The following is a 56,819-nucleotide window of genomic DNA, read 5'->3' on the forward strand; positions in this document are numbered from 1 at the left end:
TGCTCAGGATCGTCGTCGAGGTGGATCCCAATCTGGCATGCAACGCCGCATGAACTCGTCGGAGAGCGGGACCGCGAACGCCGTGTCGCCATGAGCGGAACGTCGGATCATCCCTTCTCGATCAGGCCGCTGCGGAGTGGACCCGGAAGAAACTCCGATCGAGGGGCTCGGTTGCACGGCTGCTGGCCGCTCGCACGTCGTCCTGAGCACGTGGCCGTCGAATATCACCAAGCGATGGGCGCAGAGAAGTCGAATACGTAGGACGTTTACTCGACCTTATCCATCTATGGCGGGCTTCGGACGCCGAGCCTTCTCGGAGGGCGATCCACACGCCGGCCGGCATCGCAACCGTCGCATGCTGCGTAAGACGCCCCTACCTCCACCGCCGCTTCACGGCTTGCACGACCTTCCGCGTGCCCTCGTCCTTCCGGTCGCGCACGTCCGCGACGAAGCACGAGCGCGGCCAATCGTAGCGGTGCCCCGTCACCTCGCGCCGAAGGTCCCCGTCCCGGCGAACGGCCAGGACCTCGTCCCGCAAACGGCTCGCCTCCTCGCGGGCGGCCGGACTCTCGGCGCCGATCACGACCAGATGTGCCTTCCAGAGGTCCTCGAGATCGCGACGGAGCCAGCGCTTGTGCTGGTAGGAGGGTGCGCCCTCGTCCAGCAGCTTCCGGATCGCGCGCGACACCTCGTCCGACAGCTCGATCCTCTCGACCTCCACGACCGTCTCGTCGTCCTCGTCGATCACGTCGCCCACGTTCAGGCCGTAGGGCAGCTCCTCGTCCTCGTCTTCGTCGGCCGGGTTCAGGCCCAACGCCAGGCTCAACGCCGTCTGCCCATCGATCCGAGCGACCTCGCGTCTCTCCTCGACCAGAAGCGACCCGCCCGCCGGCGCCACGAACACCGCGGCGTGCACCTCGCGAGAGTGGAACGCGGCGTTCCCTTCGATCACGATCGCGTCGGCCGGGAGGAGCGGCGCTCCGATCGCCCGGGCCACGGAGGTGACGTCGCCCGGCCAGCCTTCGGGCACGCGCAGCAGCGTCGCGTCGACGTCCCCTGCCGCCTCCCAGCGGCGCGTCTCGTCGTTCCCGGCATCGTCCACCAGCGGCTCGGCGAGATCGTCGTCCTCCACGACACGGATCGCCGCCAGCCAGCGCGAGCGGTTCGAGGCCACGAGCGCCTCGATCAACGAGGTCTTGCCGGACCCCGCCGGGCCCGTCACGAGCGTATAGCTCCGATCGATCATGCCTGCCTCCGCGGTGGGACGGGCGCTCGTGTGACGGGGGCGCGATCGAGTCGTACCGACCTCGCGCGAGCGCGATCGAACCGGCGGGCTCGGCATCGCCGCTGCATCGCGGTAGCGACGCACAGGCACGTCAACCCTCCTCGTTCGGATGGAATCCGAACAGGGCGTAGCGGACACCGCCTCGCTCCAACGCCCCGGGCACGGCCAGAACGTCCTCGAGCTTCATGGGACAAGCGTACATCGCAGCTTCGCAGACGTAGCCGCTCGCACCCACTGCGTCAACGGTAGGGCGGAGGTGCGCCGAGCCGACCTTGCCGCAACGATTCCCGCCGGACCGAGACCACGACGCTGGGCTCGAGCCTTCATGGCCGCGACGATCTCGCGAGGTCGATCGCCGACCGGCTGCGCACGACGATCCCGGTACCAGCGCCGCACGCTCTCCGTATCGGCGACCGCTGAACTGGCGAAGGTCACGCGGCGCCGGTGCGGCATTCAGGTCAGCCCAAGGCGGCGTTTCGTCTCGTCCAAGTCGAGCTCACGGCCGGCATCGAGATCCATCAGACCGGTCACGACATCACGCAAGAACGCGCGCTCCTCGGACGCGACCTCGTAGTCGGCCAGTGCCTGCATCACGGCGACGCCGCGGCCGCGGTTGGTCAACGGCACCGGACGGCGCGTAGCATCCACCTGGCGGACGACCTTGCCAGGGTTGACTTTCAGATCGCTGAGCGGAACGACGTCCTCGGAGAACTTCGTCGGTGTGGCCATGGATCCTCCCTGACAGGCTCTCTGGACAGGACCCGTGACAGCACCTGTCGACAGGCCTACGGATGCGCACCCCTATGCTCAGGCCACGCGAAGGACGCATCGGGGCCCGTCGCGAGCGATGGCGTCCAGGGCGGCACGATCCGTGCCTCCAACGCGGCGCGACGGGCACGCGCAGCAGCCGCCTTCGATCTACGACGCCTCCCGCCCAGCGCGCGCTGCAACCACGAGAACCTGATCCGCTCCTGCTCCAGCCGCACCTGCTCTCCCAGCACGTCGCCCCTCAGGTCGTCGTACACGCTCCGCTCGTCGGGATCGAGGCGGTCCAGCTCCCGCCGGGTCGGTTGCGGCTCCCGTCCCCACGCGTCACGGTGCGCGAGCAGCGTCTCGCGGTCCATCAGGAACGACTCCGCGTGTGGCACGACGCCGAGAAGCTGGTCCAGGATCGCGAACCCGTGCGTGTCGATGTCGCCCCAGTAGCGAACGGTCGCGTGCCGCAGCCAGGCGACGCCTGCCAGCGCGTCGAAGCCGTAGCCGGCGCCGAAGATCACGATCGTCCGCGCCCTCGCGGGAAACGCGAGGAAGTCGATCTCGTTCTCGACGATGAACACCTCGGAGGGGTCCAGCGCCAGCGTCGCGAACGTCGCGACGGGCACCGTGACGTCTTCGTCGAAGCGCGTGCGCAATGCGCTCGTGCCCGATGCGCCCGCACCCGCGGCGTTCGAACCGAGGGCGTTCGTGCCCAAGGCGCTCGTGCCCGCGGCGTCATCGCCCGTCGCGTTCACGTCGAGGACCGACAGGGCCGGATCCAGCACCCGGAACCGGATCCGGATCGGCTTCGACCGAAACCCGTAGCGGAGCTCGAAGCCCGACCGCCCCGTCGCGTCGTGCCGGATGGCCTCGTGCGGGAGGACCAGGTCGAACAGCTCGGCCAGGACGTTCCGATGCCGCTCGAGGAACTTGCTGTCGACGCCCGGCACGTCCACCTGGCGGAGGTACAGACCGGGGCGCGGGTGCGCTTCGAGCCACGCCGCCACGTCCAGAAGTCGGGGCCAGTCGGGCGCCAGCTCCACCGCTGCCAGAGGCCGGCGCCGGAGCCACGCGAGCAGACGCGGCTCGCGCTGCCGCGTCTCGGCCACCACGCGGTCGAACGCGGCCAGCTCGGCGGTCTTGCCGATGAACGCGGCCGCGTCCGCACGCGTGTCGATCCAGACCTGCGCGGGGACCTGGTTGGCGCCCAGCTGGCGGTGGCGCACCTCCTCGAACACGACGCGGTAGTGCCGCGCGCCGGCGGAGAGCTTGGCGATCCACGCGCGCGCCTCGTCGTAGCGGCTGCCCAGCTGGGCCGACGACGGTCCCTTCAGCGTCAGGCGCCGCGGGAACGCCGGCTCGTCGTCCAGCTCGTCGTCCAGCTCGTCGTCCAACGCGCAGCCCAGGATCAGCCCACGCTGCCACCAGCGGGCGACCTGGCTCCGCAGGTCCGCGGGCGTGGTCCAGGAGGCGCGACTCACGGCGCCGTCGTCCACGGCGATCGGCTCACGGCTCGCGGGTGGACGGCTCGCGGGTGGACGGCTCGCGGGTGGACGGCGCGTCGACGAACGCCGCGTCCGCCTCGCGGTGGCGCGCCCGCTCGCTGCGGTACTCCTCGATCGTCAGGTTCCGCAGCTGCGACTCGCGCCCGTCGCGGCTATGCACGAAGCCGACGCTGGAGACGAACGGCTCGATCACGTGAATCTTCTGCAGCGGCGTCGCGACCAGCAGCTGCAGGCCCAGGCTCCCGAACAGCTGCAGGCCGTAACGCGCGGATTCGTCCGAGCCACGCCCGAACGCCTCGTCGATGGTGACGAACCGGAACGAGCGCGAGCGCACCTTGCCCGTCTCCAGACCGAAGCGGTAGGCCAAGCTGGCGGCCAGCACGGTGTACGCCAGCTTCTCCTTCTGTCCGCCCGACTTGCCGGCCGAATCGGAGTAGTGCTCGTGCTCCTCGTCCGTCTCGCGCCAGCGTTCGCTGGCGGCGAACACGAACCAGGTGCGCACGTCGGTGACCTTGGCGGTCCAGCGCCGGTCCGGCTCGGTCAGGCCGTCGCGGCCCCGGAAGCGCTCGATGATGCGCTTGATCTGCAGGAACTTGCGTTCCGAGTACGGCTCGTCCTCGACGCCCAGCGACGTTCCCTCGGTGCAGGCGCGCAGCTCGCTGCGGAAGTCGCGGATCTCGGCGTCCACCGACGGCTGCGCCTTGAGCTCGATGAAGCGGCCCGGGTTGTAGTCGATCGCGCGCAGCGAGACGTTGATCCGGTCGATCCGCTCCTTGATCGTGTCGCGCTCGCGGTTCAGCTGCGCCTGGAAGTTGGCGATCTCGTGGATCGTGTTCTCGTTCAGCAGCCGCTTGAAGCGGTCCTCGAAACGGGGCAGGTCGTCCGATCGCAACCGGTCCAGCAGCTCCCGGTAGGCGGGCGCCGCGGCGAGGGAGGCGTCCATCTCCTTGCTGGCGCCGGGGAAGGCGGCGCGGAAGTCGCTCATGGCGCGGACGATCCGCTGGCCGAGGACCTCCAGCCGCTTGTCCGCCGCGTCGATCCGGGCCTGCAGCCGATCGCGAAGATCGCGCTCGACGGCGTCGCACGACTCGACCGTCAGCGCACGGTCGCCCAGCACCTCCTGGCGGTAGCCGTCGACCCGTTCGAGGTGCGGCGCGTGATCGCTGGCGTCGGGGGCGTCGAGGACCTCGCGCGCCTGCGTGCGCAGGTCGGTCGCGACGCGCTTCCGCTCGTCGGTGCGGGACCGCTCGTCGCGGAGCGTCTGGAGCCGCTCGTCGACGTCGCGGCCCTCCGCCTCCGTCTCCCGCAGCGCCGTCGTCAGCTCCCGCAGCGCGTCCGAGGCTTCCTCCAGGCGGCGCTTCTCGTCCTTGAGGCGTTCCGCCTCGTGCGCGTGCGGACGCCAGTCCAGCTCGCGATGGTCGCGGTAGTCCGCCAGCCGGGCCAGCGCCTCGCGGCGTCCGCCCAGCTGGCGCTCCTCGTCCTGAGCGGCGGCGAGGCGCCGGTCGAGATCCGCCAGTCGTTCCGCGCCCTCCTTCGCCGCCGCCTCGAGCGCCGCGATCTTGCGTTCGTTGGTCCAGCCCAGCACGAAGCGGCGGCGGTCGTCGATGCGGTGGCGGTCGTCCTTCTCGTGCCGCCCGCCGTGGCCCTTGATCTGGCCGCTGCGGGTGATGGCGCGCGCCTCGCGCCGGAACTGGGCGAGGTCGTCGCAGCGCGCCAGGTCGAAGCGGCGCGCCAGCTCGTGCTCCAGCCACGGCGCGAACGGCGAATCGTGCTTCAGGGCGAGCGCGTGCACGATCGAGCGGGGGTGCAGCTCGCTGGGCGGCACGGCCGCGGTGGTGCGGACGCGGTAGTACACCAGCCGGCCCCGCAGGTGCGAGCGGTCCACCCACGCCGCCACCGCGTCGTACGCCTCCTCCGGCACCAGCAGGGACAGCGCGAAGCCGTGCAACAGCCGCTCCGCCGCGCCTTCCCAGTCGCGGGCGTCGCCCTGCACCTGGATCAGCTCGCCGGCGAACGGCATCTCGTCCTCCCGCACGCCGACGGCCGCGGCCAGCTCGCGCCGCAGCTCGACCTGACGCTCGGGGATGCTGCTGCGGCGCGCCCGCAAGCCCTCGATCTCGGAGGTGAGCCTGCCCTGCTCCTCGCCCTCCAGGCGACGCTGCACGCCCAGCTCGGTCCGTGCGTTCTGCAGCTCGGCCGCGCGGGCCTCCGCGCTCTGGCGCGTGCGCTCGATCTCCTCGCCCTGCGCCAGGAAGCTCTCCAGGTCACCTGCCGGCTCCAGGCCGATCCGGCCGACCAGCTCGGTGTAGGTGCGCCAGCGCGTGCGCTTGCGCTCGCTCTCCGCGATCGCCGCGGCGACCAGGCCTTCGAGCTCGGCGATGCGGTCCCCGCCGTTCGCGGCGATGCTGCGGTCCAGCTCCTGCTCGCGAAGGCGCAGGGCACGCCGCTTCTCCTCGGCCTCGCCCAGGCGGGCGGCGATGCGCGCCGCCTCTTGTTCGAGCTTCTGCAGGCGCTGGCCGAGAAGCTCGTCCTTCACGCCTGCGAAGTAGGTTCCGAGGGCGCCCCGCGCCGCCCGCGCTTCGTCGTTCTGCTGTGCCTCGCGGTCGCGTGCGCCCACGTCGGCGATCAGCGGGGTCAGCCTCTCCAGCTGACGCTTGGCGTCGAGGATCGCCTCGTGCGCGCGGTTCAGGTCGTCGAAGTGCGCCAGCAGCGCCTCGATCCGCGGCCGCGCGTCGAACGGCTCCAGCATGTGCCGGCGCACGAAATCGGTGAGGTTGCCGACCGACTTCATCGACACCGTCTGGTGGAACAGCTCCAGCGCCTGCTCGTCCTGGATCCCGAAGCGTCGCCGGAAGTGCGCGCCGTACGCCGAGAAGCTGTCGAACAGCTCCACGCCGTCCCCGCGCAGGCGCTTCCTGAGGTCGGCGAGCTCGCTGCCGAAGCCGGCGAAGTCGCTGGCGATCCCGAGCCTCCGCTCGGCCGCGGCGTAGAAGCGGCCCGGCGGGCCGACGTGGTCCTTGATCCAGAACACCTGGGCGAGCGTCACCACCTGACCGTTGCCGTCGTTGCGGAAGGTGGCCAGGATGACCGAGTAGCCGTTGCGGTCGCGCAGCGCCACCGGCTTGGCCGGGCCGCCGGCGTCGCTGCGTTCGGTCTTGTAGTGACCCAGCACGTAGGAGCGCAGGCTCCGCTCTCCCCTTCGGCGCCGGCCGCCCGGTTGTACGCGACCTTCTGCGGCGGCACCAGCAGCGTCGTCACCGCGTCGATGATCGTCGACTTGCCGGAGCCGATGTCGCCCGTCAGCAGGGCGTTCCGCCCGTCCGGCACCAGCGCCCAGACGCGACCGTCGAAGGTGCCCCAGTTCAGCAGCTCCAGACGCTCCAGCCGGAAGCCGGCGCGGGTGTCGTCGCTGGCGAACTCGAGGCCTTCCTGCTGGGCGTCGGGGGCGGGGGACCCAGGTGGCGTGCGGTGCGGCGGCGCCGCGTCGCCGAACAGGCGGTTCCCGAACAGGCCGTTCTCGTTCATGGCCGCGCCTCGCTCTGGCGCCAGGCGTCGTCCGGCCGCTCGTCGTCGGCAGCGTCGGCGTCGTCGGCAGCGTCCGTGTCGGCGTCGGCGCCTGCGTCCGCGTCCGCTTCCGCGTCGGCCTCATGCTCGTCGTCGCCGGCGCCGGTCAGGTGCTGGCGGTACTCGGCCAGGCGGGCGTCGAGCTCGCCCAGCCACTCCGCGTCGACGAACGACTTGAGGATGCGCCGGATCTCGTACGCCCGCTCGGCCCCGGCACTCTTGGACCTGCAGCTTCCGGGCGAAGCCCAGCTCGACGATCTTGTTCAGGTGCGTCTCGGCCCGGTCCACCATCCGCGCCTCGTTGCTACCGGTCGGGAGGAAGACGCGCATCATCTCGGCCGCCTCGTCGCGCGTGACGATCAGCCGGGCGTCGGCGCCCGAGGCGTCGAACTCCACGAACCGCTTGCGCAGCAGGGCGAGCAGGAGGCTGACCGGGAACGACAGCGGCCTGCGCGCCACCAGGCGCGGAACGCCCGCGCCGACCTCGTCGTCGCGACGCGAACGCAGGAAGGCGTACCCCTCGGCCTCGTCGATGACGAGGTCCAGCTGCAGCACCGCCACGTAGTCCCGCACCTGGGCCTGCAGCTCGATCAGCGCGCCCCAGGTCGTCAGGTCGTCTTCGCGGTAGAGGACGCCCTTCAGCAGCGGCAGCACCACCTGCGACAGCGCGGGCCGCGCGTCGGCGTGATCCTCGTAGGCGCGGGCGTCGTCGGCCTGGCCGTCGTACGCGCGCCCGCCGCCGGTGAACTCGTCGCTCACGCCGACTCCCTCAGGAAGATCATCCGTGGCAGTCGCGCGCGCCGCGTGTCCCCCTCCGCCGAAACCCATGCGATCTCCTCCACCCGGTCCTCCTCGACGACGGTGTCGTCGCGCTCGCTGCCGATCTGCAGGTACACGATCAGCTCCGCCAGGCCGTGGCGCAAGGGGTGCTCCTCGACCAGCTCGCGCAACGTGACCTGCGGCCGTGCCTGCAGCGCCCGACGCAACCGCTCCGCCAGCTCCAGGCGATCGACGGCCATGCGGCCGAACAGGTCCGACGCGTCGACGTCGCCGTCGCCCGTCCGCAGCGGGACGTCCGCGATGACCGGCCGCAGCGGCGGGGCGAACAGCTTGCGCTCCATCGGCAGCTCGATCGACACGGAGGGTGACTCGATCTCCATCACGGTGCCTGAGGGTGGTGCATCTCGTGCCGCGATGGCGCGGGCCTCCACCGAGCTCAGGATCTCCAGGATCCGCCGGTTCTCGGCCCACGCCTTGTCGTCCAGGAAGCGCCGCAGCTGCTGCGACAGCCGGGCCACCGTCCGCTGCGTGTGCTCGCCCGATGCGATCCAGTCGTGATGCACGCGGCGCAGCCGAGCGTCGGGCCGCATGGCTGCCACCGCGGGGAGCTCCAGCACGGTGTCCAGGTGCTGCGCGAACAGGTCCTGACGCTCGGGCGACATCAGGAAGTCCCAGAAGGCGCGGAAGCTCTTGCCCTGGTCCGAATCGGCGATCAGGTCGTGATCGCTCATGATCCGGTCCAGCAGGTCGCCCTTGCTGCCGTCCCAGAGGGTGATCTCTTCGCGAACCCGCCGGTCCAGCAGTCGGAAGTTGTGCTCGACCTCGCGAAAGTCGGCCAGCAGCTCGCGCGCCGAGGTCTGGAACTGCTGGAACCGCTCGCGCACCGCGGTGTCGTCCAGCACGGACACCTCGCCGGCGGCGATGCGCTCGATCTGCTCGTCGATCGCGTCGCGCTGGCGCCGCAGCTCCCGGAGCCTGGCGTCCGGATCCTCCTGGCTGCCGACGCTCAGCTGCTGCAGCAGGTCGAACAGCGCCAGCAGCCGAGACTCGGTGCCCACGAACGCGCGCTCGCCCAGCGCGGCCAGCCAGTGGACGGCCTTCTCGGTCGCCGGCGTGAGATCGAAGTGCGGCTCGTCGGTGCCGGGCGGGTAGAACTTGCGGAGCCAGCCGCGCTCGCTGGCGGCCCATTCGTTCAGGTAGTCGAGCGCGGGACGAGGGAGAGCCTTCGCGTCCTCCTCCTCGTCCAGCTCGTAGAACCGGTCCTCGAGCGCCTCCACCAGATCGGTCTGCGGCACGGCCCGCACGTTCGGCCGGACGTAGACCTCGTACAGGAAGCTCGCCACGAACGGTGCGTGGCGCGCCCGCAGCAACGTCCACGCCGGGTGCTGGCGGGCGAGCTGTTCGAGCGTGGACCGGTCCATCGTGGCCATGGGGCTTCAGGGTACCTCCGGGCGTGCCGCACGTGCCCCGGCCGCCCGAGCCGGTCACCGTGCCCACGCGGAGCCGCGGGTCCAGTGCACCATGCCGGTATCGCCGAGCCACACCGTGCTCGCGTCGCTTCGCGACGTGCTGCGGGACGGCATCGACACCCTCCTGCCCGACACGATTCTGCTACCGACCTGCGGACGGATGCCGTACACTATCCCGTACGGGATTGGAGCGATCGCCATGCCCACGCTGACGACCACGGAGGCCAGGAAGAAGCTCTACGAGCTCATCGCCGACCTTCAGCACGACCATGAGCCGGTGCAAATCACGAGCAAGCGCGGAAACGCCGTCCTTCTGAGCGAGGACGACTGGCGTGCGGTGCAGGAGACCCTCTACCTCGTCTCGATTCCCGGTATGCGCGACTCCATCCTCGAGGGCATGGCGACGCCCGCCGACGAGCTCGACGACGAACTCGACGGGTGACGTGGAAGCTCGTCTACACGAAGGCTGCGAAGAAGGACGCGAAGAAGAACAGCGTCCCGAAGCAGCTGTCCATCGGTTCCAGCGAGAGGTTCCTGGCTGAGATAGGAGCCATCGCTGGCCCAAGATGGGAAGCGTGAGCTGCCCGATGCGACGTTCTCGCTGAGGGCCTTGGCGTCGATGAGCGAGTGGTCGCTCGAGTAGCGCGACGGCATGAGCAGACCGTGCACGTGCTCGGGGCCGAGCGCGTCGGCGGCAATCGTGGCGACGAGCGCGGAGTCGATGCCGCCCGACAATCCGACGACGACGTCGGTGAACCCGTTCTTGCGGACGTAGTCGCGTGTGCCGACCACGATGGCCTCGTAGGTCTCGTCGACGGGATCGAGCAGGGGCGCGAACGGAGGCAACGGGAGCGGCTCGTACCCCACGCGCTCGCTGCTGATGGCGACAACAGGCAACGGAGCTGCGCTGGGCCGGTCGCGGGCGTCGAGGAGCCGGTTCCGGAACACCGGCTGCACCTCGAGGTCGACGATCATGGTGTGCTCGACGAACTGCGGGGCCCTGGCCACCAGGTGGCTGTCGGGTCCCACGACGAACGACGCCCCGTCGAACACCAGCTCGTCCTGGCCGCCGACCATGTTCACATAGACCACCGGACAGGCCGCGTCGGAGGCACGGGTGCCGAACATGGCTTCGCGCTCGGCCTGCTTGCCCGCGTGGAAGGGGGAGGCGTTGATGTTGACCACCAGGTCGGCGCCCCCGGACGCGGCCTCGCCGATGGCCCCGTTCGGTGCCCACCCGTCCTCGCAGATGGACACCCCCACCCGCACCCCGGCGATCTCGTACAGGTCCGGCGGTGCGGACCGGGCGACGAAGTACCGCTGCTCGTCGAAGACCGAGTAGTTGGGCAGCAGGCGCTTGCGGTAGACACCGACCACCCGGCCACCGGCGCACACTGCGGCCGCGTTGGCCAGATCGCGCCCTGCGTCGACGAAGCCGACAACGGCCGTGCACCGGCCCGTGGCCCCGGCCACCCGTTCCAGGGCGGCCAGGTTGTCGGCGACGAAGCCGGGCTTCAGCAACAGGTCGTCGGGTGGGTACCCGGTGATGGCCAGCTCGGGGAACACCGCGAGGTCGGCGCCGGCCTCCTCGGCCTCGCCGAGCGCGGCGAGGATGCGCTCGACGTTGCCGTCGAGATCGCCGACGACGGCGTCGATCTGGCAGGTCGCGATGCGTAGGCGGGTCACCGCTGCAGCCTACCGGTCCACCGCAGAGCGTCGAGAGCCACCAGGCAGCGTCGATGGCACGGTTCGATGGGCCACCGCGACCCGCCGCAACGACGCCTAGCGTGTCGGCGTGGACCTCCCGGACACCGTCACCGACCTGGGCCCGCTCCCGGGCTGGGCCACCGGCGCGGTCGACCGGATCCTGGACGGCCGACCCGCCTCGCACGACCGGGTCGCTGCCGACCCGTCGCTCGCCGCGGCCCTGGTCACGGTGGTGCGAGCCAGCCGGATGCTGACCGAGCTGCTCGTGGCCGACGAGGGCGCGCTCGAGGTGCTGGGCGCCAGCGACCAGGCGCCCGATCGGTGGGATCCCCTGCCCGCCGACCCGGAGACCCTGCTCCGGCAGCAACGCCGCACCATGTTGCATCTGGCCGCCCGCGACCTGCTCGGGATCGCCGATCTGGTCGAGACCACCGCCTGCCTGTCCGATCTGGCGGGATGGGTGCTCGACACCGCCGTCGAGCTGGTCGACGCCGAAGGACTGGCGGTGATCGGCATGGGCAAGCTCGGCGCCCACGAGCTCAACTACGCGAGCGACATCGACCTCATGTTCGTGGGCGAGGGCGACGGGACTCGGTTGGCCCGAGCCGCCCGACGGGTCGTGGAGGCCACAGCACGCTGCTACCGGGTCGACACCGCCCTACGTCCGGAGGGGCGCGACGGCGCGCTGGTGCGCACGGTGGGGTCCTACCTCGCCTACTGGGACCGCTGGGCCGAGCCCTGGGAGTTCCAGGCCCTGATGAAGGCGTCGGTGGTCGGCGGGGATCCGACCGTCGGTGGCGCCTTCGATGAGGCGGCAACCAACGCGGTCTGGCACCGACCGTTCGGCCCCGACGACCTGCGGTCGGTGCGGGCGATGAAGGCACGCACCGAGGCCGCCGTCGACAACCGGGCCGGAGGCGACCGTGACCTCAAGCTTGGTCAGGGCGGCATTCGCGACGTCGAGTTCTCGGTGCAGCTGCTCCAGCTCGTGCACGGCCAGGCCGACCCCGCCCTGCGGATCCAGGCGACCCTTCCCGCCCTGGGCGAGCTGGGTCGGGCCGGCTACATCGACGCCGACGACGCCCGCGGCCTGGACGAGGCCTACCGCTTCCTGCGGCGAGCCGAGCACGCGGTCCAGTTGGCCGACGGCCGCCAGGTGCACTCCCTGCCCGACGACCAGGGCGAACTGGACCGCATCGCCCGGGTGCTCGGCTATGGGGGCGGACCCGAGGCCACCCCCGGCGAACAGCTCGACAAGGACCGCAAGCGGTACCGGGCGTCGGTGCGCTCGATCCACGAACGCCTCTACTTCCGGCCCCTGCTCGAAGCCTTCGCCGAGGTCCCCGGTGCGCTCACCCCCGTCACCGCCGCGGCACGCTTGGGCGCGTTCGGCTTCACCGACGCCAACCGCACCCGTGCCGCGGTGCGTGAGCTCACCTCGGGCCTCAACCGCACGTCGCGGCTGATGGCCCAGATGCTGCCGCTGATCCTCGACTGGCTCTCCACGTCGCCCGATCCCGACCAGGGACTGCTCGGCCTCCGCACCCTGGTCACCGACCGGGCCAGGGGCTCGCGGATCACCGCCATGTTCCGGGAGTCGCCCGAGACGGCCCGGCGGCTCTGCATCCTGTTGGGCACGAGCAGCTGGCTCGGCGACACCGTGAGCCACGACCCCGATCTGGTGGCGCGGCTGCCCCGCATCGGCCGCGAGGCACCCCCCGAGCGCTCGGAGCTGGCCGAATCGGCCCGTCGCACCATCGACTGGAGGGCCGAGCCGACCGATCGCCAAGGCGGGCTCCGACGCTGGAAGGACCGTCAGGTCCTGGCCGTTGCCGTGGCCGAGATCCTCGACGACGCCTCGGTGGCCGAGTCGGGACAACGATTGGCCACGATCGCCGAGGCCACGCTCGAGGCCGCCCTGGGGGCGGTCGAAGCCGCCGTGCCCTTCGCCATCGTGGCTGCCGGACGCCTCGGTGGCCACGAGCTTGCCTACCACAGCGACCTCGACCTGCTGTTCGTCCACGGAGGGTCGGGTGCCGACGACGAGGGGGAGGCCAAACGGGTGTCGTCGGCGCTGATGCGCTTCGTGGGCGGCTCCACCCCTGCCGAGCGCCTCTACGAGGTCGACCCCGACCTTCGGCCCGAGGGGCGTCAGGGGCCACTGGCCCGCAGCCTGTCCGGCTTCGACGCCTACTGGCAGCGCTGGTCGGCGCCGTGGGAGCGGCTCGCCATGGTCAGGGCCCGACCCGTCGCCGGCGACCCCGGGGTGGCCGACGCCTGGGCTGAGCTGCTCGACCAGCACCTGTGGGGGAGTCCGGTGAGCGAGCACGAGCTGCGCGAGATCCGGATGGTGAAGGCACGGATGGAGAGCGAGCGGATACCGGCCGGCGAGGATCCGCGCTTTCACCTCAAGCTGGGCCGGGGCGCCCTGGCCGACATCGAGCTGTGCGTGCAGCTGCTCCAGCTCCAGCACCGGGTCCGCGCCCACGGGACCGAGACCGGCATCGAAGCGCTCGAGGCCGACGGTGTGCTCCCGCCCGACGACGCGGCGATCCTGCTCGAGTCCTATGAGTTCTGCGAGCGGGTGCGCAACCGCTGGCACCTGCTCCGAAACGGCCCCGGCGACTCGCTGCCGCCCGACCCCGATGCGCTGCGCCACCTGGCTCGTTCCCTCGACACGAGCCCGACGCGCCTGCGCGACGAGTACCTGCGGGTCACCCGTCGGGCGCGCGTGGTCGTCGAGCGGGAGTTCTACGGCGAGGCCTGACGAGTCCCCGAATCGCCGAACCGTCGTCTCAACGTCCCCCGGGCACCGGGCACCGGCGCAAGGGGCACACCGACAGCTCGCACAGGCGACAGACGGGGGTGGGGTCGGGCCGGGTGCGGGACTGGGTGCGCAACATGGCTTCGAGCAGTGACTCGAGCTGGCGCCGATCGAGCTCGGAGAGCCCGGCCAGGGCTCGCGACAACACCCCCCGCCGCTCCTGGAGCAGCCGCAGGGTGATGCGGCGACCCCGAGCCGACAGCGCCAAGCTCACCGCACGGCCGTCCTGTGCGGATCGACGGATCACGAGCTTGTCGCGCTCGAGGCGGTCGACGAGTCGCACCGTCGCCGAGTGCGACAGCCCGGCGCTGTGGCGCAACCGCTCGATCGACTGGTCGGGTCGTCGCAGCAGCGCGACCAGTGTGGCGGGCGCCGACGGCCCGTGACCGGCGACGGCCTCGGTGCGGCTCTGCACCTCGTCGTCGAGGGCCAGGGCGAGGGCGCCGAGGAGGTTCTCGACACGTCCCTGCATGGGGAAAGTATATGCACAGTGCACATACTTGCGTCGCGTTCGCCCAGCGTATCGGCTCTTTTTGAAATGGAATGGTTGTCATCCACCGATCGCGGGCAAGACCCCGTATGGTCAATTGTGGCTCTGTTCACGAGCAGACCAGCTGTGCTCGGGTCGATCGTTCGACATGTTCGACTTGGTATGGCGCGACCTGTACGCGACAACTCCGAGACCTTGAACCTCCCAGACGACGAACCAGCGTCGATCACCATCCGGTCCCCGGCTCCCTCCGACGGCCACTCGATGTGGCTGCTGGCCAGCGAGCCCGGCGGACTGGACCTCAACTCGCCCTACGCCTATCTGCTCGCGGGACACCACTTCGCTTCGACGAGCGTGGTGGCCGAAGCAGCCGACGGTCGCTTGGCGGGGTTCGTCCTCGCCTACATCCCACCCGACCAGACCGACACCGTGTTCGTCTGGCAGGTGGCGACGAACCCCGACTTCCGGGGCAGGGGCATCGGACGGCAGATGCTGCACGCGGTCATCGACCGGGCGCTGCCACGCGGCGTCACCTCGATGACCGCCACCGTCACCCCGTCCAACGAGGCGTCACGAAAGCTGTTCAACGCGGTCGCCGGCGACCGCGGCACCGGGTGCACCGAGCGACCCTGCTTCGGTGCCGAGCTCTTCCCCGGCGACGACCACGAACCCGAGCACGAGATCTACGTCGGCCCGTTCGGCGGACCCGACGGCAACGACCACTAACGGAGGGACCACCCCCATGTTGGACATCTTCACCACCCACGAGTCCGAGGTCCGCAGCTACTGCCGCAACTGGCCGACCGTGTTCGAACGGGCCAAGGGTGACCACATCTGGAACACCGAAGGCCGCCAGTACATCGACTTCTTCGCCGGGGCCGGCACGCTCAACTACGGGCACAACCCCGAGCCGATGAAGTCGGCGCTCATCGAGTACCTCCAGAACGACGGCATCACCCACAGCCTCGACGCCCACACCGTCGCCCGCGGCAAGTTCCTCGAGGCCTTCCACGCCACGATCCTCGAGCCCCGAGGGTTCGACCACAAGGTGATGTTCCCCGGCCCCACCGGCACCAACGCGGTCGAGGCCGCGCTCAAGCTGGCGCGCAAGGCCACCGGCCGCGACACCGTGGTCAGCTTCACCAACGCCTTCCACGGCATGACCCTCGGCTCGCTCGCCATCACCGGCAACTCCATGAAGCGCCAGGGCGCCGGCGTGGCCCTCGGCAACGCCGTCGCCATGCCCTACGACGGCTTCCTCGACGGCCCGGTCGACTCGATCGAGTACTTCGAGGCGTTCCTCGAGGACAGCGGCAGCGGGGTCGAGGTGCCCGCGATGGTGATCCTCGAGACCGTGCAGGCCGAGGGCGGCATCAACGTCGCCGGGTTCGACTGGTTGCGCCGCCTCGCCGCGCTCTGCGAGCGACACGGCATCCTGCTCGCCATCGACGACATCCAGGTCGGCTGCGGTCGCACCGGGCAGTTCTTCAGCTTCGACGACGTCGGAATCACCCCCGACATCATCTGTCTGTCCAAGTCGCTCAGCGGCTACGGGCTGCCGCTGGCGGTGACGCTCATGCGTCCCGATCTCGACGTCTGGAGCCCCGGCGAGCACAACGGCACGTTCCGTGGCCACAACCCGGCGATGGTGACCGCCACCGCCGCCCTCGAGCACTGGCGTACCGGCAACTTCGCCGACGACGTCCGGGTGAAGGGCCAAGAGGTCGGCGACACGCTGGTCGAGATCACCGAGACCCACCCCGAGCTCGGCGGCGAGGTCAAGGGCCGCGGGATGATCAAGGGCATCGCCTTCGACGACCCGGCCGTGGCCTCGCGCATCGCCCGCCACGCCTTCGAACGGGGGCTCATCATCGAGACCGCGGGCCCCGACGACGAGGTGCTCAAGCTGCTCCCGCCGCTCACGATCGAGCCGGATACGCTCCGGGAGGGCCTCGGCATCATCGCCGAATCCGCCCGCTTCGTGGCCGAGCGCCTCGACACCGATGCCAGCGGCGCCGTGAGCGCCGGAACGAAGGGAACCGATTCGTGATCGTCCGCACACTCGCCGACATCGAAGGCACCGACCGCGCCGTCGAGGGCCCCACGTTCGTGAGCCGCCGCCTGCTGCTGGCCGGCGACGGCGTGAAGTTCTCGTTCCACGACACCGTGCTCTATGCCGGCACCGTCACCAAGATGTGGTACCAGAACCACGTCGAAGCGGTGTACTGCATCGAGGGCGACGGCGAGCTCGAGGACCTGGTCAACGAGAAGGTCTATGAGATCGGGCCCGGAACCCTCTACACCCTCGACGGCCACGAGCGCCACATCCTGCGTGCACACTCGGACCTGCGGATGATATGCGTGTTCACCCCAGCCCTCACCGGGCAGGAGCTCCACGACGAGAACGGAACGTATCCACTGATCACATCCTGAGGAGGTGCTCAGCGTGACCACCGTGGTCGATGCCTACCCATCCAGGGTTGCCAACGAGCCGTCGGTCACCGAACGACGCGAACCGATCATCCACCACCCGGCAGGGACCGCCTCCCCCGGCCCCGCCAGCCACGAGGCGCTCGTCGAGTTCGAGCGCGACGGCTACATGGTGATGGAATCCCTCTTCTCCCCCGACGAGATGGACGCCTGCCTCGACGAGCTGGACGCGCTCAGCCGCGATCCCGAGGTGCGCCGTCGGCCTGAGACGATCACCGAACCCAACGCCGACGCGATGCGTTCGGTGTTCGCCGTGCACCGCACGAACCAGCTCTTCTCCGAGCTCGCCCACGACCCACGTCTGGTGGAGATCGCCGAGCAGATCCTCGGCAGCGACGTCTACATCCATCAGAGCCGGGTCAACCTCAAGCCGGGCCTCACCGGACAGCCGTTCTTCTGGCACTCCGACTTCGAGACCTGGCACATCGAGGACGGCATGCCCCGCATGCGGGCCGTCAGCGCCTCGGTGGCGCTCACCGACAACACCGAGTTCAACGGGCCGCTCATGCTCATCCCGGGCTCTCACCGCTGGTTCGTGTCCTGTGTCGGGGAGACCCCCGAACGGCACTACGAGACCTCGCTGCGCCGCCAGGAGATCGGCACGCCCGATGCCGACACCCTCTCCCGGATGGTGAACCAGGGCGGCATCGTCGCCCCGAAGGCCAAGCGGGGCTCGGTCATCTTCTTCGAGTGCAACACCTTGCACGCGTCGGGGGTCAACCTCGCCCCGGCACCGCGGAGCAACGCCTTCTTCGTCTACAACAGCGTGGAGAACGAAGTCGGCCGGCCGTTCGGCACCGTCGAGCCCCGACCCGAGTACCTGGCCAGCCGGGAGACCATCACCACCCTCCGGTGACCTTGCCCCTCCGGTGACCTCTCCCATCCGGTGACCTTGCCCCGACGGGCGTTCGCTCCATCGGCGTGCGATCCTGACCGGGTGACACGATCCGAGACCCCGCCCGCCGGTGGGTCCGCGCGCCCCGACTTGGTCGACGAGGCGTTCCTCGCCGACATGGTGCGGGCCAGCTTCCATCCCTATGTCGTGTTGGCAGCCGACGGCACCATCCTCTTCGCCGGCGATGCCGTCGACGACCTGATCGGCATCCCGGCGGACCAGCTCGTCGGCACCAACATGGCCGATGTCTTGGATCCCGAGAGCCGCGATCGGGCCATCGAGGCGTTCCAGGAGTTCACCTCACCGGATCGGCCGACCACGGGCTGGGTCGGGCCGGCACTGACCATCAAGCTGCGCCACGTCGCCGGGCACAGCATCTCGTGTCGTGCCCTGGCCGTGCCCTCCGGAAACCCCGAGTTCGACGGGCTGGTGCTGTGGATCCGCCGCACCGAGTCCAACGACCGGCTCGACGCCGCCATCGCCTCGCTGGTCCAGGGCGACGACGTCGAGACCACGTTGTCCCGCATGCTCGAGTTCGCCTCCGAGCAGATGCCCTACTCGGTGGGCGCGGCGGGCCTCGGCTTCGACGGCTCGTCGTTCACCACCGTCGTCGCCGACCCCCGAGCGCCACGGCTTCTCCCCAACCAGGAGATCCTGCCGCTCGAGGACTCGTCCACTCCCTGGCGGGTCGTCCTCGACGGCAACAGCGAGGTGCACGTCGACGCCGACGACCTGGCCGAGCCGATCCGTACTGCCGCCGCTCAGGCCGGATTCCTGGGATGCTGGGCGTTCGCCCTCGACCAGCGAACCCCTCACCGCGACGTGCTGGTGTTCTGGCGACGGGCACCCGGCGGTCCCGGACCCCACCTCACCGAGGGCATCGCCCGCATCATCCGGCTCATCCAGCTGGCCCTCGAGGGCGACCGCACCCGACGGCTGCTCGAGAAGCAGGCCAACACCGACGAGCTCACCGGTCTCGCCAACCGTTCGCTGCTCTACGCCGAGCTCGAGGTGCTTCGCGACCACCCACCCGATCGACCCTTCGGCATCCTCTACTGCGACCTCGACGACTTCAAGCCGATCAACGACGAGCTGGGCCATTCCATGGGCGACCGAGTGCTGCAGATCGCGGCGCGACGCATCGCCGGCCAGGTCCGCGCCGACGACCTGGCCGCCCGCATCGGTGGCGACGAGTTCGCGGTGCTGTGCCCTGGCACCACCACCGAGGCGTTGTCCCAACTCGCCGACCGTGTCATCGGTGCCTTCGCCGAACCGATCACGGTCCAGGACGAGGAGATCAGCCTCGGCATCAGCGTGGGGGCGGCGCTGCTCGACCCGACCGACCACCCGATCGATCCCAGCCGGGTGCTCGACCGCGCCGACGGTGCGCTGTTGCAGGCCAAGGCCAGCGGCAAGGGCCGATGGAAGGTGGCCACCCACGGCTCCTAGACCAGACGCCGACGGGTGACCTTCGCCCCTTGCCCCGAGGTCCCGGTTGACCGACGCTGGGGGTAGCGCCACGACTCGCGTGACGGGAGGAGCCCCACGATGCAGGCACTACGACTGACCGCATGGAAGACCGACCCCGAGCTCCAGGAGGTCGACGACCCCGACCCCGGTCCCGGCCAGGTGGTGATCCGCGTCGGCGGTTCGGGTGCCTGCCACTCCGACCTCCACCTGATGCACGAGTTCGAGGAGGGTGTCGTTCCGTGGGGACCGCCGTTCACCCTCGGCCACGAGAACGCCGGCTGGGTCGACGCGATCGGTGCGGGGGTCACCGGGCTGTCGATCGGCGACCCGGTGGCCGTCTACGGGCCGTGGGGATGCGGGCGATGCATCCGTTGTCGGCTCGGCATGGAGAACTACTGCGAGCGTCAGGCCGAGTTGGGAGCTGCAGGCGGAGGCCTCGGCCACGACGGCGGCATGGCACCACGCATGCTGGTCCCGAGCGACCGCTGGCTCGTCCCGCTGGGCGATCTCGACCCGGTCGAGGCCGCGCCGCTCACCGACGCCGGTCTCACCCCGTACCACGCCATCAAGCGGTCGCTCCCGCTCCTCGGGCCCGGGTCGACCGCGGTGGTCATCGGCGCCGGCGGCGGGCTCGGCCACATGGGGGTGCAGATCCTCAAGGCCCTGACACCCGCCACGGTCATCGGTGTCGACCAGCACCAGGCGGGACTCGACCGCGCGACCGCGGCGGGAGCCGACCACGGGGTGATCTCCGACGACCAGGCCGCGGCCACCATCACCGAGCTGTCGAAGGGCAAGGGCGTCGATGTGACCGTCGATGTCGTCGGGGCCGACCCGACGCTCGCGCTCGCCGCCGCGATCACCCGTCCCCTCGGTCATCTCACGATCGTCGGCATCGGCGGGGGCACCCTGCCGATCGGCTTCTTCTCGATCGCCTACGAGGTGTCGGTGGCCACGACCTATTGGGGGACCATCCCCGAGCTGATGGAGGTCATCACCCTTGGGGCCCAGGGCAGGATCACGCCCCACGTGCAGCGGTACACGCTCGCCGACGCCATGAGCGCCTACGAGGCCATGTCCGCCGGCACCCTCGACGGCAGGGCGGTGATCGTCCCCGACTAGGGGCCCCATGGTTGGCTTCGCCATGGCCCGCTACGACGCCCGCGAGCTCTGACACCACCGTCGATAGCCTTGAGGGGGTGCAGCGCTACGACCTCCAGGGACACCCGATCGTCGAGCCCCGAGCCCCGGTCGGCGCCGCCATCCTGGCCACCCTGTTGCTCGGTGTCGCCGACGTGCTCGAACCAAAGCCACCGCGCGACCTCGGCGCCGAGGTCGTCGCCGCCCCCACCGACGAGCCCCGGATCGATCTCGACTTCGGTCCCCTCGACCCGCTCCCCTGACCGTCGCGGGTCGCTTCGGTGCTGCCTGTGGAACAGGGTTGCCGACCCGGCTCTCTTCTGTGAAGACGTTCCAACCGTATGGGTTGGAAACCCTTCGCGGAACGCGGCGGCAGGGGCGGGGCTGGGCGCAGCCGTGGGGCGGGAGGTCGGGAGCCCGATCAGACGTAGGTCGAGCCCTTCATGCCGTCGACGTCCTTGCGGATCTCCACGTTGACCAGCGCCGGCTTGCCCGAGGCCAGGGCCCGCTCGATGGCGGGGACGATGTCGCCGGGCTTGGTGACGTGCTCACCGTGGCCACCGAGGGCCTCGACCACCTTGTCGTAGCGGGTGTAGGTGAGCTCGGTGGCGACCATCCGGTCGGCGCCGTAGAGCATGGCCTGCGGGCGCATCATCTGACCCCACGCGGCGTCGTTGCCGACCACCCCGACGATCGGGAGACCGAACCGGACAGCGGTGTCGAACTCGAACCCGTTGAGGCCGAAGGCGCCGTCGCCGTACACGATCAGCACCCGCTTGTCGGGGTTGGCGATCTGGGCGGCGAGGGCGAAGGGCATGCCGACCCCCAAGGTGCCGAGCGGCCCGGGATCCATCCACGTGCCCGCGGTCGGGCACACGCAGGACCTTCGATGCCTGGGCCACGATGTCGCCGCCGTCGCCGATGACGATCATGTCGGGGTCCGACTGCACCACCTCGGCGATCGACGCGCACAGCCGCAACGGGTCGATGGGATGCTCGTCGCTGCTCAGCTGGGCGTTCAGCTCGGCCTCGGCCCCGTCCTCGATGGCACGCAGGCGTAGCGACCAAGAGGAGTGGTCGATCGGGTCGTCACCGGCGAGCAGCGCCTCGCGCAACGCATCGAGGTTCACTCCGAGGTTGCCGACGAGGCTCACGTCGGTCGAACGGTTCTGTCCGATGAGGGTCTCGTCGAGGTCGAGCTGCACGAGCTGCGTCTCGGCGGGGATGGATGCCCCGTACTTCATGCGGAAGTCGAGCGGGGTACCGGCCAGCACCACGAGGTCGGAGTCGGCCAGCGCGTCCTTGCGACTGCGGTTGAAGAACTGGGGATGGCTCATCGGCAGCTGGCCGCGGCCCATGCCGTTGGTGAAGCAGGGGATCTTGGTCGCCTCGACGAAGCGACGCAGGGCAGGACCGCCCTCGGACCACTTGAGTGCAGTACCGGCCATCACCATGGGGCGCTCGGACAGGGCCACCAGCCGGGCTGCCTCCTCGATCCGGTCGGGTGGAGCAGCCGAGGCCACCCGGTAGTCACGGAAGCGGGGCATGACCGTGCGATCGAGGTCGACGGGCCCTCCGAGGATGTCCATGGGGATCTCGAGGAACACCGGGCCGGGCACGCCCGACATCGCGTGGCGGATCGCCACCTCGAGGTACTCGGCGATGCGATCGGTCTGGTAGCAGGCGTCGGCCCACTTGGTGATCGGCCGCATCACCGACACGTGGTCCATCTCCTGCAGCGAACCGCGCCGCAGGTTGTTGAACGGCCCCTGGCCGCCGATGACCACGATCGGCGAGTTGGCCCGGAACGCGTTGGCGACACCGGTGACGCCGTCGGTGACCCCGGGGCCCGCGGTGAGGATGGCGACCCCCACCCGGCCGGGGTTGAGTCGTGCCCAGGCGTCGGCGGCGTGAACCGCGGCCTGTTCGTGGCGAACGTCGACCACCTGGATGTCCTCGTCGAGGCAGCCGTCGTAGATCGCCATGACATGGCCGCCGGAGAGGGTGAACACGCACTCGACCCCCGCTGCCTTGAGCGCCATCGCCGCCAGTCGCCCTCCGTGGGTGGTGGTCATCTCGTCCTCTCCTGTGCCGCGTACTCGGTCGTGAGGTTCGTGACCGCGACGCTACTCAGCCAGCCCGACGAGTGCTCGACCAGTGTGACTAGCTCGAGCGGACGAATCTGGCCTTTCCGGAGTCCTTCGCGGCGTACATGGCGGCATCGGCGCGGCGGACCAGCGCCTCGAAGGTCGTGGCCGAGTCCCCGGCTTGCGCGATCCCGATGCTGGCCGTGAGTTGATGAGGACCACCGTCGAGGACGAACGGCTCCTCCAGCGCCTCCACCAGACGAGTGCCAACACCCTCGACGCCCCCCGAGCTCGGGGGACCGGTGACGATCACGATGAACTCGTCCCCTCCGATCCTGGCGCAGGTGTCGGTGGCCCGGAGCTGGCCGGTCACACGATCGGCGAACTGTCGCAACAGCTCGTCGCCCACAGCGTGGCCGAGGGTGTCGTTGATGTCCTTGAAGTCGTCGATGTCGACGAACAGCACCGCCACCTGCTCGCCGCTGCGCTCGCGCCGAGCGAGGGCCAGCCGGCCCCGGTCCTCGGCCAGCATCCGATTGGGCAGACCGGTGAGATCATCATGCAGCGCCCGGTGTCGCATCTGCTCCACCAACCGAGCGTTCTCGAACGCGGTGACCGCCTGGTCGGCCAGGCCTCCCAGCCGAGCCACCACGTCGGACCTGGAGCGCCCGAGCGGTCGAGCGAAGGCGGCGGTCGCCACACCGATGACCTGCTCACCGTTGGTGATGGGGATGACGGCCACCTCGCTGGCGCCGTCCGAGCCGATCGCCGGCACAAGCTGGTCGGAGATCTCGTCGCTCGCCAGCATGAAGGGGTCATCGAGCCCGCCATCACGGTTGAGGTACTCGGTCAGATCGACCGAGGCGAACTGGGTGCCCGACACGAGCTCCTTGCCGGCAGCGTCTCGGGCATCGACCAGGCGCACCACCCCTCTGATCGAGTCGAACAACCAGACCGTCGCCACGTCACACGCCGACGCGGCGGGCAGCGCGATGCAGAGGTTGCGGGCGACGGTCACCGTGTCGCCGGCTCGGGCGAGGGCCGAGGCAAGGTCGAGGAGCGCCCCGGAGGTGTCGCGATCACGGCGCGCCGAGTCGAGGGCGGCCACGATCTGGATGGCAGATCCCGCGTAGCGCGCATAGGAGCGCAGCACCCGTTGGTCGACGACCGAGCCGGTTGCGCCCGGGGGAAACCCGGCCACGAGGTGTCCATAGGTGTGATCACCGTGACGGACCTTCACGACCACGTACTGCTCGCCCAGCCGCTCCCCCGCCTCGAGCATGTCGATGAGGACCTCGGCATCGTCGCCCTCGAAGCCCACCTGGTGGACCATCCGCTCGCCGTTCTCTGCGAGTCGGACGGCGAGCACGTACTGGGGCGCGCCGACGGTGAGGCCGACGTTGGTCACGACGCGGTCGAGCACCTCGTCGATCTCGTGGGCATCGACGAGATGAGCGGACAGGGCGTGCTGCGCCTCGAGCTGTTCCAGCATGGTCGCACCCCGCACTGCGCGCTCCTCGGGTGCATGGTCGTGGGTGCGGCTGGGATCGGGGCGCCAGGCGATCCGGAACCGGCAGGCAGGCGCACCTCGACCCTGGCACTCCACTTCGGCCGAGGTTCCGAGATTGCCGAACAGCGCGGGCAGCGAGGCGAAGTAGCCCGCGGTGAAACCACAGGAGAATCGGTCCGGTGGGACCCCGTCGCCATACCGGCCCTCGATGAGGACGTGGGAGTCAGACGACTCGACGACGGTCATGGTCCGGCCGACCGACATGCGCGACGAGTAGTCGGCCATCACCGTGCATGCGACTTCGGTGGTACCACAGGACTGGACCAGTTCGGCGACGCTCCCACCGAGGGTGTCGCGAAAGGTCTGCTCGCCGACTCGTCGTCCGAGGTCGACGTCGCCGGTCACCTCGAACGCGGCGGTGGCGAGCTCGGTGAACTCCTCACGGCTCCACCAGCGATCGGTGCGTGCGAGCTCGTCGATCTCGGGCGAGCCTGGCATGTGCCGGGTCAGCTCGACGAGCCCTTCGGGGCCGAGCGCGGTCTCGACGTACCCCAGCACCGCCCGCGCGATCGTGGGGTTGACCTGTCGCTGCGTCGACTCCCCCACTCGTGCGTTGCTCACCGCTATCTGATCGGCAGCGCATCAATCCGATCGAGGCCTACTCGAAGGTACGTTCACTCATATCCTGCGGGTTCGATGTCGGTCACCGCGATCACGACCCGGCCCTGAGCGTCGTCGCGTTCGGCGCGTATCGACCACCGGGTCCAGCGATGGCCGCCGTTGGCGGTGATGTGATGGTCATCGACCCGACTCCCACCGGTGGCGCCCACGGCCTGGACTCGGTGCAGGACCACACGCTGTTCACCGGACCGGAGGCAACGCAGCCACCCGCTCCCGAGCGACGCCCCCGAGTCGAGCTGGGTGAGATCGCTCCACGCTTGGTTGCTCTCGGTGACCCAACCGTCGGGATCGGCGACCAGCACACCGACGGGCAACGAATCGGCATCCAGCCACGCCGCCCGCGAACCAGCGGTGGACACCTCCAAACCTCTCCCCCGACTGGATCTCGCCCGCCACGGCCGTGCCCGCGATGGGTAGTCGTTCACAGTGCTCATCAGGTCGGTCGGTCCTTCCTTCTTCCAGGAACAGGACCTCACCGGGGACTGGGGCGAGCGGACGCCACTCGACGCCCGGACCGGGACATTACAGCCTGGCAGCAGGACGCACAACTGCCACAGAGGGCCACCGTGGTGCGCCGAGCTGCCCTGCGAAGCGCCAGCGGGCAGCAGCGAGGACCAGCTCCGTATGCAAGCATCTGCACCATGCCCGATCCCAGAGTCGAGGAGCTCGATGCGCAGATCGACCTCTTGGAGACGTTGCGCGACTTCGACGCCGAGCTGAAGGACTTCAGCTCCTGGCTCGACACGCTCACCAAAGGGCCCAAGACCGGCGACCTCGCGGCCGACTTCGAGATCGGCCAGATGCGCGATCTGCTCCTCAAGCTCTCCGACCAGCTGGGGCACTACACCGATCCACTCAACCAAGCCTCGGCACTCGCCGGTCGGATCAGCGGCCTGGTCACCGCGCTGGACGCCATCTCGACCGCGGCGTCGAACCCCGACGCTCCTCCAGATCAGATCATCACCGCGCTCGGCGACTTCATCAGCGGGCTCAACTCGGCCCTGCCGCTGCTCGGCCGCGTGTTCGGCGGACTCAATCCGGTCGTCGGGGTCTACATCCTGCTCCTGGGCGAGATGATCAAGGGGATCGCCCGGTCGGTCCAGGCCATCGCCCGTCAGGTCGAGGTCCGCAACGACGCGATCGACATGTTCGACGACGTGATCGAGGGTCGCTACGACCTCCCCGACCAGGACCAGGTCGAGGAGGATCAGGCCCAGGACGCGCTCGAGGCCGAGCTGACCGATCTCTACCTGCGCCGGGCGCGGCTCGAACGACAGCTCCGCGAGACCGACTATCGCAACGCCCTGCGCATCTGTCTGCGCCGCCGCAACCAGAACGAGAACATCTACGAGGGTGACGTCGCCGAGCTCGAAGCCCACCAGGATGAGTGGGCGCACCCTGACGACGATCTCCACGTATCGCGACCTGACCGACGCCGAAAAGGAGCGTCTCGATCGCCTCACCGAGATGATCGAACGTCGTCGTGCTCAGATCCAGGAGATCCAGCGCTGTGTGCGCGAGTTGCTCGATCAGGTGCGGATCTGGCGGGGTGGCGCTGCGGTCATGGGAGGAGGCTGCCTGTGGGCGCTCATCCCGTTCCTGCTCGTGTCGGTCCTCGGCGTCGGGGCCCTGGTGGTGCTCGGGGGAGACGACGGATCCGACACCGCGGTGGGGTCCCCCGCACCGCCCTCCTCGTCCACGACCTCGGCACCGTCGTCGACGTCCTCGTCCACGACCTCGAGCACCGAACCCCCGCTGGTGCTCGATGACCTCGTCACCGAGCACGGCTCGATCGCCCAGATCCTGTTCGACGCGGGTGCGACCCTCGGACAGATCGACTCCATCGTCGCCCGATTCGCACCCGACGACGATGCCGGGGTGCCCCAGTTCATCTACAGCATGGAGGGGCACGACGTCACCGGCAACGGCGAGCCGGGCATCGACATCGCCGACTGGTACCTGGGCGAGCTCGACACCACGTTGCTGCCCGGCCTCATCGACGGCGCGCTGCCGTGCGGCCTCACCGGCACGCGGGTCGTGGTGTGCCCGGAGGGTCGATCCGACGTGCCCGAGGGTCCGGTCGTCGTCGCGGCCATGCGTCTGGCCGGACCGGTCCCGCTGTCCGGCTCGGACCGCCAGTACATCTACTCGGCAGTGTTCGAGACCGACGGCGATCCCACCAACGACTGGATGCCACAGGATCCATACGGCTGGGACTACTTCCAGGGGACCGACCGGTGGTTCGAGGGGTTCGGGATGCTGTCGTCGCAGCAGTGGGAGCTCGATGTCGTGGCGGTGTCCAGCACCCAACAGCAGTCCATCGCGCCGTCCGACGCGGTCCTCGTCGTCGACGGCGACGCGGCGGCCTTCTTCATCCCCGCCGGCGAGGTCGGTGGCACCGACGGCCTCTGTGGCAGGCTCACGGCCTTCGTCACCGACGGCAGCTACTCCCCCGAGGCCTCCGCAGGCGACATCAGCGGCGGGGCGCCCACAGCACCGCTGTGGAACCTGGAGGGCGCCGAGTGTTGAGCACCGCCGAGAAGGCGCGGAACGCGCTGCTGGGCTCCCTCGCCGGTGTGGTCGTGGTGATCGGGGTCGCGCTGCTCACCGGCGACGAGGCGGATGAGGCGGCGGGATCGTCGGAGACCACGACCACGGCATCGGTCGAACCGCCGGAGGAGACCACGACGACCGAGACGGTCGAATCGCCAGAAGAGTTCGCCGAACGACTCGCGAGCGCGATCCGCGACGGCGATGCCACCTTCCTGTTCGACCGCCTCGCGGAGGAGACGCTCGAGCGCTACGGCGCCGACCAGTGCGAGACCTACACGACCGGCCTTCACGACGAGCAGTTCGCGCTCGAGCTCCGCGAGGTGGCCGCGAAGCAGGATTGGGTGTACGAGACCGACGGCGTCTCGACGACGGTCGATGACGTGACCGCCCTCGAGCTGGAGCGCACCGACTCGCGCGGCGAGACCATCATCCAGGAGATCCATCTGGCACGACGCGGCACGGTGTTCCACTGGTTCACCGACTGCGGCGTCCCGGAGGGATAGTGGTCGTGTCGCCGCCGAGCGCATCATCGCGGGCTGTGGTGCAGTCGCACAGTCCAGCTGGCCGGATCACCCACCCATCGTGCTTGCTGCGGACCATGGACACAGTTGATCCGCGCTGGTTGACTGGGCCTGCTATGGCTGACCACATCGGGGGTGACAGGTTCGGGGTGTCTGTGACCGACGGGGGTGTCGTGCGTGTCGACCTCGCTGATGGCGCCGACATCACAGGTAGTGACGCCGAGTCGATCGTCGCCGCGATCGTTTCCCTGACCGCAGGCGTGCACAGCCCGCTGCTGATCGACTTGCGTTCGGTCGGGACGGTACGGCGACCGGCCCGCAATCTCTTTGCAGAATTGAACGTCGCCTCGCGGGTGGGGTTGCTGGTGGGTTCGCCCCTGAGCCGGATGCTTGCGAGCTTCGGCCTCGGCCTGAACCGACCCGAGCGTGGCATCCCAGTGAAGGTCTTCGAGGATGAAGCGTCCGCCCGGCATTGGCTGCTCGATCAAGGGGATGGCGCGTGATCTCCAACTCGCCAGTGCCGTGACTGATCACATCAGCGGCGAGAAGTTCGAGGCGCATTTGGTCGAGGACGGGCTGGTCCGCTTCGGCTGGACCGAGGGTGCCACGATCTCGCCGGCTGACGCCCAGGCCGTGTTGGATGCCTTCGCGACCCTCACGGAGAACGTGGCCACTCCGGTCTTGGTCGATCTCCGCAATGTGGCTGCCGTCGACCGCGAGGCTCGCAGGATGTTCGCTTCCACCACCGCGATGAACCGCCAAGCGCTGTTGGTGGGTTCGCCGTTGAGCAGGACCCTCGGGAACTTCTTCGTCAAGCTGAGCCGTCCGGCGATGCCGGTGAAGCTCTTCGACGACGAGGCTGCCGCGGTCGCCTGGCTACACGATGATGGGTGACGATCCTCGACCAGCCGACGGCACCCCACACGCCGCCACGGTGGTCGAACGTCTCGCCTCGCTGCTCGAGACGGTCAGCGCGTTCGCGGCGCTGGACTTCTCCCGCCCAGCGGCCATCAGCCCGGCCGGTGACATCGTGGATGCGCTGGCGTCGGGGATCAACATGCTCGGCGAGGAGATCGAGGCCTTCACACGTGAGCTCGAGGAGCGTGTCGCTGAACGCACACAGCAGCTGGACCAGCTGACCCGCGACCTGCAGGCGGAGATCGTAGAACGTCGTCGTAGCGAGGCGGCGGTTCGCGACACACAGGAGACGCTGCGAGAGCGGCTGGCCGAGGTTGAACGGCTCAACCAGGAGATCACCCAGCTCACCGACCTGACCAAGCTGCTGCAGGTGTGTGCGACCCGGCAAGAGGCCTTCGAGGTCCTTGCTCAGGCCGCCCCCAAGCTGTTCCCCGGCACCGAAGGCGCGGTCTACACGTTCGTCGCGTCACGGGATGTCGTGGAGATGGTCGCTTCCTGGGGCGGGTTCGTCTCTTCGGCGACGATTGCCTCGGGCGATTGTTGGGCACTACACCGCGGGCAACTCCACACGGCGAAGAACGACCACGGGCGTCGTTGCGCCCACACCGAGATCGACTGGTCCGGGAACCAGCTGTGCATGCCACTGCTCGCACATGGCGAGGTGCTCGGGCTGCTCCATCTGCGGTACGGGACCGACACCGACGGGCAGCAGCACGACAGGTCCGCTGACGGTGCGCCCCACCGCAGTCACGAGCGACTGGCTGTTGCGGTGGCCGAACAGATCGCGTTGTCGCTCGCGAACCTCGAACTACGGGCGGCGTTGCTGGCCCAGTCGATCCGCGATCCCCTGACCAACCTGTACAACCGTCGCTACCTGGACGAGACCCTGGCACGTGAGCTGAAGCGCGCCGAGCGCGCGGGGTCGTTCGTGTCCTTCCTGATGATCGACATCGACTGGTTCAAACCGTTCAACGACACCTACGGCCACGATGCCGGTGACACGGCACTACGCCAGGTGGCGGTGACCCTGCGTGACCAGGTCCGTTCCGAAGACGTGGTCTGTCGCTTCGGCGGCGAGGAGTTCGCGATTGTCATGGCTGACGTCGACACCGCGGAGGCTGCCACCCGTAGCGAGCACCTGCGCACCGCGATCAGCAAATCCGAGCTTCACTGGCAGGGACAAGCACTGGGCACGATCACCGCCTCGTTCGGTGTGGCCACCTACCCCTACCATGCCGACACCAAAGCCGACCTCCTCCGAGCGGCCGACGTTGCGCTCTACCAGGCCAAGAACAACGGCCGCAACCGCGTCACGATCTACGTTTCGCCAAGCGAGACCACCTGACACCGGCTGGCCATGCAGGAGCCCGATATGGACCTACCCCGGTCTCACGGACGGGTTGGTTGTGGGGTGATCATGGCGGGCGGCGGTGGTCCGTGAGCAGCCCTGATGGCGGCCGAGTCGGAACTCATCCCGGATCCGGGTATCGACCGACCTAGTCGGGTTCATCGACGCACAGGAGCCGCAGCTGATCCACTACGGCTTCTACCTCGACGAGGCGTCATCACGAATGACGGTGGTCGCGGTCCATCCCGACCCGGCGTCAGTTGAACTGCACATGGAGGTGGGGGGACCGGCGTTCCGAACGTTCTCGGACCTCATCGAGATGGAGGGGATCGAGGTCTACGGACCAGCAAGCGAACGGATGCTCGAGCAGCTCGAGGCCAAGGCGGCGGCGCTCGGTGAGGACGGCCGCGTCGTGGTCACCGATCGCTATGCCGGGTTCAGCCGTCAGATGTCGTAGTAGAGCGAGAACTCGTAGGGGTGGGGGCGCAGGCGCAGGGCGTCGACCTCGTTCTCGCGCTTGTAGGCCACCCAGGTGTCGATGAGGTCGGGGGTGAACACGTCGCCGGCGAGCAGGAAGTCCTGGTCGGCCTCGAGCGCGTCGAGCACCTGCTCGAGCGACCCGGGCACCATGGGGACGTTGGCCAGTTCGGCCGGCGGCAGGTCGTAGAGGTCCTTGTCGACCGGGTCGGGCGGCTCGATGCGCTTCTGGATCCCGTCGAGACCGGCCATCATCATCGCCGCGAACGCCAGGTAGGGGTTCGACGTGGAGTCGGGGCAGCGGAACTCGACCCGCTTGGCCTTGGGGCTCTTCTGCGCGATGGGGATGCGACACGCCGCCGACCGGTTCCGCTGGCTGTAGACCAGGTTGACCGGTGCCTCATAGCCCGGCACCAGCCGCTTGTAGGAGTTGGTGGTGGGGTTGGTGAACGCCAGCACGGCCGGGGCGTGGCTCAACAGGCCGCCGATGTACCAGCGGGCGATGTCGGACAGCCCCGCGTACCCGGTCTCGGCGAAGAACAGCGGCTCGCCGCCCTTCCACAGCGACTGGTGCACGTGCATGCCCGACCCGTTGTCGCCGAAGATCGGCTTGGGCATGAAGGTGAGGGACTTGCCGGCCGCCCAGGCCACGTTCTTGAGCACGTACTTGAACGTCATGAGGTTGTCGGCCATGGACAGCAGGGTGGCGAAGCGGATGCCGATCTCGCCCTGACCGCCACTGGCGACCTCGTGGTGGTGCAACTCGGTGTCGATGCCGACCTCGTGCAGCGTGGCCGACATCTCCGAGCGCAGGTCCTGGTAGTGGTCCATCGGCGGCGCGGGGAAGTAGCCCTGCTTGGTGCGCGGCTTGTAGCCGAGGTTGGGGCCCTCATCGGTGCCGGTGTTCCACTGACCCTCGACGGAGTCGACCGCGTAGAACGCCGAGTTGCCGTTGGTCGCGAACCGCACGTCGTCGAAGATGAAGAACTCGGGCTCGGGCCCGAAGAACGCGGCGTCGGCGATCCCCGAGGCGAACAGATGGGCCTCGGCCTTGGTGGCGACATAGCGAGGATCGCGCGTGTAGCTCTCGCCGGTGACCGGATCGGCAACAAAGCAGTGCAGCACCGCCGTCTTCCGCCGACGGAACGGGTCGATGTAGGCGGTGTTGGGGTCGGCGACCAGCACCATGTCCGATTCCTGGATCTCCTGGAACCCGCGGACCGACGAGCCATCGAAGCCGTGGCCGTCCTCGAAGTGCGAGTCGTCGAGCAGGTTGGCGGGGATCGAGACATGCTGCATGACCCCGGGAAGATCGGAGAACCGGAGGTCGACGAACTCGCAACCCTCGCGTTCGACCAGCTCCAGCACCTCCGCGGGCGTGCGCTCCTCCATCAGACCTCCCATGACGCGGACTTCACCGGAGCTTAGGTGCGCAGCCGGCAGCGACCCCAATGGACCACCGGCGTCAGGCGAGCGCGCTGCAGCAGGTGTCGGTGATCAGGCGGGTCACCACGTAGGGATCGCAGTTGGCGTTGGGACGCCGATCCTCGATGTAGCCCTTCTTGTCGACCTCGACCTGCCACGGGATGCGCACCGAGGCACCGCGGTCGGAGACGCCGTACTTGAACTCGGTCCACGGGGCAGTCTCGTGCAGGCCGGTGAGACGCTGTTCGACCCCGGGGCCGTAGTTCTTGATGTGCTCCTCGGCCTTGGTGCCGAGCGCCTCGCACGCGGCGATGATCGGGTCATAGCCCTCGCGCATGGCGTTGGTGGAGAAGTTGGTGTGCGCACCGGCTCCGTTCCAGTCGCCCTGGACCGGCTTGGGATCCAGGGTGGCGGCCACCTCGAACTCCTCGCCGCAACGGTAGAGCAGCCAGCGGGCGACCCAGATCTGGTCGGACACGTCGAGCGGGCTCGCGGGGCCGATCTGGAACTCCCACTGCCCCATCATCACCTCGGCGTTGGTGCCCGAGATGGCCAGGCCCGCGTCCATGCAGGCCTTGGTGTGCATCTCGACGATGTCGCGACCCCAGATCTCGTCGGCACCGACACCGCAGTAGTAGGGGCCCTGGGGGCCGGGGAAGCCGCCCTGGGGCCAGCCCAGAGGATGGCCGTTCTGCAGGAACGTGTACTCCTGCTCGATGCCGAACCAGGGCTCCTGATCGGCGTAGGTCTCGGCGGTCTCGGCACAGGCCGCGCGTGTGTTGGTGGGGTGGGGGGTCATGTCGGGCAGCAGCACCTCGCACATGACCAGCTTGTCGTTGCCGCCCCGGATCGGGTCGGGATAGACCGCGACCGGACGCAGGACGCAGTCCGAGTTCGCGCCCGGCGCCTGGTTGGTGCTCGATCCGTCGAAGCCCCAGATGGGAGGTTCGGTTCCGACCGGAACCACCTTCGTCTTCGATCGGAGCCGTCCTGTCGGCTCGCTTCCGTCGATCCAGATGTACTCAGCCCGGTAGCTCACTCGTGTTTTTCCTCTCAACGGTGGGATTGGGGGGCCATGGGGCCCGTCGCCGATGACGGTAGGCAGCGGCCGTTTCCCCGCCGTTGCACCTGTATGAACGCTATGTGAACGGACGTGGATCGAGGACGAGTCACACCGCCCCACGTGGCACCATTGCGCCATGGAACGCCAGCAGGACTACGTGTTGCGTACGGTCGAAGAGCGCGGGGTCCGCCTCGTGCGGCTCTGGTTCACCGATGTGTTGGGCCAGCTCAAGTCGTTCGCCATCTCCCCCGCCGAGCTCGAGACCGCGTTCGACGAGGGCATGCACTTCGACGGCAGCTCCATCGACGGCTTCTCCCGCGTCCAGGAGAGCGACGTGCTGGCTCGCCCCGACCCCAACAGCTTCGAGCTGTTGCCGTGGGCCAACGAGGACGGCACCACGGCCCGCATGTTCTGCGACATCGAGAACCCCGACGGCAGTCCCTTCGCCGGCGACTCCCGCCAGGTGCTGCGGCGCAACCTCGACCGAGCCCACGAGCGCGGCTACTCGTTCCTCTGCGCGCCGGAGATGGAGTTCTTCTACTTCGCCCACGGCGACCCGACCAGGGCACCCGAGCCGCTCGACACCGCGTCGTACTTCGACCTCACCACCGCCGATGTCGCCGGGAACATCCGCCAGCGCACCATCCACATGCTGGAGGCGATGGGCATCCCGGTCGAGTACTCCTTCCACGAGGACAGCGCCAGCCAGCACGAGATCGACCTGCGCTACACCGACGCGCTGTCGATGGCCGACAACGTGATGACCTTCCGGCTCGTGGTCCGCGAGATCGCGATGGAGCACGGCGCCTACGCCACCTTCATGCCCAAGCCACTCGCCGGCCAGCAGGGGTCGGGCATGCACACCCACCTGTCGCTGTTCGAGGGCGACACCAACGCGTTCTACGACCCCGACGACCCCTACAAGTTGTCCAAGGTCGGTCGGTCGTTCATCGCCGGTCTGTTGCACCACGCGCCCGAGATCACCGCAATGACCAACCAGCTGGTCAACTCCTACAAGCGGCTCATCATCGGCTACGAGGCCCCGGTGTTCCTGTCGTGGGCCCGCAACAACCGCTCGGCGCTCATCCGGATCCCGGTCACCAAGGCCGGCAAGGCGTCGTCCACCCGCATCGAGTTCCGCTCGCCCGACCCGGCGTGCAACCCCTACCTGGCCTTCTCCACGATGCTGGCGGCTGGTCTGGCCGGCATCGAGGGAAACTACGAGCTCCCACCCGAAGCCGCCACCAACGTGTTCGAGATGACCGACCTCGAACGCAAGGCCGCGGGGCTGCGGGCCCTGCCCCAGTCGCTGGCCGAGGCACTCGACGAGATGGAGCGCTCCGAGCTGGTGGCCGAGACCCTCGGCGAGCACATCTTCGAGTGGTTCCTGCGCAACAAGCGGGCCGAGTGGGCCGACTACAAGGCCCACGTCTCGCAGTTCGAGCTGAGTCGGTACCTCCCCAACTGGTAGCTCACCATGGAACCCCTCCTGCTCTTCCCCGACCCGGCTCCACCGGAGCTGGCCCAGGCGCTGGACCTGGGCGGCTACCCGTGGAAGCCCGCGGGCGACCAGATGTCGGTCGACCGCCAGGAGCCTCCCGACGGCTGGGCAGGAGCGGTGGTCTGCGCCGACACCGATCCCGAGGGCGCGTTCGCGGTGTGCCGCGAGCTCCGCAAGCGCGACATCCCCCTCGAACCGCTCCTCCTGCTGATCTCGGGCGCCCAGCTCGGCGACCTCGAGCTGCGCGACGACCTCTTCGACGACTTCCTGCTCACCCCGTTCCACCCCCGCGAGCTCGAGGCCAGGCTCAAGCACCTGTTCTGGCGCACCGGTCGCGGCACCCGACCCGAGCTCATCGAGTACAAGGATCTGGTCCTCAACCTCGAGACCTACCAGGCGGCCATCGGCGGGCGCCCGCTCGACCTCACCTACATGGAGTACGAGCTGTTGAAGTTCCTCGCTGCGCACCCCGGCAAGGTCTTCACCCGCGAGACGCTGCTCAGCCGGGTGTGGGGCTATGAGTACTACGGAGGGGCGCGCACCGTCGACGTCCACATCCGGCGCCTGCGGGCCAAGCTCGGCGAGGAGCACGCCAACCTCATCCAGACGATCCGCTCGGTGGGGTACTCGTTCGGCCAGTCGCGCTGGATGAGCTGACCCCGCCGGTCACAGGCCGCCGGATCACACGCCCGGGCCCACGCGGCGGTGGCCGCCCCGGAGGACGGCCACCACGTGTCGAGATCGTCGTTCAGATGATGGTCAGATGGGTCGAACGTCCTGGGCCTGGTCGCCCTTCGGGCCGGTCGTGACCTCGAACTCGACGGTCTGACCTTCGTCGAGCGAGCGGTAGCCACTGCCCTGGATCGCGGAGAAGTGGACGAACACGTCGCTCCCACCCTCGCGCGAGATGAAGCCGTAGCCCTTCTCGGCGTTGAACCATTTGACGGTACCGGTAGCCAAGACCGATCCCCTTTCGTCGTGCTGGGATCGGCGTTCGCCGGAAACCCACCTGTTGAAGCCTCGCCAGGCTAACCCACGAGCGCAGCGGCGAACAGGGGCAAGGGCCAGATCTTTCAGTTGTAGAGCTCGACCAGCTCGCTGCCCTCGTGCTCGACCTCGCCGTTGTTTCGCAGCAGCCAGCCGAGCAATCCGGCAGCGACCGCGCCCGAGATCAGCACCCCGACGGGGATGACGACGAGCAGTACCACGACGATGACGGCCGGTCCGATCATGGGCCCGATCCTAGGCCACGTGGGCCCAGGCTTCGACCTCGACGAGGGCGCCGATGGGAAGCTCGGCGACCCCGATCGCCGAGCGGGCGGGGCGATGGTCGCCGAAGAACGCGGTGTAGGTGTCGTTCATCAGCCGGTAGTCGCTCATGTGGCGGAGAAAGACGGTGGTCTTGACGACGTGGTCCTTGGTGGCCCCCTCGCCGGCCAGCAGCGCCTCCATGTTGACCAGGGCCTGCTCGAGCTGACCGGCGGTGCCACCGTCGACGAGCTTGCCGTCGACGATGCCGACCTGGCCGGACACGATCAGCCAGTCGCCGGCCCGGACGATCGGCGTGTAGGGACCGACTGGGGTGGCCATGGTGTCTCCTCGGTGGGGTGCGATCAGTTGGTGCGAACAGTCTGGCCGGTGGGCCAGACCGGGGGGAGACCCTGGTGGATCCACACCGCCGCGGCCACCGCGGCGAACACGGTGTCGGAACCGTTGACGGGCGGGCCGGGGCCGGGGTCGAGCTCGATCTCGATGGGTGGGGTGTCGACCGCCCGCAGGACGCCGAACGAGCGGATGGTCAGGTCGTGCACCGCGCCCGCGTCATCGACCGCCAACCCTTCGGAGGTGACCCAGCTCAGCGCCATGTGGGCGGCCCCGACGCAGTAGGAGTGCAGCACCACCTCGTCGAGCGGGTCGCCGCAGCTGACCCGGATCTTGATGGTGCCGTCGTCGACCGTGGCGGTGGCCCGGGATCCGTCGGGGCCGGTGATCGTCGCCTCGCCGGTGATCGTCGCCTCGCCGGTGATCGCCGCCCGCAGGATCGCGGCTTCGGCCCAGCCGGCGGCGCGGATCGCGGCCGAGGTCGGGGGCCCGGCGACCGACACCTCCTCGACCTCCAGCTCGGGAGCCACCGCGTGGATCGCGTCGACGATGCCCGGGGTGCGCGCCACCCGGATGACCCCGGTGCCGTCGGCCCGGATCCCGGCGGCGACCGGCGGCCGCTTCGCCCCCGATCGAACGGCGTCCTCTCGCGACACCACCACCCGCACCGCTCGATCGTGCTCGTCGGCGAGCCGGCGGGCGGCGCCGGGAGCGATGCTGTCGACCTTGGCCCCGAAGGCACCGCCGTTGGCCAGTGGGCTGGCCGGCTCACCACCGGGTCGGCACCACGAGGCGTCGGTCTCGAGATAGGCCGGTTCGACCCATGAGGTGCGGAGGGTGACCGCCCAGTCGCCGTCGGGCAGCTCGAGCGGTGGTTCGGCGTCGACGGTGGTTCGGCGCCCCTGGACCTTGCCCGCGGCCTGGCGGGCCTCGCCGAGGGACTCGGCCACGACCCAATCGCCGTCGGCGGTGGGCACCGCGACCAGCGCGTCGGCGGGGGCGGTGTCGTCGGCGAACCCGCCGGCGCCGAGGGCCACGTGGGGCCCGACAGCCTGGGGGATCCGGCCCTCGATCTCGGCTCGGCGGGCCGCGGCGTCGAGGTCGCGGCCGTCGATCGTGACCGGTTGCTCGCGGTGCTCCCAGGCATCGAGGATCGTGCGCCACCCGGTGCAACGGCACAGGTGGGCCTGCAGCGCCCGTTCGGCGTCGGCGATCGACGCGTCGGGCTTCTTGGCCGCCAGCCCGTGGAGGCGGACGATGATCCCCGGCGTGCAGAACCCGCACTGGCTGGCGCCGGTGGCGCAGAAGGCGTCGGCCCACCGCTCGCGGGCGGCGGGATCGATGCCGTCGAGGGTGGTGATCGAGCGACCCTTGACCCGACGAGCCGGGGTCACACACGCCACGCGCGGTTGGCCGTCGACGAGTACGGTGCAACACCCGCACTGGCCTTGGGGGCTGCACCCGTCCTTGGGCGTGCGCGAGCCGAGTCGGTCGCGCAGGACCTCGAGCAGCGATGCGCCGTCGTCGGCGACCTCGACCTGGCGGCCGTCGACCTCGAACTGGAGGGTCAGCTGAAGGACTGCCCGCAGCCGCAGGTGCGGCTGGCGTTCGGGTTGTTGATGGCGAAGCCGGCATCTTGGATGCCGTCCTTGTAGTCGAGCGTGGCGCCGTCGAGCAGCTGGGCGCTGGAGGGGTCGGACACGACCTTGACCCCCGAGTACTCGATCGCCATGTCCTCGGCAGCGACGTCGGTGTCGAAGAACATCTCGTAGCTGAAGCCCGAGCAGCCGCCGGGACGGACCGCGACCCGCAGCGCGAGCGACGCGTCGCCCTCGGCCTCGATGAGCTGCTTGACCTTGCCTGCGGCAGAATCCGTGAGCGTGATCACGCGGGGTCCTCCTCATACGATTGGACGTTGTCGATGCTATCGGTCGATGGGGCCATGTCGCGCATCAGGCCGGTACCGGAAGCTCGACCCGGCACGGTTGGCGATGGACCAGGGTGTTGAACGCCGACGGGCACGGTCCCCCGATGCCGTCGAGGAAGCCCTCGACCATGCCCTGGTGCAGGGCGCACACCACCGAGGGGTTCGACTCGGCCAGCTCGGCGAAGGGGCAGTGGGCGAAGGCGATGGTGGTCGTGTCGTCCTCGACGACGATCTCGGGGTCGAACCCCATCGAGTCGAGCTCGGTCATGAGCGCTTCGACCGGTGGGGAGCCCTGGTCCCATGGGCGGGCGTCGAGCTCTCCCTGGTCGCGCCCGGCGACGACCACCGCCTCGGGATCGAGCTCGGTGGACGAGGCGACGGCGAGCAGCATCCGGGCGATCGTGGGATAGGGCGACGGTTCGAGCCCGAGCGACGGAGCGTCGGGGGCGAGTGAGTACAGGTGCTGGGGACGCCCGACACCGCCACGGGTCTGGCTGCGGACCGAGAGGAGCCCGACCTCGCGCATCCGCTCGAGGTGGGGGCGCACCGTGTTGACGTGCAGGTCGAGCGAATCGGCGATCTCGGCGGTGGACATCGGGACCGGGGACCGGGCCAGCTCGAGGTAGATGGCATAGCGCGTGTTGTCGCCCAACGCCTTGAGGATGGCGAGGCGTGCCGGTCGGTCGCCGCTGCGGGGGGCCGCGGGGGATGGTTCCTGAGCCACGACGCAAGTTTACACGGCCGAGCCCGGTAAAATCGTCCCCATGGCCAACACGACCGACCGACCGACCCTCCCCACCGAGGCCGACGTCATGGAGGTGCTGCGCGGGGTGATCGACCCCGAGCTCGGCAGCGACATCGTCGACCTCGGCATGGCCAAGGGCGCCCGGGTGGACGACGAGGGCAGGGTGCGGGTCACGATCGCCCTCACGACCGCCGGGTGCCCACTGCGGGGCCAGATCCAGCGCGACACCAGGGCACGGGTCGAGTCGATGCCGGGCGTCTCGGAGGTGACCTTCGACTGGACCGAGCTCGATCCCGAGGAGAAGGCGGCCACCATGAGCCGGGCCCGGTTCAACGCCCAGGAGCACGCGCCCGACACCCTGATCCCCTCCACCACCCGGGTCGTGGCCATCGCCTCGGGCAAGGGAGGGGTCGGCAAGTCGTCGGTGACGGTGAACCTCGCGGTGGCCGTTGCCGCCAAGGGCTACACCGTCGGCGTGCTCGATGCCGACATCTGGGGGTTCTCGGTGCCCCGCATGATCGGGGTCGAGGGCCGCCTCGGGGGCGTCGAGGGCCAGGAGCCGGCCGAGGGCGAACGTCCTCGCATCGCCCCCATCGTCCAGGACGTCGGCGAGGGACGGCTCGAGGTCGTGTCGATGGGTCTGCTGGTCGACAACGAGGAGACCGCGCTGATGTGGCGGGGCCTCATGCTCAACCGGGCGGTGCAGCACTTCGTCGAGGACGTGCAGTGGGGCGACCTCGACTACCTGTTCATCGACATGCCGCCCGGCACCGGCGACGTTGCCATGGGTCTGGCCCGCATGCTCCCCCGCGCCGAGATGCTCGTCGTCACCACCCCCGCGGCCACCGCGCAGAAGGTGGCCATCCGGGCCGCGAGCATGGCGCAGAAGAGCCACGTTCGGGTGGCCGGAGTGATCGAGAACATGAGCGCCTTCATCTGCGATCACGGCGAGTCCTACCCGCTGTTCGGCACCGGCGGAGGCCAGATCCTGGCCGACGACGCCGGCGCGCCGCTGCTCGGTCAGATCCCGCTCGAACCGTCGGTCGCCCTCGGCGGCGACACCGGCACCCCGGTCGCGCTGGGCGACGGACCCGCCGCCGAGGCGTTCCGGGCACTGGCCGACCGCATCCTCGACGAGGCGATCCCGCCGGTCGAGATGGCCGGCTGCAGCGCCCACATGCTCGACGCCGCCGCGGCCGCGCTCGACGAGCTCGACCTGTAGCGGCGGCAGCCCTACCGGTTGAGGCGGCGGCGGTCCTGTTCCTTGAGGATGCGCTTGCGGAGCCGCAGGTTCGCCGGGGTGACCTCGACCAGCTCGTCGTCGGCGATCCACTCGATGGCGGTCTCGAGGGTGAGCAGGCGTGGTGGGGTGAGCTTGATGGCGTCGTCGGCCGCGTGGGTGCGGATGTTGGTCTTCTGCTTCTCGCGGCACACGTTGACGTACATGTCGCCGCCGCGCGAGGTCTCACCGACGACCATGCCCTCGTAGACGTCGACACCGGGACCGACGAACAGCTCGCCCCGCTGCTGGAGGTTGTCGAGGGCGTACGCGGTCGACACGCCGGTTCGGTCGGCGATCATGGCACCCCCGCTGCGGGTGGGCAGGTCGCCGACCCAGGGGATCCAGCCTTCGTGGTGCTGGTGCATGAGCGCGGTTCCGCGGGTTGCGGTGAGCAGCAACGACCGGAATCCCAGCAGGCCACGCGACGGTGCGTGCAGGGTGATGATGGTGCGCCCGATGTCGCCGGGCCGCAGGTCGATGACCCGACCCTTTCGTGGCGCCACCGCCTGGGTGACGGTGCCGACGTGGTCGTCGGGGACGTCGATGACCGCGACCTCGAGCGGTTCGTGCTTGGCGTCGTCGATCTCGCGCACCAGGACCTCGGGCCGGCTGACCTGGAGCTCGTAGCCCTCGCGGCGCATGTTCTCGATGAGCACGGCGAGCTGCAGCTCACCGCGGGCCGCGACCTCGATGATGTCGGGCGAGGAGGTCTCGGCCAGACGGATCGACACGTTGCCCAGCACCTCGCGGTCGAGGCGCTCGCGGAGGTGGCGGGAGGTGAGGTATCGGCCTTCCTTGCCGGCCAGGGGTGAGGTGTTCACCCCGAAGGTCATCCGCATGACCGGCTCGTCGACGCTCAACCGGGGAAGCGGCTTGGGGTGGGCGGGATCGGCGAGGGTGTCACCGATCCCGACCTCGGGGAAGCCGGCGATGATGAACAGGTCGCCGGCCCGCCGCTGGTCGACCTCGACCCGGGCAACGGCTTCGACGCCGAGCAGTTGGCTGAGCTTGCGCTTGACCGGTGCGACGTCGCCCTCCTGGCACAGCGCCACCAGGTCGCCCTTGCGCAGCGTTCCCTGCATGACCCGACCGATCGCCAACCGGCCGAGGTAGTCGGAGGCGTCGAGGTTGGTGACCAGGGCCTGCAGCGGTGCGTCGGGGTCGCCTCTGGGTGCGGGGATCGTCGAGGTCAGCGCCTCGAACAGTGGGGTGAGGTCGGCGTCGGGATCGGGCATGCCCACGCCGGCGACGCTGCGGCCCTCGGTGGCGATCGTGGAGACCACGGAGAACTCGATGTGGTGGTCGTCGGCGTCGAGGTCCATGAACAGCTGGTACACCTCGTCGAGGACCTCGTCGGCGCGGGCGTCGCCACGGTCGACCTTGTTGATGACCACCACCGCCGGCAGGTCCATCGCCAGGGCCTTGGAGAGCACGTAGCGGGTCTGGGGAAGCGGACCCTCGGACGCGTCGACGAGCAGCAGGATCCCGTCGACCATGGCGAGAGCCCGCTCGACCTCGCCGCCGAAGTCGGCGTGGCCGGGCGTGTCGACCAGGTTGATCCGGATGCCCTCCCAGGTGATGGCGGCGGCCTTGGCCAAGATGGTGATGCCCCGCTCGCGCTCCTGGTCCTCGGAGTCCATGACGCGGTCGACCACCGCCTCGTTGGCGCGGAAGGTCCCGACGCTGCGGAGCATGGCGTCGACCAGCGTCGTCTTGCCGTGGTCGACGTGGGCGACCAGGGCGACGTTGCGGAGGCCGGGGTTGGGGAGTACTGGGTTGGGGAGTGCAGAGTTGGTGTCAGACACGAAGAGTCGAGTCTACAGCCGCTCGATGAGTTGCCCCTCGGCGGGGGCCACCGCCCGCAGCCGCTTGAGACGGCGGTCGGCCAGGAGCTCCTCGTCGAGGGCGGCCACCGCGTCGCCGCCGAAGAGCACCCGCTCCTCTTCGAGCAGGAACATGGCTCGCGGCTCGCCGCCGGGTGCCGGCATCGTCACCAGCCGGAACTCGGTGCCGAGGATGGTGTGATCCTCGCCGACCATCTCGTCGGCGTCGGCAGGGCCGATCCCATCGACGGTCAGCACCAGGGCGTCGGTACGGGCCCGCAGGCCCTTGATCCCCGCCTGATCGCCGGTCCCGGTGGTGAGGATCCAGCGGATACGGTCGCCGCCACACCCGGCGATGGCGTCGAGGTGCTGGTCGAGATCGGGTCCCGGGTCGATCACCGCGATCTCGTCGATGCCGATCAGGTAGGTGTTTGGCCCCGCGGTGCCGTCGAGGTCGACCGCGATGCGGCGGACCAGCGGACTGAGCGCGCGTGCCACCCCGGGAACGATGGGGGTTGGGAGGTCGACGGTGTCGTCGGTCACGATGCAGCTCCTTCGTAGCCGGGATCACCGGGCAAGAGAATTCGGGTTCCACCCTCGTCGTCCACGATGCGGGACTGAATGGTGGGGACCTCGACCTGCTGGCGCACTGCACCGAGCAACTCGTCGGCAGAGTCGAACCGGGCGATGGCCTCGAGGTTCCTGGCGGTGGGCCAGATGATCTCGAGCTCGCCGTCGCGTGCTCGCCGGAGCGCCTCGGCGGGCCGGACCCACAGGTTGGCGACCGTCTCGCGATCGTCGTGCAACCCGACCTGGGCATCGGGGGCCCGGGCGAGGAAGAAGCGCGTGTCGAACCGTCGGGGCGGACCGATCGGGGTGATCCAGTGCGAGAAGTAGTGGATGGCGTCGCAGGCCAGGGTGAGGCCTTCGTCGGCGCACAGATCGATGAGGCGGAGCTCGCCGGCGTCGACGCGCCGGCGGTGCTCGACGAAGCGGGATTCGACCTCGGGGTCGTCGAAACGGATGATCTGGCCGGACTCGTCGTAGGCGAGCAGGAGCCCGCACTCCTCGAAGCACTCGCGCACCGCCGCCACCCAGTAGGCCAGGCCGCCACGCTCGAGACCGAGCGCCACGGACGCGACCGGATCGCTGAGTCCGGCGCAGTACGGGTCGACGTCGTGGTGATCGTGGTCGTCGACCGCGCCGCCGGGGAAGACGAACGCACCCCCGACGAACACGCTGGCCGGGTTGCGGCGCACCATGAACACCTCGAGCCCGTCGACGCCGTCGCGCACCAGCATCACGGTGGCGGCCCGACGAAGCTCGACCTCGGTCGCCTCGGTCTGGGTCATCGGTCGAGGCCCCGTGGACCGGGGGGATCGTCAGGTCCCGGGCGGTCGGGGTCGGACTCCCAGCCGGTGGTGTCCCACACCCCTCCCGCGGAACCGGCGGTGGGACCCGCAGCCCCACCGGCGAACCCGTAGGGAGCGTTGACCCCCACACCGGGCGTGACCCGCTTGAGGACCATGGCCCGGATGACCGCCCGTGAGGGCGGCGCGAGGAACAGCAGCCCGACAGCGTCGGTGACGAACCCCGGGGTGAGCATGAAGGCCCCGGCGGCGAGGATCAGCACCCCGTCGACGATCTCGCGGTGGGGCATCTCGCCGCGAGCGAGGGTGGTGGAGAACCGCCGCCACACCCCGAGCCCCTCGACCTTCACGAGCCACGCGCCGATGATGCTGACCACGAGGAGCAGCACCAGGGTCTGGGGCGTGCCGATGGCCTGCGCGGCGGAGACGATCACGAGCAACTCGATGATCGGGACCGCCAGGAACAACAGCGCGATGAGGGGCATGACACCCCCCAGGCTACCGGTCTGGACGGTCGGCGAGGCTGCGGCCCCTCAGCTCAGCTCGGAGGCCACCAGCTGGCGCCGCTCGTTCTCGTTCAGACCACCCCAGATGCCATGTGGTTCACGGATCGAGATGGCGTAGTCGAGGCATGGGCGCCGTACCGAGCAGTCGGCACAGATCGCCTTGGCTCTGGCTTCGCGCTCGAGCTTCTCGTCTTTGCGTTCGAACTGTGGCGGCGGAAAGAACACCGCTGCCTGAGGCCCACGGCAGGCTGCTTTGACCTGCCAGGCATCTTCGGTCCTCTGTGCACTCACACGCAGACCCCCCTTCCGTGTCGCGACCCTACAACCGGGGTTGTCGATGCGACAAGGGTCACTTTCGTGTCCGCGCGCGACGAAGGGCACCGAAAGGGCAGGAGGTGTCAACGGTCGCGGTAGTCGCGAGCCGGATGGTCCTCGGGCTCGACCTGGAGCACCATGCCCTCGATGGCCACCACCCGAACCGGGTCGCCGTCGGCGATGGGTGTCGCTCGGTTGGTGTGGGCCCGCCACGGAGCCTCACGCACCACCACCACCCCGTCGGGGTCGACGGTACCTCGGGCCAGCCCGCCCTCCCCGATCATCCACTCGCGCCCGATGGTCGGGGTGGAGAACCGGGTGCGGACCATCGCCGGCATCCCGGCGAGGAAGGTCAGCACCACGCCGACGAAGGCCACCACCAGTGTGATCCACGAGATCGACGCCGCGTCGTAGAAGGTGAGCGAGCCGACGGCGAAGAGCAGACCACCGGCTGCGGTCCAGAACCGGGGGACCCCGGTCTGCACGTCCACCGCGAACCCGACGAAGGCGACGAGCACGAACACCAGGGCGATCGGCCGGACCGGCAGGACCCAGAGACCGTAGGAGGCGAGCACCAGGGACCCGGCCCCGACCATGCCGGCGATGCCGACGCCCGCGGTGTAGAGCTCGAAGACGAGCAGCGCCAGGCCGATGACCAACAACAGGTAGGTGACCTCGGGGCTGGCCACCGTGTGGAAGATCTGGGCGGGGAGATCGAGCTGGCTGAACCGCACGACCGTGCGGGGTTCGAGGCTCGGCTCGCCGTCCTGGACCACCTCGATCGACTCGAAGCCCGGGAGGGTGAGCGCGAACTGCCCCAGGGTCAGGGCCTGCTCGGGGGCGATGTCGAGCTCGAGGGCCCGCTCGTGGCCGACGGTGTCGTCGACCAGCAGCGGTGTGGCGTCACCGAACAGGGCGCCGAACTCGTCCTCGGGAAGGATCGGTTCGCCGGTGCGACCGATGCGGGTACCGATGGACACGCCGATCGGATCGGTGACCGCCGCCAGCTGGGCGGCCCCTCCCAAGGCCTGGGCCCCGGACGGGCCGATCCAGGACGCGACCGGGATCTCGGCTTCGTGGATCTGGCGAGCCAGGTCGACCAGCACGCCCTCCGACACCACCGCCCCCGGAGAGTCGAGGTGGATGACCAGGTAGCGGGCCCCGGACTCCTCGGCCTCGTCGATGGAGGAGGAGACGAAGTCCACCAGGATGTCGTCGATCAGACCGTTCACCTCGATGACGGTGATGAAGCCCGGATCGTCGTCCTCGGCGGCACGGTCGTCTTCGGTGGCGAGGTCGTCTTCGGTGGCGGTCTGGGCGTGGAGTGGCGCCGCGCCGAGCATCACGGCCAGTGCAACGAAGAGCACGCCGACGCTGGTTAGTCTGCGCAAGGAGTTCTCCGGACGCGAAGGGAACGTAGTGGATCCTGCCCGTTTCTTCGCAGCATCCCGGCTCGCCATCGTTGCCGGGAAGGGCGGCGTGGGCAAAACGACGGTGAGCGCCGTCCTGGCCAGGGCCGCGGCCCGCAGCGGGCGTTCCGCGCTCGTCGTCGAGGTCGAGGGGAAGAGCGGCCTGGCCACCGTGTTCGAGCGCCCCGAGCTCGGGTACCAGGAATCGGTCCTCTGGGAACGGGGCGATCCACCCGGCGCGGCGGCGGTGGCCGCCCGGGCGCTCACCGCCGACGACGCGCTGATGGAGTACCTCACCGATCACGGGCTCGACCGGGTGTCGCGGCGCCTGGTCCGCAGCGGCGCCCTCGAGATCGTCTCCACCGCAGCTCCGGGGATCGAGGACATCCTCCTGTTGGGCAAGGTCAAACAGATCGAACGGGCCTCGAGCGACCGCCTCGTCGTGCTCGACACCCCAGCAGCGGGCCACGCGGTGAGCTTTCTGCGCTCCCCCCGAGCGCTGCTCGACACCGTGTCGGTCGGTCCGATCAACACCCAGGCTCGCGAGGCCCTCGACCTGCTCACCGACGCCGCCCGCACCAGGGTGCTGCTGGTGACGATCCCCGAGGAGACGCCGATCAACGAGCTGATCGAGACCGCCTACAAGCTCGAGGACGAGCTGGGCATCGCCCTCGGCCCGGTGATCGTCAACGGGGTCGACCCGGCCCCGCCGGCGACGACGGGCTCGATCACCGCTGCCGAGGCCGCCGCCCAAGCGGGCGTCGATCTGAGCGACGACGAGCTCGAGGCACTCGACAGCACCACCGAGTTCCGGCGGGCCAGGGCCGAGCTGCAGGCCGAGCAGCTCGGTCGACTCGAGCGGGAGCTTCCCCTCCCCCAGCTGCACCTGCCGGCGAGCCCCGGCCACGAGCTCGGCCGCGGCGAGCTCGACCGCCTGTCCACGGCCCTGCTGGCGGGCATCGAGGCGCTCGACGAGCGGCTCACCGAGGTGGGGGTCACCCCGCCGTGAGCACGCTCACCACCACCGTCGCCGACCACGACGTGATCATCTGCGCCGGGTCCGGCGGCGTGGGCAAGACCACCACCGCTGCCGCGCTGGCCCTCGCCGGGGCCCGCGACGGGAGGCGTGTGGTCGTGGTGACCATCGATCCGGCCAGGCGCCTCGCGGACGCGTTCGGGCTGGGCGCCACGGGTCTGGACAACGCGCCACGCCACATTCCCGGTCCGTGGGAGGGGGAGCTGTGGGCGGCCATGCTCGACACCAGCGCCACCTTCGACGGCCTGGTCACCCGCTATGCCACCGACGAGCAGGCGGCGAGGATCCTCGCCAACCCGTTCTATCGCAACATGGCCGACGCGCTGTCGGGCACCCAGGAGTACATGGCCGCCGAGAAGCTCCACGAGCTGGCCGCCGACGAGCGCTTCGATCTCGTCGTCATCGACACGCCTCCGACCCGCAACGCCCTCGACTTCATCGACGCTCCGACCACCCTCACCCGATTCCTCGACCATCGCCTCTACCGGATGCTCATGGCACCCACCCGGCGCATGACCCGTGCGGTGGGATTGGCCACCTCGGCGTTCGTGCGGACCATGTCCAGGGTGGTCGGCACCGCCGTGGTCGAGGACGCAATCGAGTTCTTCCAGGCCTTCGAGGGGCTCGAAGAGGGGTTCCGCGACCGGGCGCACGAGGTGGCCGACCGCTTCCGGTCACCGGACACGGCGTTCGTGCTGATCACCTCCCCCCGGCCCGACGCGCTGGAGGAGGCTCGCTGGTTCGCGGCGCGCCTCCGCGACGACGACATCGCCATCAAGGGGATCGTGGTGAACCGGGTTGAACCCCGCCCCGTCACCGACGGCACAGACCGGTTCCGCTCGATCGCCGACCAGCACCCGGGGACCGCGCTGGCTGCGCTGTGCGACACGCTGGTCGACCAGTGCGATGCGGCCGATGCCGAACGACAGCGCCTTGGGCAGCTGCTGGGGACCCTCGGCGAGCTCGACGTGGTGCTGGTGCCGATGCTGGGCGGAGACGTGCGCGACCTGGACGGCCTCACCCAGATCGCCGACGCCCTGGTGCCGGTCAAGCCTGCCTAGCCGGCCGCGGCGTCGTCCTCGTCGAGGGCGGTGGCGGCGTCGGCGATCGACTCGGTGACCGGGACGATGCGGTCGAAGCCGGTGGTGTGCAGAAGGCGGGTGAGGGTGGGGCGGCTGCAGGCCACCGCAACCTGTCCACCGGCCTCGCGGGCCCTGCGGATGCCGCCGATCAGGGCGCCGAGACCGGCCGAGTCCATGAACGGGACCTCGGACAGGTCGATGATCAGCCGCGACGCGGAAGCCTGGTCGCCGAGCGACTCGCGGAACTGGCCGACGGTGTACGCGTCGAGCTCTCCGACCGGCCGACAGACCGTGTACTCCGCTGTCTCCTCGATCTGGATGTCGAGCACTCTGATCTCCCTCGTCGCTCGCAGTCGAGCCTTGCCCATCATGCCCCGCGACGCAAGGTGCCAAACATGGCGACATCACAGATGGAGCCCGCGGCCTTGTGGGAGGTAGCCTCACGGCGTGTCACACGTACTGCTCGCCACCGATGCCGACTGGATCCGCGACGATGTGGTCGCCGCGCTCTCCGAGCCCGGCACCGAGGTGTCACGGGTGCGAACGGGCGCCGAGGTGGTGCCCGCCGTCGAAGCGCTGCGCCCCGAGTTGGTGATCCTCGACCTGCAGATCGGCAACATGGGTGGCATCGCCACCTGCCACGCGCTGCGCCTCGAGGAGAGCGCCGGTCGCCTCGATCCGGTCAAGGTCCTGTTGTTGCTCGACCGGGCCGACGACCGCTTCCTCGCCCACTCGGCCAAGGCCGACGGTTGGCTCGTCAAACCCATCGACGCCTTCGGCCTGGGGCGGGCGGTCCGCAAGGTCCTCGCCGGGGAGGCGGTCGGGGACGTGCCCGCCGCCTTGGCCTGACCCCTCGACGCCTTGGCCTGACCCCGCGATGGTCGAGTAGCCTGGCCAATCCACCGGGTTCGCCCGGCACCGGGTAGTAGCGCAGCTTGGTAGCGCGCCTCGTTCGGGACGAGGAGGTCGTGGGTTCAAATCCCGCCTACCCGACCACACCGCCCGCGTGGTCCGCGGCCCCGACGACCGGCGGGAGGTCAAGGCGGCGGGCGGCACCTCAGGCTCGGGTCGACCGGTTGAGGTCGGCTCGGCAGTCGTCGTCGGCCGTCGGGGCTGACGAAGGTGATCTCGCCGTTGGGGTCGCCGCGGATGGACCAACCACCTTCGTGAACGAGACGGTGGTGCTCCCAGCACAACCCGACGAGGTTGTCGAGGTTGGTCTCGCCGCCCTTCGACCAGTGTCGGATGTGGTGGATCTGGCGGATCTTGCGTTCGCAGCCGAACCCGCGGCAGCTGATGTCGCGCCCGTGCACCTGGCGGCGCTGCCACCATGGGACCTGCTGGCTGGCTCGAGCGACGCCGACGGTGGCGCCGCTCTCGCCGTGGAGTGCGACCTCGACCCGAGCATCGCAGAGGTGGCGGATGACCCCGGAGTCGCTCACCGCCAGGTCCCCGATGAAGCCGTTGCCCGGAGTGTCGCCGTCGATGACGTCGGCCGCGGCGTGGATGACCACCGTGGCCCGGTCGGGGGCCGACGCGGAGCCGAGCTTGCGGGTGGCGAGGTCGTGGAGGGCGTCGGCTCGGCGGGTGGCGATGGGCGCCCACCGGCCGGACTCTGGATCTGCGCCCCAGTGCTCGGCGATCGAGTCGAGTGCCTGGTTGACCGCCTCGCCTTGGTCGAAGGGCATGAACCCGCTGTAGCAGTATCCGCCCTTGCGGTGATCTCGCCGCCACCGAAAGGACCGGTTGGCGTGAGCGGCGTTGGCGTCGTGGTCCTCGACCGGGCGGGCCTGGCGGGCCATCAGGGCGATCTGGGCGGCCGAGTGCCCCGGAAGGTGAGCGGCCTGTTCGGCATCGTCGTCAGGAGTGACGAACCGCGTCGCCGGCCGAACCTGGTCCCAGGAGAGCTCACCGCCGGCATAGGCGGTCCGCAGTGCGGGCAGCACCTGCAGCGCGGCCGCCACCCGGAACCACTCATCGGCGTTCTTTCGTGCCAGTCCCAGACGCCCGACCAACCACGCCGGCGGCACCATCGCCCCGTCGAGGTCGGGATCGCCGCAGGCGACCGCCGCGGCGACCACGTCGAGCAGTTCGGCATGGGTCGCCGACAGCAACCCGGCGAGCTGTTCGATCGCCACGAGACGTTCGTCAGATGTCTGCTCGGCATAGGCAGCAGCGTTCGCCGAGAGCACCAGGCCGGGGTCACCCGACGGCGCAGCAGCATCGACACCCTCGGCGCCACGATCCTCGCTCGGTTGTTCAGCGGATGCCCGTCCCATCGGATGCCTCGACACGCTCGACCAACAACAGGGAGCCGCAACCCGGCTCCGATGGGGAAGACCCCCAGCATATCGAACACCTGTTCGTCTGTCAACCCACCGTCCCAGACGACCGCCACCGACGGCACCTAACGTGGGGCGGGCATGGAGATCGCTGACTTTCAGGCTCTGATGGACCGGACCTACGGCGAGGCCGACCGCGAGCGGGGCATCCCGCCGACGGTCGCCTGGCTGTGCGAGGAGATGGGCGAGCTCGCCCAGGCGGTGCGCAAGGGCACCCCCGACCAGCAGCTCCACGAGCTCGGCGACGTGCTCGCCTGGCTGGCGTCGTTGGCCAACCAGCTCGACCTGTCGCTCGAGGACGCGGCACAGCGCTACGTCGAGGACCCGCCATGACCCCGTGGGCCGGGCGCGGGTCGGCCGTCGCGTGCTTGACGCCACAGCTCCGGCTTGCTTGGCTGAGCCGGCGGACACCGGTCCCCGGGCAGCAGGTCTCCGCGTTCGTTCCTTCTGCCCAGGACGGAGGGGTTGCATGAGTTTCCGACGATTGCTGGCGGCGATGTTCGCCGTGCTGTTGCTCGTGGCGGCCGGCTGTGGAGACGACGGCGGCGAGGACGACGCCGCGACCGGGTCCCCGGCGGCGGACGAGGGCGACGACTCGGCCGGAGATGCAGAAGAGAACGGTGGGTCGGACGGCTCGGACGAGGAAGCCGACCCGGAACCGTCCCCAGGCTCCGGAGGCGGCGGTTCGATGGTGCTCGGCAACGAGACCATCGCCTTCGACAGCAGCCGCTGCTATCTCGAGGAGCAGACGACGGTCACCCTGTCGTTCGAGATCCAGTGCTGAACGGGCAGACTGGCAGTCCATGAGCGAGATCGAAGAGACCTCTCTGCCCGGCGTCGGCTTCCGGCACGACTTTCTGTGCCGGAACGGACGGCGAGTTGGGGTGGTGTCACACCACACCGGCCGGCGCGACGTCCTCATCTACGACGAACACGACCCCGATGCGGTGAAGGCCGCGATCGAGCTCAGCAGCGAGGAGAGCCGCACCCTGGCCGAGATGCTGGGCGGAACGACCGTCACCGAACACCTCGGCCAGATCCACCAGCAGGTCGAGGGCCTGGCCATCGACTGGCTGCCGCTGCCCAACTCGTTCGAACCGCAGACCATCGGCGCCGGCGAGTACCGCCAGCGGACCGGGGTCTCGATCGTGGCGGTCATCCGAGGCGGGGACACGATCCCCGCGCCCGGTCCCGACGAGGTGCTCTCGCCCGGTGACGTGGTGGTGGTCGTCGGCACCTCCGAGAGCATCGAACGCCTGACCGAGATGCTGGGAGGTTGATCGTGGTCTTCGCCGCCGCGGGCGGCGAGGCAGCCAGGCTGTTCCTGGAGCTCGGAGCGGTGATCTTGGCGCTGTCGCTCATCGCCCGCGCCGCCGGCCGCGTCGGGCTCTCGCCCATCCCCTTCTACCTGGTGGTCGGGCTCGTGCTCGGGTCGGGCGGCCCACTGGAGCTGTCGATCAGCGGCGAGTTCATCGAATCGGGGAGCCAGATCGGTGTCGTGCTGTTGCTGTTCCTGCTCGGCCTGGAGTACTCGGGCGACGAGCTGGTCGGGTCGCTTCGACGCTCCGGGCAGACCGGAGCGCTCGACATCGCGCTGAACGCCACCCCCGGAGCGGTCGCCGGGTTCGCCCTCGGGTGGGGAGCGATGGGCGCGCTGTTCCTCGGAGGCATCACCTACATCTCCTCGTCGGGCATCATCGCCAAGGTCCTGAGCGACCTCGGCCGCACCGGCAACCGCGAGACCCCGACCATCCTGGCCGTGCTGGTCATGGAGGACCTGGCGATGGCGGTCTATCTCCCCATCACCGCCGGGGTCATCGTCGGCGGGACGGCGCTGGCCACCACCGGCTCGGTGCTGGTGGCGGTGGCCGCGGTCGGCGTGGTGCTGTTCCTCGCCGTCCGCTACGGGGAGCACATCAGCGAGGTGGTGTTCAGCCGGTCCGACGAGGTCCTGCTGTTCACCATCTTGGGCATCACCCTGCTCGTCGCGGGCGTGGCCGAGACGCTGAACGTCTCCGCCGCGGTCGGAGCGTTCCTGGTCGGCATCGCGATCTCGGGGAGCGCCGCCGACGCGGCGCACGGTCTGCTCACCCCGTTGCGCGACCTCTTCGCCGGTGCCTTCTTCGTCTTCTTCGCCCTCCAGGTCGACGCGAGCGAGCTGCCCGCGGTGCTGGTGCCGGCGTTGGTGCTCGCCGTCGTCACGGCCTTCACCAAGGTGGCGACCGGATGGTGGGGCGCGCGGCGCGAGGGCATCGGCGTCGCCGGCCGGTTCCGCGCCGGGTTCGCCCTCATCGCTCGCGGTGAGTTCTCGATCGTCATCGCCAACCTGGCTGTGGGTGGGGGTGTCGACGAGCGGCTCGGACCCTTCACCGCGGCCTACGTGCTGATCCTCGCCGCGCTCGGACCGATCGTGACCCGAGTCGGCGACAGCGTGGTGATGGCGATCCTGGCTCGGCGGCACGCTCCACCGCCCACTCCGCCACCCACTCCGCCGCCCGGGCCCGAGCCTGAACCCCGACCCGAGCGCTCGCGCTAGCTCCGGGCGGCGAGCAGCTCGGCGATCTGGACCGTGTTGAGCGCGGCGCCCTTGCGGAGGTTGTCGTTCGAGAGGAACAGCGCCAAGCCGTTCTCGATCGTCTCGTCACGCCGGATGCGGCCCACGAAGGTGGGGTCCTGGCCGGCGGCCATCAGCGGTGTCGGCACGTCGGCGAGGACCACCCCCGGCGCAGCGGCGAGGGTCTCGCGGGCCTGGGCCGGGGTGACCGGGCGGTCGAAGGCGGCGCTGATCGACAGCGAGTGTCCCGTGTAGACCGGAACCCGCACGCAGGTGCCGGTGACCGGCAGATCGGGCAGATCGAGGATCTTGCGGCTCTCGTTGCGGAGCTTCTGCTCCTCGTCGGTCTCCTCGAGACCGTCGTCGACGATCGAGCCCGCCATCGGCAACACGTTGAACGCGATGGGTGCGACGAACTTGTGGGGCGCCGGGAACTCGACCGCCGAACCGTCGAAGGTCAGCTCGGCGCTGCGCTCGCCGACCTTCTTGACCTGCTCGTCGAGCTCGGCGACGCCTTCGAGACCACCGCCCGACACCGCCTGGTAGGTGCTGACCACCATCGACCGGAGGCCGTAGGCGTCGTGGAGCGCCTTCATCACCGGCATGCCGGCCATGGTCGTGCAGTTCGGGTTGGCCACGATGCCCTTGGGAATCGAGTCGAGCGCGCCCGGGTTGACCTCCGAGACCACGAGCGGCACGTCGGGGTCCATGCGCCACGCCGACGAGTTGTCGACCACGGTGACGCCCTGGGCGGCGACCTTCGGCGCCAGCTCCTTGGAGGTGGCGCCGCCGGCGGAGAACAGGGCGATGTCGAGACCCGAGTAGTCGGCGGTCGCCGCGTCCTCGACGGTGATCGCCGTGCCCTTGAACTCGATGGTGCGCCCGGCGGAGCGGGCCGAGGCGAACAGCCGCAGCTCGTCGACGGGGAAGTCGCGCTCGGCGAGGATCTGCAACATGACCCCGCCGACCTGTCCGGTGGCACCTACGATTCCGATGTTCATGGCATCGAGGGTACCGGGTCAGACCAGGGGCTGATCCAGCTCGAATGCGCCGTGCAGGGCGATGACCGCATCCTCGACCCGGTCTTCGCGCACGACGCAGCTGACGCGGATGGCCGAGGTGGAGATCATCTCGATGTTGATCCCGGCCTCGGCCAGGACCTCGAACATGCGGGCGGCGACCCCGGGGTTCGACTGCATGCCGGCCCCGACGAGGCTGACCCGGCCGATGTGCTGGTCGACGGTGACCTCGCCGGATCCGAGCTCCTCGCTCAGCTTGGGCATGACCTCGACGCAGACGTCGACCTGGCGGTGGGGCACGGTGAACGAGATGGCGGTGTGGCCCTGGGCGGACACGTTCTGCACGATCATGTCGACGTTCACGTCGCGCTCGGCAAGGGCCCGGAAGACCCTGGCCGCCACCCCGGGCTCGTCGGGTGCGTTGGCGAGGGTGATCTTGGCCTCGGAGGTGTCGTGGGTGATGGCGGTGACGAGTGCGTGTTCCATGGTGGGGTCCTCCTCGACGACCCAAGTGCCCGACTCCCAGGTGAAGGCGGAGCGGATGTGGAGGGTGACGCCGTGGTTGCGGGCGAACTCGACCGAGCGCATCGCCGGCTTGGGGCACCCGGTGGCGGTCATCTCGAGCAGCGACTCGAACGAGACCTTGTCGATGCGGCGGGCGTTGGACACCAACCGGGGGTCGGCGTTGAACACGCCGGGCACGTCGGTGTAGAGCTCGCAGCTGTCGGCGTCGAGCGCCGCGGCGAGCGCGACGGCGGTGGTGTCGGAACCGCCGCGCCCCAGGAAGGTGACGTCGCGGTCGGTGGAGACGCCCTGGGAGCCGCCGACCACCGGGACCCGGCCGGCGGCGAGGGACTCGCGCACCCGCTCGGGGTTGAGCTCGAGGATCCTCGCGTTGGTGTGGGTGGTGTCGGTGAGAAAGCCCGCCTGGCTTCCGGTGAACGACTCGGCCGGGATGCCGATGCCCGCCAGCGCCATGCAGGTGAGCGCGGTGGCCTTGCGCTCGCCCGCGGTGATGAGCATGTCCATCTCGCGGCCCGGACGGACATCGGACACCTGCGTTGCCAGCCGCAGCAGGTCGTCGGTCTCCTTGCCCATGGCGCTGACGACGAGCACCACGTCGGTGCCGTGCTTGATGGTGCGGGCGACGTGATCGGCGACCTCGCGGATGCGGTCGGGATCGGCCACCGAGGTGCCACCGAACTTCTGGACGACGAGAGCCACGGCCGGTGACGCTACCAACACCTGCACCGCCCTCCACTACCGTGGCGCCTCATGCCGTCCGACAAGCGCCAACGTCAGAAGGAGCGCGAGCAGGCCGCCAGGGCCGCCCGCGCCGCCGAGCTCGCCCGCGCCAAGCGCCGCAGGAACATGATCCTGGCGGTGGTGGGGTTGGTGGCGGTGTTCGTCTTCGCCTTCCTGTACTCCACCTTCGTCGGCGGCGACGGCGAAGGCGACGGGGACGCGACACCCACCGAGGCCACCGCCGCCGGCGACGATGCCGAGCCGAACGACGACGCCGAGGACCAGGCCGCGGGGCTGGGCGACGCGGTCGAGCCGACCTGTCCGCCCGCGGACGGGGTCGACGAGCCCCAGACCCAGTTCACCGAGGCCCCGCCGTTCTGCCTCGATGAGGACGCCTCCTACGAGGCGGTGTTCGAGACCGACGCCGGCGACATCCGGGTCGCCCTCGACACCGACGACACGCCCGACACCGTGAACAACTTCGTGTTCCTGGCCCGCCACGGCTACTACGACGGCACCGACCTGTTCCGGTCGAACACCTCGATCGACATCGTCCAGGGCGGGGCGCCACACACCCAGGACAACGCGGATCCGGGTCCCGGCTACACCATCGCCGACGAGGGAGACGGCTTCTCCTACTCCCCCGGCGACCTGGTGATGGCCCGGACCCCGGCCCCGGACTCGGCCAGCGCCCAGTTCTTCTTCTCGACCGGACCCGACACCCAGCTGTTGAACGACCAGGGCACCTACGTGGTGTTCGGGAGCGTCGTCGAGGGCATGGACGTGCTCGAGTCGATCATGGACACCCACGTCGACGAGCCCGACGGGAACCCCGGCGAGGGCGCACCCGACCCCAAGCCGGTGGTCGAGACGGTCCGCATCATCGAGAGCTGATCGAGGGCAGCACGCTCAGATCCGACGGTTCGGCGTCGAGGTACACGTGGACCGATCCCGCTCCTGCGACCGACCAGCCCGACCCGTCGCGGTGGATGAGCGCCGTGCGCCGCTCGATCCCCGCCACCGGCATCGCCGCCGGGGCGAGGCCGACGGTGCGGTGAACCTTGTCGTGGGACCACTCGTCGTAGCGGGGGATCATCGTGAACCCCGACAGCAGACCGAGCCCCACGGTGAAGGCGCCACCACGGGTGTCGACCATGTGGTCGAACAGCACCGACGCGCCGGCGGCCGAACCGGCCAGGGCCGCGCCGCCGCGCCAGGCCTCGACCAGGGCGTCGTAGAGCGGGGTGTCCTTGAGCACCGACCTCAGGTGCATGGGCGACCCGCTCGACAGGTAGATGAACCGCGCCTCGCGCACAGCACGCACGTTGGCCTCGTCGAGGGCGTCGGTCCGCCCCAGCACCGGCAGCGACGTGACCCGGGCACCGAGATCGTCGAACCAGACCCGAGCCTGGTCGACCAGCTGCCCTGGCGACTCGTAGGCCGCCGCGGTGGGAAGCATCACCACGTGGTCGGCGCCGCTCTCGGCCAGTAGCGCCTCGTCGAAGCTGCACCCGTCGGTCCACTCGTTCCCGCCCACCAGGGCGAGCGGTCCCGCGCTCACCGGCCCGCCTCGCTGGCAGGACCGCCGGCACGGCGACGGGCACGGGCATGCACCCAGGGACGGAGCACGGTTGAAGACACCGGCATCGAGAACCTTTCCACGTCGGTCACCACCCACCCGCAGCGTCGGATCGCTGCGGGGACGTCCCGCCCGATGTGCCACCCGGTGCGGGCCCGCGCCGCGGTGGCCGCGAGCCGTTGCGCCCTGGCGGTCGCGCCCGGGCCCCGGGTGGGTTCGATGACGTGCATCCAACCGCCGGGGGCGAGGCGCGCCGCCAGACCGGAGATCGCGGCGTCGAGGTCGTCGGCCGCGCCCAGCCATCCGACCGTGACCACGTGATCGACGGTGTCGGGCACGTCGTCGGGCATCACCGCAGGCGGGCCGGTGAGCACGAGCACGCGCCCGTCGTGGAGCGAGTCGACCAGGGCCCGGCGCCGGCGTTGGAGCACCGGGACGACCGGCGCGGTGTACCACGGGTCGATCACGGATCGGAGGGTGCTCGACGGGGCGGTCACGAGCCTCACGCTAGATCACGGCCACGG

At 69.7% G+C, this 56,819-nt stretch carries 59 protein-coding genes, 1 tRNA gene and 1 pseudogene; 28 read left to right on the top strand and 33 right to left on the bottom strand.

What is annotated here, in order from left to right; translation table 11 throughout:
• Window positions 1-373: 373 nt before the first annotated feature.
• The 7 genes from U5K29_12955 to U5K29_12985 all read right to left on the bottom strand — a co-directional run bounded on the left by U5K29_12955 (window position 374) and on the right by U5K29_12985 (window position 9,320).
• Entirely contained in the window at window positions 374-1,246 is an 873-nt protein-coding gene (locus tag U5K29_12955; protein MDZ7679445.1) for a hypothetical protein, read from the bottom strand.
• A 492-nt stretch (window positions 1,247-1,738) separates the two neighbouring features.
• Entirely contained in the window at window positions 1,739-2,014 is a 276-nt protein-coding gene (locus U5K29_12960; protein ID MDZ7679446.1) for a type II toxin-antitoxin system Phd/YefM family antitoxin, read from the bottom strand.
• A gap of 56 nt (window positions 2,015-2,070) precedes the next feature.
• A complete protein-coding gene (locus tag U5K29_12965) occupies window positions 2,071-3,537 on the bottom strand; it encodes a DUF3322 domain-containing protein (GenBank protein ID MDZ7679447.1) in 1,467 nt (488 codons plus the stop codon).
• 10 nt (window positions 3,538-3,547) lie between these two features.
• On the bottom strand, window positions 3,548-6,337 hold the full coding sequence (locus tag U5K29_12970; GenBank protein ID MDZ7679448.1) for an SbcC/MukB-like Walker B domain-containing protein: 2,790 nt from the start codon (window positions 6,335-6,337) through the stop codon (window positions 3,548-3,550).
• A 251-nt stretch (window positions 6,338-6,588) separates the two neighbouring features.
• Window positions 6,589-7,071, bottom strand: a complete 483-nt coding sequence (locus U5K29_12975) for an ATP-binding protein (protein ID MDZ7679449.1) — start codon at window positions 7,069-7,071, stop codon at window positions 6,589-6,591.
• Window positions 7,072-7,191: 120 nt separating this feature from the next.
• Entirely contained in the window at window positions 7,192-7,869 is a 678-nt protein-coding gene (locus U5K29_12980; GenBank protein MDZ7679450.1) for a DUF4194 domain-containing protein, read from the bottom strand.
• Window positions 7,866-9,320 carry a DUF3375 domain-containing protein gene (locus tag U5K29_12985; protein ID MDZ7679451.1) on the bottom strand — a complete coding sequence of 485 codons (1,455 nt, stop codon included), beginning with the start codon at window positions 9,318-9,320 and terminating at the stop codon, window positions 7,866-7,868. Before U5K29_12985 ends, U5K29_12980 begins: the two co-directional genes overlap by 4 nt.
• A 91-nt stretch (window positions 9,321-9,411) precedes the next feature.
• Here U5K29_12985 and U5K29_12990 point away from each other — a divergent pair, with 91 nt between their 5' ends.
• Window positions 9,412-9,801, top strand: a complete 390-nt coding sequence (locus U5K29_12990) for a type II toxin-antitoxin system Phd/YefM family antitoxin (protein ID MDZ7679452.1) — start codon at window positions 9,412-9,414, stop codon at window positions 9,799-9,801.
• Here U5K29_12990 and U5K29_12995 read toward each other — a convergent pair.
• Entirely contained in the window at window positions 9,711-11,045 is a 1,335-nt protein-coding gene (locus U5K29_12995) for a nitrilase-related carbon-nitrogen hydrolase (GenBank protein ID MDZ7679453.1), read from the bottom strand. The two genes, U5K29_12990 and U5K29_12995, sit on opposite strands and share 91 nt — an antisense overlap.
• Window positions 11,046-11,154: 109 nt before the next feature.
• Between U5K29_12995 and U5K29_13000 the strand changes: the two genes are divergently transcribed.
• Window positions 11,155-13,833, top strand: a complete 2,679-nt coding sequence (locus tag U5K29_13000; GenBank protein ID MDZ7679454.1) for a bifunctional [glutamine synthetase] adenylyltransferase/[glutamine synthetase]-adenylyl-L-tyrosine phosphorylase — start codon at window positions 11,155-11,157, stop codon at window positions 13,831-13,833.
• A 28-nt stretch (window positions 13,834-13,861) separates the two neighbouring features.
• On the opposite strand, the gene U5K29_13005 is transcribed toward U5K29_13000, so the two are convergent.
• Complete coding sequence (locus U5K29_13005) at window positions 13,862-14,362, bottom strand: MarR family winged helix-turn-helix transcriptional regulator (protein ID MDZ7679455.1); 501 nt, start codon at window positions 14,360-14,362, stop codon at window positions 13,862-13,864.
• A gap of 180 nt (window positions 14,363-14,542) precedes the next feature.
• Between U5K29_13005 and ectA the strand changes: the two genes are divergently transcribed.
• The 7 genes from ectA (at window position 14,543) to U5K29_13040 (ending at window position 20,638) form a co-directional block, all read left to right on the top strand.
• Entirely contained in the window at window positions 14,543-15,106 is a 564-nt protein-coding gene (gene ectA, locus U5K29_13010; protein MDZ7679456.1) for a diaminobutyrate acetyltransferase, read from the top strand.
• Between the two features lie 16 nt (window positions 15,107-15,122).
• A complete protein-coding gene (gene ectB / locus U5K29_13015) occupies window positions 15,123-16,430 on the top strand; it encodes a diaminobutyrate--2-oxoglutarate transaminase (protein MDZ7679457.1) in 1,308 nt (435 codons plus the stop codon).
• Window positions 16,427-16,813 (top strand): ectoine synthase, encoded by a 387-nt coding sequence (locus U5K29_13020; GenBank protein ID MDZ7679458.1) that lies wholly within the window; start codon window positions 16,427-16,429, stop codon window positions 16,811-16,813. The genes ectB and U5K29_13020 overlap by 4 nt, the downstream gene beginning before the upstream one ends.
• A 13-nt stretch (window positions 16,814-16,826) precedes the next feature.
• Entirely contained in the window at window positions 16,827-17,726 is a 900-nt protein-coding gene (gene thpD, locus U5K29_13025; GenBank protein MDZ7679459.1) for an ectoine hydroxylase, read from the top strand.
• An 81-nt stretch (window positions 17,727-17,807) separates the two neighbouring features.
• Window positions 17,808-19,214, top strand: coding sequence for a sensor domain-containing diguanylate cyclase (locus U5K29_13030; protein MDZ7679460.1), 1,407 nt, complete (start codon window positions 17,808-17,810; stop codon window positions 19,212-19,214).
• Window positions 19,215-19,313: 99 nt separating this feature from the next.
• Window positions 19,314-20,357, top strand: coding sequence for an NAD(P)-dependent alcohol dehydrogenase (locus U5K29_13035; GenBank protein ID MDZ7679461.1), 1,044 nt, complete (start codon window positions 19,314-19,316; stop codon window positions 20,355-20,357).
• A gap of 77 nt (window positions 20,358-20,434) precedes the next feature.
• Entirely contained in the window at window positions 20,435-20,638 is a 204-nt protein-coding gene (locus tag U5K29_13040; protein ID MDZ7679462.1) for a hypothetical protein, read from the top strand.
• Window positions 20,639-20,796: 158 nt separating this feature from the next.
• Here U5K29_13040 and U5K29_13045 read toward each other — a convergent pair whose 3' ends face one another.
• The 4 genes and pseudogenes from U5K29_13045 to U5K29_13060 all read right to left on the bottom strand — a co-directional run bounded on the left by U5K29_13045 (window position 20,797) and on the right by U5K29_13060 (window position 25,012).
• On the bottom strand, window positions 20,797-21,228 hold the full coding sequence (locus U5K29_13045) for a thiamine pyrophosphate-dependent enzyme (GenBank protein ID MDZ7679463.1): 432 nt from the start codon (window positions 21,226-21,228) through the stop codon (window positions 20,797-20,799).
• 271 nt (window positions 21,229-21,499) lie between these two features.
• A pseudogene (locus U5K29_13050) lies at window positions 21,500-22,450 on the bottom strand (thiamine pyrophosphate-binding protein).
• Between the two features lie 88 nt (window positions 22,451-22,538).
• Window positions 22,539-24,593 carry a diguanylate cyclase gene (locus U5K29_13055; GenBank protein ID MDZ7679464.1) on the bottom strand — a complete coding sequence of 685 codons (2,055 nt, stop codon included), beginning with the start codon at window positions 24,591-24,593 and terminating at the stop codon, window positions 22,539-22,541.
• Between the two features lie 53 nt (window positions 24,594-24,646).
• On the bottom strand, window positions 24,647-25,012 hold the full coding sequence (locus tag U5K29_13060) for a PAS domain-containing protein (GenBank protein MDZ7679465.1): 366 nt from the start codon (window positions 25,010-25,012) through the stop codon (window positions 24,647-24,649).
• Between the two features lie 282 nt (window positions 25,013-25,294).
• On the opposite strand from U5K29_13060, the gene U5K29_13065 reads away from it, so the two are divergent.
• The 7 genes from U5K29_13065 to U5K29_13095 all read left to right on the top strand — a co-directional run bounded on the left by U5K29_13065 (window position 25,295) and on the right by U5K29_13095 (window position 30,450).
• Entirely contained in the window at window positions 25,295-26,422 is a 1,128-nt protein-coding gene (locus U5K29_13065) for a hypothetical protein (protein MDZ7679466.1), read from the top strand.
• Entirely contained in the window at window positions 26,412-27,182 is a 771-nt protein-coding gene (locus U5K29_13070; protein MDZ7679467.1) for a hypothetical protein, read from the top strand. The genes U5K29_13065 and U5K29_13070 overlap by 11 nt, the downstream gene beginning before the upstream one ends.
• Window positions 27,179-27,709: a hypothetical protein gene (locus U5K29_13075; protein MDZ7679468.1), complete on the top strand. Its 531-nt coding sequence runs from the start codon at window positions 27,179-27,181 to the stop codon at window positions 27,707-27,709. The genes U5K29_13070 and U5K29_13075 overlap by 4 nt, the downstream gene beginning before the upstream one ends.
• 167 nt (window positions 27,710-27,876) lie before the next feature.
• Window positions 27,877-28,230, top strand: coding sequence for a hypothetical protein (locus U5K29_13080; protein MDZ7679469.1), 354 nt, complete (start codon window positions 27,877-27,879; stop codon window positions 28,228-28,230).
• A 19-nt stretch (window positions 28,231-28,249) separates the two neighbouring features.
• Window positions 28,250-28,621, top strand: a complete 372-nt coding sequence (locus tag U5K29_13085; GenBank protein ID MDZ7679470.1) for an STAS/SEC14 domain-containing protein — start codon at window positions 28,250-28,252, stop codon at window positions 28,619-28,621.
• A complete protein-coding gene (locus tag U5K29_13090) occupies window positions 28,611-29,990 on the top strand; it encodes a diguanylate cyclase (GenBank protein ID MDZ7679471.1) in 1,380 nt (459 codons plus the stop codon). Before U5K29_13085 ends, U5K29_13090 begins: the two co-directional genes overlap by 11 nt.
• Before the next feature lie 226 nt (window positions 29,991-30,216).
• Window positions 30,217-30,450, top strand: a complete 234-nt coding sequence (locus tag U5K29_13095) for a hypothetical protein (protein ID MDZ7679472.1) — start codon at window positions 30,217-30,219, stop codon at window positions 30,448-30,450.
• On the opposite strand, the gene glnA is transcribed toward U5K29_13095, so the two are convergent.
• On the bottom strand, window positions 30,438-31,862 hold the full coding sequence (glnA, locus tag U5K29_13100) for a type I glutamate--ammonia ligase (protein MDZ7679473.1): 1,425 nt from the start codon (window positions 31,860-31,862) through the stop codon (window positions 30,438-30,440). The genes U5K29_13095 and glnA overlap by 13 nt on opposite strands.
• A gap of 73 nt (window positions 31,863-31,935) precedes the next feature.
• On the bottom strand, window positions 31,936-32,934 hold the full coding sequence (gene glnII, locus U5K29_13105; GenBank protein ID MDZ7679474.1) for a glutamine synthetase GlnII: 999 nt from the start codon (window positions 32,932-32,934) through the stop codon (window positions 31,936-31,938).
• A 160-nt stretch (window positions 32,935-33,094) separates the two neighbouring features.
• Between glnII and U5K29_13110 the strand changes: the two genes are divergently transcribed.
• Window positions 33,095-34,429, top strand: coding sequence for a glutamine synthetase family protein (locus U5K29_13110; protein MDZ7679475.1), 1,335 nt, complete (start codon window positions 33,095-33,097; stop codon window positions 34,427-34,429).
• 6 nt (window positions 34,430-34,435) lie between these two features.
• Window positions 34,436-35,116: a response regulator transcription factor gene (locus U5K29_13115; GenBank protein MDZ7679476.1), complete on the top strand. Its 681-nt coding sequence runs from the start codon at window positions 34,436-34,438 to the stop codon at window positions 35,114-35,116.
• Window positions 35,117-35,218: 102 nt separating this feature from the next.
• Here U5K29_13115 and U5K29_13120 read toward each other — a convergent pair whose 3' ends face one another.
• The 6 genes from U5K29_13120 to U5K29_13145 form a co-directional block, all read right to left on the bottom strand.
• Window positions 35,219-35,419, bottom strand: coding sequence for a cold-shock protein (locus tag U5K29_13120; protein MDZ7679477.1), 201 nt, complete (start codon window positions 35,417-35,419; stop codon window positions 35,219-35,221).
• Between the two features lie 113 nt (window positions 35,420-35,532).
• Window positions 35,533-35,691: a hypothetical protein gene (locus tag U5K29_13125; GenBank protein ID MDZ7679478.1), complete on the bottom strand. Its 159-nt coding sequence runs from the start codon at window positions 35,689-35,691 to the stop codon at window positions 35,533-35,535.
• Window positions 35,692-35,701: 10 nt separating this feature from the next.
• Window positions 35,702-36,049 carry a RidA family protein gene (locus U5K29_13130; GenBank protein ID MDZ7679479.1) on the bottom strand — a complete coding sequence of 116 codons (348 nt, stop codon included), beginning with the start codon at window positions 36,047-36,049 and terminating at the stop codon, window positions 35,702-35,704.
• Between the two features lie 23 nt (window positions 36,050-36,072).
• Entirely contained in the window at window positions 36,073-37,455 is a 1,383-nt protein-coding gene (locus tag U5K29_13135) for a 2Fe-2S iron-sulfur cluster-binding protein (GenBank protein MDZ7679480.1), read from the bottom strand.
• 173 nt (window positions 37,456-37,628) lie between these two features.
• Window positions 37,629-37,949 carry an iron-sulfur cluster insertion protein ErpA gene (gene erpA, locus U5K29_13140; GenBank protein MDZ7679481.1) on the bottom strand — a complete coding sequence of 107 codons (321 nt, stop codon included), beginning with the start codon at window positions 37,947-37,949 and terminating at the stop codon, window positions 37,629-37,631.
• Window positions 37,950-38,013: 64 nt separating this feature from the next.
• The gene (locus tag U5K29_13145) at window positions 38,014-38,712 is read right to left on the bottom strand and encodes a helix-turn-helix domain-containing protein (protein ID MDZ7679482.1); all 699 of its coding nucleotides are present in this window, start codon (window positions 38,710-38,712) and stop codon (window positions 38,014-38,016) included.
• Between the two features lie 40 nt (window positions 38,713-38,752).
• On the opposite strand from U5K29_13145, the gene U5K29_13150 reads away from it, so the two are divergent.
• Window positions 38,753-39,955: an Mrp/NBP35 family ATP-binding protein gene (locus U5K29_13150; GenBank protein ID MDZ7679483.1), complete on the top strand. Its 1,203-nt coding sequence runs from the start codon at window positions 38,753-38,755 to the stop codon at window positions 39,953-39,955.
• Window positions 39,956-39,966: 11 nt separating this feature from the next.
• Here U5K29_13150 and typA read toward each other — a convergent pair whose 3' ends face one another.
• The 6 genes from typA to U5K29_13180 all read right to left on the bottom strand — a co-directional run bounded on the left by typA (window position 39,967) and on the right by U5K29_13180 (window position 45,420).
• Window positions 39,967-41,820: a translational GTPase TypA gene (gene typA / locus U5K29_13155; GenBank protein ID MDZ7679484.1), complete on the bottom strand. Its 1,854-nt coding sequence runs from the start codon at window positions 41,818-41,820 to the stop codon at window positions 39,967-39,969.
• Window positions 41,821-41,832: 12 nt separating this feature from the next.
• Entirely contained in the window at window positions 41,833-42,381 is a 549-nt protein-coding gene (locus U5K29_13160; protein MDZ7679485.1) for a hypothetical protein, read from the bottom strand.
• Window positions 42,378-43,190 carry an NUDIX domain-containing protein gene (locus tag U5K29_13165; GenBank protein MDZ7679486.1) on the bottom strand — a complete coding sequence of 271 codons (813 nt, stop codon included), beginning with the start codon at window positions 43,188-43,190 and terminating at the stop codon, window positions 42,378-42,380. Before U5K29_13165 ends, U5K29_13160 begins: the two co-directional genes overlap by 4 nt.
• On the bottom strand, window positions 43,187-43,693 hold the full coding sequence (locus tag U5K29_13170) for an FxsA family protein (GenBank protein ID MDZ7679487.1): 507 nt from the start codon (window positions 43,691-43,693) through the stop codon (window positions 43,187-43,189). Before U5K29_13170 ends, U5K29_13165 begins: the two co-directional genes overlap by 4 nt.
• Before the next feature lie 48 nt (window positions 43,694-43,741).
• A complete protein-coding gene (locus U5K29_13175) occupies window positions 43,742-44,005 on the bottom strand; it encodes a WhiB family transcriptional regulator (GenBank protein MDZ7679488.1) in 264 nt (87 codons plus the stop codon).
• A 107-nt stretch (window positions 44,006-44,112) separates the two neighbouring features.
• The gene (locus U5K29_13180; protein MDZ7679489.1) at window positions 44,113-45,420 is read right to left on the bottom strand and encodes an NfeD family protein; all 1,308 of its coding nucleotides are present in this window, start codon (window positions 45,418-45,420) and stop codon (window positions 44,113-44,115) included.
• A gap of 28 nt (window positions 45,421-45,448) precedes the next feature.
• On the opposite strand from U5K29_13180, the gene U5K29_13185 reads away from it, so the two are divergent.
• The gene (locus U5K29_13185) at window positions 45,449-46,447 is read left to right on the top strand and encodes an ArsA-related P-loop ATPase (GenBank protein MDZ7679490.1); all 999 of its coding nucleotides are present in this window, start codon (window positions 45,449-45,451) and stop codon (window positions 46,445-46,447) included.
• Window positions 46,444-47,535: an ArsA-related P-loop ATPase gene (locus U5K29_13190; GenBank protein MDZ7679491.1), complete on the top strand. Its 1,092-nt coding sequence runs from the start codon at window positions 46,444-46,446 to the stop codon at window positions 47,533-47,535. Before U5K29_13185 ends, U5K29_13190 begins: the two co-directional genes overlap by 4 nt.
• Here the strand turns inward: U5K29_13190 and U5K29_13195 are convergent.
• On the bottom strand, window positions 47,532-47,885 hold the full coding sequence (locus tag U5K29_13195) for an STAS domain-containing protein (protein MDZ7679492.1): 354 nt from the start codon (window positions 47,883-47,885) through the stop codon (window positions 47,532-47,534). The genes U5K29_13190 and U5K29_13195 overlap by 4 nt on opposite strands.
• 118 nt (window positions 47,886-48,003) lie before the next feature.
• On the opposite strand from U5K29_13195, the gene U5K29_13200 reads away from it, so the two are divergent.
• Window positions 48,004-48,405 (top strand): response regulator, encoded by a 402-nt coding sequence (locus U5K29_13200; protein MDZ7679493.1) that lies wholly within the window; start codon window positions 48,004-48,006, stop codon window positions 48,403-48,405.
• Window positions 48,406-48,475: 70 nt separating this feature from the next.
• Window positions 48,476-48,552 (top strand) — tRNA-Pro (locus U5K29_13205).
• A 41-nt stretch (window positions 48,553-48,593) separates the two neighbouring features.
• On the opposite strand, the gene U5K29_13210 is transcribed toward U5K29_13205, so the two are convergent.
• Window positions 48,594-49,835, bottom strand: coding sequence for a DUF222 domain-containing protein (locus U5K29_13210; protein MDZ7679494.1), 1,242 nt, complete (start codon window positions 49,833-49,835; stop codon window positions 48,594-48,596).
• A 144-nt stretch (window positions 49,836-49,979) separates the two neighbouring features.
• Here U5K29_13210 and U5K29_13215 point away from each other — a divergent pair, with 144 nt between their 5' ends.
• From U5K29_13215 to U5K29_13230, 4 genes are all read left to right on the top strand, one after another.
• Window positions 49,980-50,231, top strand: coding sequence for a MazG nucleotide pyrophosphohydrolase domain-containing protein (locus U5K29_13215; protein ID MDZ7679495.1), 252 nt, complete (start codon window positions 49,980-49,982; stop codon window positions 50,229-50,231).
• A 136-nt stretch (window positions 50,232-50,367) separates the two neighbouring features.
• A complete protein-coding gene (locus U5K29_13220; GenBank protein ID MDZ7679496.1) occupies window positions 50,368-50,682 on the top strand; it encodes a hypothetical protein in 315 nt (104 codons plus the stop codon).
• A gap of 19 nt (window positions 50,683-50,701) precedes the next feature.
• Window positions 50,702-51,178, top strand: a complete 477-nt coding sequence (locus U5K29_13225; protein MDZ7679497.1) for a cation:proton antiporter regulatory subunit — start codon at window positions 50,702-50,704, stop codon at window positions 51,176-51,178.
• 2 nt (window positions 51,179-51,180) lie between these two features.
• The gene (locus U5K29_13230) at window positions 51,181-52,434 is read left to right on the top strand and encodes a cation:proton antiporter (protein MDZ7679498.1); all 1,254 of its coding nucleotides are present in this window, start codon (window positions 51,181-51,183) and stop codon (window positions 52,432-52,434) included.
• Here U5K29_13230 and U5K29_13235 read toward each other — a convergent pair.
• Both U5K29_13235 and U5K29_13240 read right to left on the bottom strand, forming a co-directional pair.
• Window positions 52,431-53,453: an aspartate-semialdehyde dehydrogenase gene (locus U5K29_13235; GenBank protein MDZ7679499.1), complete on the bottom strand. Its 1,023-nt coding sequence runs from the start codon at window positions 53,451-53,453 to the stop codon at window positions 52,431-52,433. The genes U5K29_13230 and U5K29_13235 overlap by 4 nt on opposite strands.
• An 18-nt stretch (window positions 53,454-53,471) precedes the next feature.
• Window positions 53,472-54,695 carry an aspartate kinase gene (locus U5K29_13240; GenBank protein ID MDZ7679500.1) on the bottom strand — a complete coding sequence of 408 codons (1,224 nt, stop codon included), beginning with the start codon at window positions 54,693-54,695 and terminating at the stop codon, window positions 53,472-53,474.
• A gap of 51 nt (window positions 54,696-54,746) precedes the next feature.
• On the opposite strand from U5K29_13240, the gene U5K29_13245 reads away from it, so the two are divergent.
• Window positions 54,747-55,610, top strand: coding sequence for a peptidylprolyl isomerase (locus tag U5K29_13245; protein ID MDZ7679501.1), 864 nt, complete (start codon window positions 54,747-54,749; stop codon window positions 55,608-55,610).
• Here U5K29_13245 and U5K29_13250 read toward each other — a convergent pair.
• Both U5K29_13250 and U5K29_13255 read right to left on the bottom strand, forming a co-directional pair.
• Window positions 55,597-56,277: a Type 1 glutamine amidotransferase-like domain-containing protein gene (locus U5K29_13250; protein MDZ7679502.1), complete on the bottom strand. Its 681-nt coding sequence runs from the start codon at window positions 56,275-56,277 to the stop codon at window positions 55,597-55,599. The genes U5K29_13245 and U5K29_13250 overlap by 14 nt on opposite strands.
• Complete coding sequence (locus U5K29_13255; protein MDZ7679503.1) at window positions 56,274-56,762, bottom strand: hypothetical protein; 489 nt, start codon at window positions 56,760-56,762, stop codon at window positions 56,274-56,276. The genes U5K29_13250 and U5K29_13255 overlap by 4 nt, the downstream gene beginning before the upstream one ends.
• Between the last annotated feature and the right edge of the window lie 57 nt (window positions 56,763-56,819).

The sequence above is a fragment of the Acidimicrobiales bacterium genome (assembly GCA_034521975.1).
In the GTDB taxonomy this organism is placed as follows: Bacteria; Actinomycetota; Acidimicrobiia; order Acidimicrobiales; family SKKL01; genus SKKL01.

Coding starts and splice junctions, on each gene's coding strand:
- U5K29_12955 (MDZ7679445.1), bottom strand. CDS start 1,246: ATGATCGATCGGAGCTATACGCTCGTGACGGGCCCGGCGGGGTCCGGC.
- U5K29_13220 (MDZ7679496.1), top strand. CDS start 50,368: ATGAGTTTCCGACGATTGCTGGCGGCGATGTTCGCCGTGCTGTTGCTC.
- U5K29_12960 (MDZ7679446.1), bottom strand. CDS start 2,014: ATGGCCACACCGACGAAGTTCTCCGAGGACGTCGTTCCGCTCAGCGAT.
- glnA (MDZ7679473.1), bottom strand. CDS start 31,862: ATGGAGGAGCGCACGCCCGCGGAGGTGCTGGAGCTGGTCGAACGCGAG.
- U5K29_13170 (MDZ7679487.1), bottom strand. CDS start 43,693: ATGCCCCTCATCGCGCTGTTGTTCCTGGCGGTCCCGATCATCGAGTTG.
- U5K29_13235 (MDZ7679499.1), bottom strand. CDS start 53,453: ATGAACATCGGAATCGTAGGTGCCACCGGACAGGTCGGCGGGGTCATG.
- U5K29_12970 (MDZ7679448.1), bottom strand. CDS start 6,337: ATGAAGTCGGTCGGCAACCTCACCGATTTCGTGCGCCGGCACATGCTG.
- ectB (MDZ7679457.1), top strand. CDS start 15,123: ATGTTGGACATCTTCACCACCCACGAGTCCGAGGTCCGCAGCTACTGC.
- U5K29_12975 (MDZ7679449.1), bottom strand. CDS start 7,071: ATGAACGAGAACGGCCTGTTCGGGAACCGCCTGTTCGGCGACGCGGCG.
- U5K29_13225 (MDZ7679497.1), top strand. CDS start 50,702: ATGAGCGAGATCGAAGAGACCTCTCTGCCCGGCGTCGGCTTCCGGCAC.
- U5K29_13065 (MDZ7679466.1), top strand. CDS start 25,295: ATGCCCGATCCCAGAGTCGAGGAGCTCGATGCGCAGATCGACCTCTTG.
- U5K29_13045 (MDZ7679463.1), bottom strand. CDS start 21,228: ATGGATCCCGGGCCGCTCGGCACCTTGGGGGTCGGCATGCCCTTCGCC.
- U5K29_13005 (MDZ7679455.1), bottom strand. CDS start 14,362: ATGCAGGGACGTGTCGAGAACCTCCTCGGCGCCCTCGCCCTGGCCCTC.
- U5K29_13035 (MDZ7679461.1), top strand. CDS start 19,314: ATGCAGGCACTACGACTGACCGCATGGAAGACCGACCCCGAGCTCCAG.
- U5K29_13125 (MDZ7679478.1), bottom strand. CDS start 35,691: ATGATCGGACCGGCCGTCATCGTCGTGGTACTGCTCGTCGTCATCCCC.
- U5K29_13130 (MDZ7679479.1), bottom strand. CDS start 36,049: ATGGCCACCCCAGTCGGTCCCTACACGCCGATCGTCCGGGCCGGCGAC.
- U5K29_12990 (MDZ7679452.1), top strand. CDS start 9,412: ATGCCGGTATCGCCGAGCCACACCGTGCTCGCGTCGCTTCGCGACGTG.
- ectA (MDZ7679456.1), top strand. CDS start 14,543: ATGGCGCGACCTGTACGCGACAACTCCGAGACCTTGAACCTCCCAGAC.
- U5K29_13245 (MDZ7679501.1), top strand. CDS start 54,747: ATGCCGTCCGACAAGCGCCAACGTCAGAAGGAGCGCGAGCAGGCCGCC.
- U5K29_12985 (MDZ7679451.1), bottom strand. CDS start 9,320: ATGGCCACGATGGACCGGTCCACGCTCGAACAGCTCGCCCGCCAGCAC.
- U5K29_13095 (MDZ7679472.1), top strand. CDS start 30,217: ATGACGGTGGTCGCGGTCCATCCCGACCCGGCGTCAGTTGAACTGCAC.
- U5K29_13150 (MDZ7679483.1), top strand. CDS start 38,753: ATGGCCAACACGACCGACCGACCGACCCTCCCCACCGAGGCCGACGTC.
- U5K29_13215 (MDZ7679495.1), top strand. CDS start 49,980: ATGGAGATCGCTGACTTTCAGGCTCTGATGGACCGGACCTACGGCGAG.
- U5K29_13115 (MDZ7679476.1), top strand. CDS start 34,436: ATGGAACCCCTCCTGCTCTTCCCCGACCCGGCTCCACCGGAGCTGGCC.
- U5K29_13210 (MDZ7679494.1), bottom strand. CDS start 49,835: ATGGGACGGGCATCCGCTGAACAACCGAGCGAGGATCGTGGCGCCGAG.
- U5K29_13165 (MDZ7679486.1), bottom strand. CDS start 43,190: ATGACCCAGACCGAGGCGACCGAGGTCGAGCTTCGTCGGGCCGCCACC.
- U5K29_13090 (MDZ7679471.1), top strand. CDS start 28,611: ATGATGGGTGACGATCCTCGACCAGCCGACGGCACCCCACACGCCGCC.
- U5K29_13110 (MDZ7679475.1), top strand. CDS start 33,095: ATGGAACGCCAGCAGGACTACGTGTTGCGTACGGTCGAAGAGCGCGGG.